At 65.6% G+C, this 56533-nt stretch carries 53 protein-coding genes (1 of these 53 only partly in view); 34 read left to right on the top strand and 19 right to left on the bottom strand.

Features of this window, described 5'->3' with window-relative positions:
• The 4 genes in view from ACWDTI_RS10270 to ACWDTI_RS10255 are tightly spaced (at most 56 nt apart) and all read left to right on the top strand, a layout consistent with a single transcriptional unit that may run on beyond the window.
• On the top strand, positions 1-132 hold the 3' portion of the coding sequence (locus ACWDTI_RS10270) for a phytoene desaturase family protein (protein WP_449737964.1). 1182 nt of this gene lie to the left of the window's left edge; 132 of the gene's 1314 nt are visible here — the last part of the coding sequence; its start codon lies beyond the left edge, outside the window; its stop codon occupies positions 130-132.
• Between the two features lie 35 nt (positions 133-167).
• Positions 168-362, top strand: coding sequence for a ferredoxin (locus tag ACWDTI_RS10265; RefSeq protein WP_449737963.1), 195 nt, complete (start codon positions 168-170; stop codon positions 360-362).
• Positions 363-387: 25 nt separating this feature from the next.
• Positions 388-1632 (top strand): NAD(P)/FAD-dependent oxidoreductase, encoded by a 1245-nt coding sequence (locus ACWDTI_RS10260; protein ID WP_449737962.1) that lies wholly within the window; start codon positions 388-390, stop codon positions 1630-1632.
• A gap of 56 nt (positions 1633-1688) precedes the next feature.
• Positions 1689-2339 (top strand): TetR/AcrR family transcriptional regulator, encoded by a 651-nt coding sequence (locus tag ACWDTI_RS10255; RefSeq protein ID WP_449737961.1) that lies wholly within the window; start codon positions 1689-1691, stop codon positions 2337-2339.
• Positions 2340-2887: 548 nt separating this feature from the next.
• Here ACWDTI_RS10255 and ACWDTI_RS10250 read toward each other — a convergent pair.
• Both ACWDTI_RS10250 and ACWDTI_RS10245 read right to left on the bottom strand, forming a co-directional pair.
• Entirely contained in the window at positions 2888-3889 is a 1002-nt protein-coding gene (locus tag ACWDTI_RS10250; protein ID WP_449737960.1) for an AraC family transcriptional regulator, read from the bottom strand.
• Positions 3890-4014: 125 nt separating this feature from the next.
• Positions 4015-4923 carry a hydroxymethylglutaryl-CoA lyase gene (locus ACWDTI_RS10245; protein ID WP_449737959.1) on the bottom strand — a complete coding sequence of 303 codons (909 nt, stop codon included), beginning with the start codon at positions 4921-4923 and terminating at the stop codon, positions 4015-4017.
• A 243-nt stretch (positions 4924-5166) separates the two neighbouring features.
• On the opposite strand from ACWDTI_RS10245, the gene ACWDTI_RS10240 reads away from it, so the two are divergent.
• The 6 genes from ACWDTI_RS10240 (at position 5167) to ACWDTI_RS10215 (ending at position 9342) form a co-directional block, all read left to right on the top strand.
• The gene (locus ACWDTI_RS10240; protein WP_449738050.1) at positions 5167-5703 is read left to right on the top strand and encodes a flavin reductase family protein; all 537 of its coding nucleotides are present in this window, start codon (positions 5167-5169) and stop codon (positions 5701-5703) included.
• Positions 5704-5771: 68 nt separating this feature from the next.
• Entirely contained in the window at positions 5772-6542 is a 771-nt protein-coding gene (locus ACWDTI_RS10235; RefSeq protein WP_449737958.1) for an SDR family NAD(P)-dependent oxidoreductase, read from the top strand.
• A gap of 17 nt (positions 6543-6559) precedes the next feature.
• A complete protein-coding gene (locus tag ACWDTI_RS10230) occupies positions 6560-6982 on the top strand; it encodes a GlcG/HbpS family heme-binding protein (protein ID WP_449737957.1) in 423 nt (140 codons plus the stop codon).
• A 25-nt stretch (positions 6983-7007) separates the two neighbouring features.
• Entirely contained in the window at positions 7008-7526 is a 519-nt protein-coding gene (locus ACWDTI_RS10225) for an LLM class flavin-dependent oxidoreductase (RefSeq protein WP_449737956.1), read from the top strand.
• Positions 7466-8146, top strand: coding sequence for an LLM class flavin-dependent oxidoreductase (locus ACWDTI_RS10220; RefSeq protein ID WP_449737955.1), 681 nt, complete (start codon positions 7466-7468; stop codon positions 8144-8146). The genes ACWDTI_RS10225 and ACWDTI_RS10220 overlap by 61 nt, the downstream gene beginning before the upstream one ends.
• Positions 8140-9342: a CaiB/BaiF CoA transferase family protein gene (locus ACWDTI_RS10215; RefSeq protein ID WP_449737954.1), complete on the top strand. Its 1203-nt coding sequence runs from the start codon at positions 8140-8142 to the stop codon at positions 9340-9342. Before ACWDTI_RS10220 ends, ACWDTI_RS10215 begins: the two co-directional genes overlap by 7 nt.
• Before the next feature lie 832 nt (positions 9343-10174).
• Here ACWDTI_RS10215 and ACWDTI_RS10210 read toward each other — a convergent pair.
• Genes ACWDTI_RS10210 through ACWDTI_RS10185 form a run of 6 tightly spaced genes read right to left on the bottom strand, consistent with a single transcriptional unit; the run spans position 10175 to position 19025 of the window.
• Positions 10175-10591 (bottom strand): acyl-CoA thioesterase, encoded by a 417-nt coding sequence (locus ACWDTI_RS10210; RefSeq protein WP_449737953.1) that lies wholly within the window; start codon positions 10589-10591, stop codon positions 10175-10177.
• Positions 10592-10632: 41 nt separating this feature from the next.
• Complete coding sequence (locus ACWDTI_RS10205) at positions 10633-11346, bottom strand: TetR/AcrR family transcriptional regulator (protein ID WP_449737952.1); 714 nt, start codon at positions 11344-11346, stop codon at positions 10633-10635.
• Between the two features lie 17 nt (positions 11347-11363).
• Positions 11364-12896 (bottom strand): FAD-dependent monooxygenase, encoded by a 1533-nt coding sequence (locus ACWDTI_RS10200; protein WP_449737951.1) that lies wholly within the window; start codon positions 12894-12896, stop codon positions 11364-11366.
• Positions 12893-14557 (bottom strand): (2,3-dihydroxybenzoyl)adenylate synthase, encoded by a 1665-nt coding sequence (locus ACWDTI_RS10195; protein ID WP_449737950.1) that lies wholly within the window; start codon positions 14555-14557, stop codon positions 12893-12895. The genes ACWDTI_RS10200 and ACWDTI_RS10195 overlap by 4 nt, the downstream gene beginning before the upstream one ends.
• Before the next feature lie 39 nt (positions 14558-14596).
• On the bottom strand, positions 14597-16909 hold the full coding sequence (locus tag ACWDTI_RS10190; protein WP_449737949.1) for a hydantoinase B/oxoprolinase family protein: 2313 nt from the start codon (positions 16907-16909) through the stop codon (positions 14597-14599).
• A gap of 13 nt (positions 16910-16922) precedes the next feature.
• Positions 16923-19025, bottom strand: coding sequence for a hydantoinase/oxoprolinase family protein (locus tag ACWDTI_RS10185; protein WP_449737948.1), 2103 nt, complete (start codon positions 19023-19025; stop codon positions 16923-16925).
• Between the two features lie 303 nt (positions 19026-19328).
• Between ACWDTI_RS10185 and ACWDTI_RS10180 the strand changes: the two genes are divergently transcribed.
• From ACWDTI_RS10180 to ACWDTI_RS10155, 6 genes are all read left to right on the top strand, one after another.
• On the top strand, positions 19329-20087 hold the full coding sequence (locus ACWDTI_RS10180) for a maleate cis-trans isomerase family protein (protein ID WP_449737947.1): 759 nt from the start codon (positions 19329-19331) through the stop codon (positions 20085-20087).
• A gap of 32 nt (positions 20088-20119) precedes the next feature.
• Positions 20120-20779, top strand: a complete 660-nt coding sequence (locus ACWDTI_RS10175) for a VOC family protein (RefSeq protein ID WP_449737946.1) — start codon at positions 20120-20122, stop codon at positions 20777-20779.
• The gene (locus ACWDTI_RS10170; protein ID WP_449737945.1) at positions 20776-21084 is read left to right on the top strand and encodes a hypothetical protein; all 309 of its coding nucleotides are present in this window, start codon (positions 20776-20778) and stop codon (positions 21082-21084) included. The genes ACWDTI_RS10175 and ACWDTI_RS10170 overlap by 4 nt, the downstream gene beginning before the upstream one ends.
• Positions 21081-22316, top strand: coding sequence for an alpha/beta hydrolase (locus tag ACWDTI_RS10165; protein WP_449737944.1), 1236 nt, complete (start codon positions 21081-21083; stop codon positions 22314-22316). The genes ACWDTI_RS10170 and ACWDTI_RS10165 overlap by 4 nt, the downstream gene beginning before the upstream one ends.
• Positions 22317-22417: 101 nt before the next feature.
• The gene (locus ACWDTI_RS10160; RefSeq protein WP_449737943.1) at positions 22418-22873 is read left to right on the top strand and encodes a MaoC family dehydratase; all 456 of its coding nucleotides are present in this window, start codon (positions 22418-22420) and stop codon (positions 22871-22873) included.
• A complete protein-coding gene (locus tag ACWDTI_RS10155) occupies positions 22870-23751 on the top strand; it encodes an HpcH/HpaI aldolase/citrate lyase family protein (RefSeq protein WP_449737942.1) in 882 nt (293 codons plus the stop codon). Before ACWDTI_RS10160 ends, ACWDTI_RS10155 begins: the two co-directional genes overlap by 4 nt.
• 111 nt (positions 23752-23862) lie before the next feature.
• Here the strand turns inward: ACWDTI_RS10155 and ACWDTI_RS10150 are convergent, their stop codons facing one another.
• Together ACWDTI_RS10150 and ACWDTI_RS10145 are read right to left on the bottom strand one after the other, a co-directional pair.
• Positions 23863-24741: a PaaX family transcriptional regulator gene (locus ACWDTI_RS10150; RefSeq protein ID WP_449737941.1), complete on the bottom strand. Its 879-nt coding sequence runs from the start codon at positions 24739-24741 to the stop codon at positions 23863-23865.
• Between the two features lie 30 nt (positions 24742-24771).
• Positions 24772-25572, bottom strand: coding sequence for an enoyl-CoA hydratase/isomerase family protein (locus tag ACWDTI_RS10145; RefSeq protein ID WP_449737940.1), 801 nt, complete (start codon positions 25570-25572; stop codon positions 24772-24774).
• A gap of 107 nt (positions 25573-25679) precedes the next feature.
• Between ACWDTI_RS10145 and ACWDTI_RS10140 the strand changes: the two genes are divergently transcribed.
• The 4 genes from ACWDTI_RS10140 to ACWDTI_RS10125 are packed head-to-tail and all read left to right on the top strand — an operon-like array spanning position 25680 to position 30958.
• The gene (locus ACWDTI_RS10140; RefSeq protein WP_449737939.1) at positions 25680-26549 is read left to right on the top strand and encodes an NUDIX hydrolase; all 870 of its coding nucleotides are present in this window, start codon (positions 25680-25682) and stop codon (positions 26547-26549) included.
• The gene (locus ACWDTI_RS10135) at positions 26549-28177 is read left to right on the top strand and encodes a class I adenylate-forming enzyme family protein (protein WP_449737938.1); all 1629 of its coding nucleotides are present in this window, start codon (positions 26549-26551) and stop codon (positions 28175-28177) included. The genes ACWDTI_RS10140 and ACWDTI_RS10135 overlap by 1 nt, the downstream gene beginning before the upstream one ends.
• A gap of 23 nt (positions 28178-28200) precedes the next feature.
• Entirely contained in the window at positions 28201-29349 is a 1149-nt protein-coding gene (locus ACWDTI_RS10130) for an acyl-CoA dehydrogenase family protein (RefSeq protein ID WP_449737937.1), read from the top strand.
• 22 nt (positions 29350-29371) lie between these two features.
• Complete coding sequence (locus tag ACWDTI_RS10125; protein ID WP_449737936.1) at positions 29372-30958, top strand: AMP-binding protein; 1587 nt, start codon at positions 29372-29374, stop codon at positions 30956-30958.
• Positions 30959-31107: 149 nt separating this feature from the next.
• Here the strand turns inward: ACWDTI_RS10125 and ACWDTI_RS10120 are convergent, their stop codons facing one another.
• From ACWDTI_RS10120 to ACWDTI_RS10110, 3 genes are all read right to left on the bottom strand, one after another.
• On the bottom strand, positions 31108-32211 hold the full coding sequence (locus ACWDTI_RS10120) for an NAD(P)-dependent alcohol dehydrogenase (protein ID WP_449737935.1): 1104 nt from the start codon (positions 32209-32211) through the stop codon (positions 31108-31110).
• A 236-nt stretch (positions 32212-32447) separates the two neighbouring features.
• Positions 32448-33698 carry an NAD(P)/FAD-dependent oxidoreductase gene (locus ACWDTI_RS10115; RefSeq protein WP_449737934.1) on the bottom strand — a complete coding sequence of 417 codons (1251 nt, stop codon included), beginning with the start codon at positions 33696-33698 and terminating at the stop codon, positions 32448-32450.
• A complete protein-coding gene (locus ACWDTI_RS10110; protein WP_449737933.1) occupies positions 33695-35026 on the bottom strand; it encodes a cytochrome P450 in 1332 nt (443 codons plus the stop codon). The genes ACWDTI_RS10115 and ACWDTI_RS10110 overlap by 4 nt, the downstream gene beginning before the upstream one ends.
• 254 nt (positions 35027-35280) lie before the next feature.
• On the opposite strand from ACWDTI_RS10110, the gene ACWDTI_RS10105 reads away from it, so the two are divergent.
• Positions 35281-35598 carry a 2Fe-2S iron-sulfur cluster-binding protein gene (locus ACWDTI_RS10105; protein WP_449737932.1) on the top strand — a complete coding sequence of 106 codons (318 nt, stop codon included), beginning with the start codon at positions 35281-35283 and terminating at the stop codon, positions 35596-35598.
• Here ACWDTI_RS10105 and ACWDTI_RS10100 read toward each other — a convergent pair.
• From ACWDTI_RS10100 to ACWDTI_RS10090, 3 genes are all read right to left on the bottom strand, one after another.
• Positions 35546-36334, bottom strand: coding sequence for a response regulator transcription factor (locus ACWDTI_RS10100; RefSeq protein WP_449737931.1), 789 nt, complete (start codon positions 36332-36334; stop codon positions 35546-35548). The two genes, ACWDTI_RS10105 and ACWDTI_RS10100, sit on opposite strands and share 53 nt — an antisense overlap.
• A complete protein-coding gene (locus ACWDTI_RS10095) occupies positions 36331-37170 on the bottom strand; it encodes a LuxR C-terminal-related transcriptional regulator (RefSeq protein ID WP_449737930.1) in 840 nt (279 codons plus the stop codon). The genes ACWDTI_RS10100 and ACWDTI_RS10095 overlap by 4 nt, the downstream gene beginning before the upstream one ends.
• A gap of 68 nt (positions 37171-37238) precedes the next feature.
• Positions 37239-38690 (bottom strand): aldehyde dehydrogenase, encoded by a 1452-nt coding sequence (locus ACWDTI_RS10090; protein WP_449737929.1) that lies wholly within the window; start codon positions 38688-38690, stop codon positions 37239-37241.
• Positions 38691-38931: 241 nt separating this feature from the next.
• On the opposite strand from ACWDTI_RS10090, the gene ACWDTI_RS10085 reads away from it, so the two are divergent.
• From ACWDTI_RS10085 to ACWDTI_RS10065, 5 genes are all read left to right on the top strand, one after another.
• The gene (locus tag ACWDTI_RS10085; protein WP_449737928.1) at positions 38932-40626 is read left to right on the top strand and encodes an AMP-binding protein; all 1695 of its coding nucleotides are present in this window, start codon (positions 38932-38934) and stop codon (positions 40624-40626) included.
• Positions 40627-40902: 276 nt separating this feature from the next.
• Positions 40903-42594, top strand: coding sequence for an AMP-binding protein (locus ACWDTI_RS10080; RefSeq protein ID WP_449737927.1), 1692 nt, complete (start codon positions 40903-40905; stop codon positions 42592-42594).
• 212 nt (positions 42595-42806) lie between these two features.
• Entirely contained in the window at positions 42807-43463 is a 657-nt protein-coding gene (locus ACWDTI_RS10075) for a tyrosine-protein phosphatase (protein WP_449737926.1), read from the top strand.
• Between the two features lie 75 nt (positions 43464-43538).
• Complete coding sequence (locus ACWDTI_RS10070; RefSeq protein WP_449737925.1) at positions 43539-44345, top strand: PaaI family thioesterase; 807 nt, start codon at positions 43539-43541, stop codon at positions 44343-44345.
• Positions 44342-45319, top strand: a complete 978-nt coding sequence (locus ACWDTI_RS10065; protein ID WP_449737924.1) for a quinone oxidoreductase family protein — start codon at positions 44342-44344, stop codon at positions 45317-45319. The genes ACWDTI_RS10070 and ACWDTI_RS10065 overlap by 4 nt, the downstream gene beginning before the upstream one ends.
• A gap of 289 nt (positions 45320-45608) precedes the next feature.
• Here ACWDTI_RS10065 and ACWDTI_RS10060 read toward each other — a convergent pair whose 3' ends face one another.
• From ACWDTI_RS10060 to ACWDTI_RS10050, 3 genes are all read right to left on the bottom strand, one after another.
• The gene (locus tag ACWDTI_RS10060) at positions 45609-45815 is read right to left on the bottom strand and encodes a DUF2191 domain-containing protein (RefSeq protein ID WP_449737923.1); all 207 of its coding nucleotides are present in this window, start codon (positions 45813-45815) and stop codon (positions 45609-45611) included.
• 169 nt (positions 45816-45984) lie between these two features.
• On the bottom strand, positions 45985-46389 hold the full coding sequence (locus ACWDTI_RS10055) for a MaoC family dehydratase (protein WP_449738049.1): 405 nt from the start codon (positions 46387-46389) through the stop codon (positions 45985-45987).
• Positions 46389-46850: an FAS1-like dehydratase domain-containing protein gene (locus tag ACWDTI_RS10050; RefSeq protein ID WP_449737922.1), complete on the bottom strand. Its 462-nt coding sequence runs from the start codon at positions 46848-46850 to the stop codon at positions 46389-46391. The genes ACWDTI_RS10055 and ACWDTI_RS10050 overlap by 1 nt, the downstream gene beginning before the upstream one ends.
• A 68-nt stretch (positions 46851-46918) precedes the next feature.
• On the opposite strand from ACWDTI_RS10050, the gene ACWDTI_RS10045 reads away from it, so the two are divergent.
• The 8 genes from ACWDTI_RS10045 to ACWDTI_RS10010 all read left to right on the top strand — a co-directional run bounded on the left by ACWDTI_RS10045 (position 46919) and on the right by ACWDTI_RS10010 (position 56387).
• Positions 46919-48112: an acyl-CoA dehydrogenase family protein gene (locus ACWDTI_RS10045; protein ID WP_449737921.1), complete on the top strand. Its 1194-nt coding sequence runs from the start codon at positions 46919-46921 to the stop codon at positions 48110-48112.
• An 11-nt stretch (positions 48113-48123) separates the two neighbouring features.
• Positions 48124-50076 (top strand): AMP-binding protein, encoded by a 1953-nt coding sequence (locus ACWDTI_RS10040; RefSeq protein WP_449738048.1) that lies wholly within the window; start codon positions 48124-48126, stop codon positions 50074-50076.
• A 10-nt stretch (positions 50077-50086) separates the two neighbouring features.
• Positions 50087-51145: an acyl-CoA dehydrogenase family protein gene (locus ACWDTI_RS10035; protein WP_449737920.1), complete on the top strand. Its 1059-nt coding sequence runs from the start codon at positions 50087-50089 to the stop codon at positions 51143-51145.
• 68 nt (positions 51146-51213) lie between these two features.
• Positions 51214-52380 carry an acyl-CoA dehydrogenase family protein gene (locus tag ACWDTI_RS10030; protein WP_449737919.1) on the top strand — a complete coding sequence of 389 codons (1167 nt, stop codon included), beginning with the start codon at positions 51214-51216 and terminating at the stop codon, positions 52378-52380.
• Positions 52380-53165, top strand: coding sequence for an SDR family NAD(P)-dependent oxidoreductase (locus ACWDTI_RS10025; RefSeq protein WP_449737918.1), 786 nt, complete (start codon positions 52380-52382; stop codon positions 53163-53165). Before ACWDTI_RS10030 ends, ACWDTI_RS10025 begins: the two co-directional genes overlap by 1 nt.
• 1 nt (position 53166) lies before the next feature.
• The gene (locus ACWDTI_RS10020) at positions 53167-54363 is read left to right on the top strand and encodes a thiolase family protein (RefSeq protein ID WP_449737917.1); all 1197 of its coding nucleotides are present in this window, start codon (positions 53167-53169) and stop codon (positions 54361-54363) included.
• On the top strand, positions 54364-55593 hold the full coding sequence (locus tag ACWDTI_RS10015; protein ID WP_449737916.1) for an acetyl-CoA hydrolase/transferase family protein: 1230 nt from the start codon (positions 54364-54366) through the stop codon (positions 55591-55593). It abuts the gene before it with no gap.
• A 35-nt stretch (positions 55594-55628) separates the two neighbouring features.
• Entirely contained in the window at positions 55629-56387 is a 759-nt protein-coding gene (locus ACWDTI_RS10010) for an SDR family NAD(P)-dependent oxidoreductase (protein ID WP_449737915.1), read from the top strand.
• Positions 56388-56533 lie beyond the last annotated feature (146 nt).

The following is a 56533-nucleotide window of genomic DNA, read 5'->3' as shown; positions in this document are numbered from 1 at the left end:
GACATCGCGGGTCTGTGGAACGTCGGCGACGCGGTCAAAGAGTATGCCAACGGCGGGACCACCGCCTGCGCGGAGACCGCCGAACTCGTCGTCAGCGAGATCACCCGCGAATACCCCCGCCCATCATCGTGATTCACCACTACCACCACACCTGAGGAGCTCTCATCATGAAGGTGATCGTCGATTTCGCCAAGTGCACCGGACTCGGTATCTGCGAGTCGCTCGCACCCGAGTTGTTCGAGGTCAACGACGACGGAGAACTGGTGCTACTCAAAGAGGATGTCGATCCCGACGAAGTCCAGTCGGTCGAGGAAGCCGTTGCCGGCTGCCCCACCGAAGCCCTCCGCCTCATCCGCGACTGACAGACCGAGAGGAATCGAGAAACCCATGGCCATCGAGAAACTCGTCGTCGTCGGCGCCTCGCTCGCCGGTCTCCGCGCGGTCGAAGCGGCACGGAAGGCTGGATTCGCCGGCTCGATCACTCTGATCGGTGCCGAAGGGCACCTACCCTACGATCGGCCGCCGCTGTCCAAGGCGTTCCTCGAGCCGGGTTCAGAGGATCTGCCCGCACCATTCTTCCGCGATGAGCAGAAGTTACGCGACGATCTCGCCGTGGATCTAGTCTTGGGCTCGGCGGCAACGGGTTTGGATACGGTTGCCCGGAAGGTGATCGTAGGTGATCGACGGATCGACTATGACGCACTGGTGATCGCCACCGGCTCCACACCCCGAGTACTCCCCGGAACCGAGAACCTCGCCGGGGTGCACATGCTGCGAACCCTCGACGACGCGATAGCGGTGCGCACCGCGCTGACCGGCGGTGCGCGAACCGTTGTGATCGGAGCCGGGTTCATCGGATCCGAAGTTGCCTCCGGCGCGCAGAAACGCGGCGTGGAAGTGACCGTCGTCGAAGCACTCCCCACCCCCTTGGTCCGGGCAGCGGGAGACGAGATGGGTCAGGCGATCGCGTCCCTGCACGAACTCAACGGCACCGAATTGCGTTGTGGCGTCGGAGTATCGGAGATCGCTGGGGACGGTCGGGTCGAACGTGTCGTGCTGGCCGACGGGAGCGTCATCGAGGCAGATCTGGTCGTGGTGGGGGTCGGGGTCACCCCCGCCACCGACTGGCTCGCCGACTCGGGTGTCCCGTTGGACAACGGCATCGTCTGCGACGAGACACTCTGGACCGGTGTGCCTGGCGTCTATGCCGCCGGAGATGTCGCCAACTGGTTCAATCCGGTGCTCGGAGAACGTCAGCGCATGGAGAACTGGACCGCGGCCGCCGAACAAGGTGCCGCCGCGGCACGCAACGCACTGGACCCGGATAACGCCACCCCCTATGGCACGGTGCCGTACTTCTGGTCGGACTGGTACGACGTCCGCATCCAGTTCGTCGGATCGCCCGACGCCGACGAGGTTCTGCTGGTTGATGGAGATCCGACTGGCGACACGGCATGGGTAGCGCTCTATCGACGCGGCGATCGGCTCATCGGCGCGCTCACGGTCAACGGCCAGTCGGTGATCATGAAGTACCGAGTGATGATCAAGAAGAGTGCCTCGTGGACCGAGGCGCTCGCTTTCGCCGAGACCCGCAAGGCCAAATCTCAGACCCTGACCGCCGCCGGCCGATGACCACCGTGCAAGCGCGCCCACCGCACAGTGTGTTGAGGATGAATTAGAATCCGGCCATGGCGTCACAGAAGACCAAATCTCGGGCCGCCGCGAACTCCAGCGACGGACCAGCAGCGAAGTCCGCGCGTACACGGGCCCGCATCCTCGATGCCGCGGCCGTGGTGTTGAGCCGCAAAGGCTACGCGGGCATGCGGTTGACCGATGTCGCCGAGGTTGCCGAGGTACAGGCGCCCGCGATCTACTACTACTTCGACTCCCGCGAGAACCTCATCGAGGAGGTCATGTGGGTGGGCATCGCCGACATGCGCGAACATGTGGTTGCCATCCTCGACGAACTCCCGGACGGCACAGACTCGCTCGAACGCATCCTCGTCGCCGTGGAAGCACACCTGCGCCACGAACTGGAGATCTCCGCCTACACGACGGCATCGATCCGCAACTCGGGTCAGGTCCCCGATCACATCCGCAAACGCCAAGTGGCCGAAGAGGCCAAATACGGACGGGTGTGGCGACAGTTGATCCGCAACGCTTACGACGATGGAACCATCCGTCAAGATCTCGACCTCTACATCACGCAGATGCTCGTCCTCGGATCACTGAACTGGGCCGCAGAATGGTGGAATCCCCGACGAGGGAGCGTGGAAAAGGTCGTCAAGAACGCCCAGAGCTTTGTCCGTGATGCGCTGACCGGGGCCTCCCCGCGGTGACCAAACACTCATTCGCGGCCAGTCAGTCGCAGCAACCGCGCAGGATCAAAGGTCTGATGTGGAGCCATCACACGGAGAGCCCACCGCAGGAGGACGCCTTGTCGGTCGGAACCTCGGGTTGTGCCCGACGTTCCGGTGTCCGGAACGTCACCGTCGGGTCAGCGCACTGACCGCCTGAAAGTACTGGAACAGCGACACCGCGACGCCATTCGATGCCGGACGACTGCACGCTGGCTGAGTAGTTCCTCACGCATCGCCTTCGCGCGCGTCGAGCCACCGCGGCGCCGATTGCTGGTTGGTGCACGGTGGAACATCTACGTGCAGACACCGCGACGCGCAGCGCCAGACTCCCCATCGCTTGCGGATCGTCGACTATTCGTCGCCCCACTTGCGCGAGTACCTCCGCGTCCGCAGACCTCTGATCCGGTCGCAAGGCTCGCCGTGGACGTGGGAGACCAGCAGGGGCGCGGGATTCTGCGGTGCGGACCTCACACGCGTGCCATTGTTCGGGTCGATCCATGTCCGGTGGCGGTGGTACGGAGGCCTGCCTACTTGCGCCGGTGCCCAGTGAGTTGCATTGTCTGCGACGGCAGCGTGCCGAATCGCTCGCGGTAGAGCTGAGAGAAGCGCCCGAGGTGGTAGAAGCCCCATCGTGTCGCGATGTCGCTGACGTGTTCGTCGGTGTTGCTGAGCAGATCGTCCCGCACTCGCCGCAAGCGAACTTCGCGCAGGTACTCCATCGGGCTGACACCCAGTTCCTTCCGGAACCCGACCTGAAGCGCGCGAGCACCGATGTGGACCTCACGGGCCAGGTCCACGACGGTCCAGGGCTCTGCCGCCCGGCCTTCCAGCAGTTGAGCGGCTTGTCGGACATAGTTTCGGCCTGAGCCGGGCTGCTCTGCGTGCAGTACATCACTGAAGTTGTGGCGCGTGGTGAGCAGCATCTGGGTCAGCACGTACGACTCGAGCTGACTCAGCGCGGTGCGGGCGGCCACGCTGCCGGCCGCATCGATACTCGCGTACTGGTTGCGCGGGTGTGTGACGGCGGCCAGCAGGCTCCGACCTTGCTCGCCGAGAAGATCGAAGGTGAGGTCGAAGCGCAGCCGGCCGCATGGTTGTCCGAGGATGGCTGTGAGCTGCTCGTTGAGCGAGCGATCTGGCAGCTTGAGACAGTACTGGATCGCGTCCGGACTCCATCGGACCTGATACGCATCGTCAGGATTGAATGCTCCGCCGGATGAGCGACCACTCGTGATCGCGGCCCGACCGCCCTGCCGGATCTGAGTGTTGCCGGTCAGGGTCAGATTGACGTGGTAGCAGGATTCCATTGCCGGGCAGACTAACTCGCTGTCGGCGCCGTAGGTGACGTGCCCGAATGTGATCCGGGAGGTCTCGAAGTGGGCCATCTTGAACCCGAGTTGGGGTCCGTCGTGGGTGACGAGCTGGTGCGGGATGTAGACGTTCTCGATGTGGGCGCGAGCATCCTCGAGGTCAGTTGCTTCGAGCAGGGGGAGTCGTGCTCGAATCGTCTCACTTGTCTTTGTGCTCATCGCCCATCCTCGCGCGCCTGTGACTGCAGTCACATGGTGATTCACCCCCATCATGGGCATTCACCGGCTGCCATGTCCATGGCGGCGGAGGTCCGGCACGCTTTTCGTTCGCTTTCTGGACAGTCTCAGCCTTGACGGCTGAGGTGTGGGAAACCTCCCGCCTTGGGCATCAGGCTCGGAACGGGGTGGGCCAGGTGAGTGGCGAGAAAGTCGGCGATGTCCGGTAGCGCTTCCGCATCCCAGCCAGTGCGGTAACCGCTGCGGTCCAGTAGGTACAGCAGGTCCTCGGTGGCGATGTTGCCCGTGGCATTCGGCGCGAACGGGCAGCCGCCGATGCCACCCGCGCTCGCATCCAGGGTTCGGATTCCGGCGTCCAACGCGGCGACAGCATTCGCATATCCGGTGTTGCGCGTGTTGTGGAAATGGAACCGGAGTCGGTCCGGGGACCACAGAGGCGCCACGGCGGACACGAGATCTAGTACCTGGTCGGGTACACCAACGCCGACGCTGTCGGCCAAGCACAGTTCGTCCGTGTGCACATCCGCGGCGGCCGCGGCGAGCGACGCAACACGCTCGCGGTGAATCTCTCCCTCGAGCACACAGCCAAACGCCGTGGCGATGGTGACCGTCGTGAAGAGACCTGCGGTTCGGGCGCGGGCGACAACATCCTGTGCGGCCGCCATGGCGTCCTCCGCGCTGACGTTCTGATTACGGCGGCTGAACAAGTCGCTGGCGCACACGACGACGTTGACCTCGTCGATGCCGCAGTCCATTGCACGCTCAAGTCCCCGGCGGTTTAGCACCAGGCCCGCATACGACACGCCCGGTCGACGAGGTACGGCGGCCATGACAGCTTCTGCTCCGGCCATCGCCGGCACGAGACGCGGGTGCGCGAATGACACCGCCTCGATGCGAGAGGCTCCCGCCTCGACAAGCCGTGTGATGAGGTCCACCCGTTCGGCCACCGAGAGGTGGACGTCCTCGTTCTGCAGTCCGTCTCGCGGTGACACCTCCACTACTGACACGTCGTTCACGTTGGGCACCTTTCGATTACGTGCACGCTCAGCTGCGCGCCAACTGCCGTCAGGTAATCACGCGCTCTCGGATGCAGTCGAGAGTCGGGTCCCAATGGCATTGGGATCATTCGCGATCGGGATAAGCGATGTGCGTGTGACGGATAGCTCAGTTATGACCACCGACACAGACTGGTGTGCACCGACGAGGACACGGCTCCACCTCAGTCCGAGCCGACCCGGCATTCCACAGAAGGAGTGACAATGACCCACAATGTCGAAGTTCGTTCTCCAGTACTCCAAACCCATAACCCGCAGCGGCCCAGAGAGTTCCGCGACGTGCTGAGCCGATTCGCCACTGGCCTCACCGTGGTGTCAGCGATCACGGAGCAGGGTCCGGCAGGGTTCACCTGCCAGTCGTTCTCGGCGCTCTCGCTCGAGCCGCCGCTGATCACCATCTGCCCGTCGAACACATCCACCACATGGCCGCGGATCGCTCCCGGCGAGCGGTTCTGCGTCAACGTTCTCGGTGCCACGGCCCAGGCGTTGAGCTCACAGTTCGCAACGTCGGGCATCGACAAGTTCAACGAGGTTCAATGGAATCCGGCGCCCTCTGGTTCGCCCGTACTGGCCGCCGCTGTCGCGTGGTTCGACTGCGCGGTCGCACAGATCCACCCCGGCGGTGACCACCAGATTGTCGTCGCTCACGTGTCGGCAATGGGCGCGGTGGGTTCCGACGACGACCCGCTGATCTTCCATCGTGGCAGCTACGCCCGACTTCTCAATGACGTATCCCCTTGATTCCCTGAGCAATTCCCGACCGGCAAGAGCACGACAGTAACAAGCACCCACAACGCAAAGGAACAACCATGTCACGTCTGCACGAGAAGAGGGTCCTCATCACCGGGGCAAATGGAGGTCAGGGGCAGGTGGCCTGCCAGACCTTCGCGGAGGAGGGAGCGCGCGTCATCGCGACCGATCTCGACGTCGCCGTCGGCGCCGACCTCCAGAAATCATTGCGCGACAAAGGGCTTGATGTCACTTTCGTCGCGTCAGACCTCGCCGACAGCGACGGCGTCGACGCACTCCGTGACGCGGTCGCGGACGCGTTCGGAGCGTTGGATGTCCTCTATGCGAACCATGGGATCATTCTCGGCAGCCCGCTCACAGAAACCACCGAGGAGCAGTGGGACCACGTTCAGTGCGTCAACCTGAAGAGCGTCTTCCTCCTCACCAAAGCTCTGGCACCACTGATGGCGAACCGGGGTGCCTCGATCATCAATGTGTCCTCGGTCGGTGGTCTGACCGTGTTCGCCAACATGTCGGCGTACGGTGCCGCGAAAGCGGGGGTCGCCATGTTCACGAAGTGCGCCGCAGTCGATCTCGCGAACCTCGACATTCGCGTCAACGCCATCTGCCCGGGAGTCATCGACACCCCGATGCCACGAAACTTCATCGGCACGCTTCCGGGCAAGCCCGCCGTAGAGTCCGTCATGCAAGAGTTCGCCGACGGCGCCGTCCTGGGACGGCTCGGCCGGCCCGAGGAAATCGTCAGCCTCGCACTGTATCTCGCCAGCGACGAGTCCACCTTCATGACCGGTTCCGTGATCACCGCCGACGGCGGCTGGTCGCTCGTCTGACCACGAGGAGTAAATCGATGTCGAATACCATCACCCATCAATCGCTGACCGCGCAGGCAGTCACCGAGCTGATCCAGGCGGCGGTGGCCGCCGCATCTGAACACGGAAAGCCCATGTCGATCGCGGTGACCGACACCGCGGGCAATCTCCAGGGATTTCTCCGCATGGATGGCGCTCCCTTGCTCAGCCTTCAGCTCGCTCAGGACAAAGCCTGGACCGCTTCGTCTTTCGGCATCTCCACCGATCAGTGGCATGAGTTCATCAAGAGTGATCCGCCGCTGGCCGCCGGCATCCCCACCGTCCCGAGGCTGGTGACCTTCGGGGGCGGCTACCCGATCCACATCGACGGCGACCTTGTCGGCGCACTGGGCATCAGCGGTGGTCACTACACCGACGACATGACCGTGGCCGAAGCGGCGATCAAAGCCCTTGGGCTGTAACCTCTTCAACGATTGGAAATCTGACATGACACTGACCAACGACACTCGCAACGATGAGGTCGCCGAGTACCGCGCCCAGCACGTCCCCCTCTACAACCAGCAGAAACTGAAGCTCGGTTTGTTCGGCACGAACGTCAGCAACGGTCTCACGATGACCGAGGCGGAGACCACATTCCGTCCGACGTGGGAGCAGAACACCGCGATCACGCTGGCAGCTGACCGGCTCGGCTTCGAACTCACCGTTCCGGTAGCGCGGTGGCGAGGCTTCGGCGGCGCCATCGACTTCAACGGTGAATGCCTGGAAACCTACACCTGGGCCGCCGGTCTCGCCGAAGCCACGGAGAACATCATGATCTTCGCGACGACTCACGTTCCGACCGTTCACCCCGTCGTCGCTGCCAAAATGGCAGCGACCATCGACCACATCTCCGGCGGAAGGTTCGGACTCAACGCAGTGATGGGCTGGTTCGTCCCGGAATGGAGATGTTCGGCGGCAGCCAACGACAGCACGACGACCGCTACGCCTTCGGCGATGAATGGATGAGCGTCGTCAAACATCTGTGGACCGAGCCCGACGCCTTCGACTTCGAGGGAGAGTACTTCACGGTCCGGGAGGCGCAGGCTCAACCCAAGCCCGTGCAGCGGCCAGGTCCGGTCCTCGTCAACGCGGGCAATTCGCCGGCCGGAATGGCGTTCTCGGCCAAGCACGTTGACTTCAACTTCGCGACTGTCGACACCCTTGAGAACGCATCCTCCTATGCGACAACCGTCCGAGAGCTCGCGCGAACGGAGTATCACCGCCAGATCGGGTTGATGACCTACGCGTTCGTCATCTGTCGCGACACCGAAGCTGAGGCAAACGAGGTCAAGGAAGCGATCATCGACGCCGGCGACAGGGAAGGCGCCAACAACCTGATGTCGATCCTCGGGATGCAGAGCGAGTCGTATGCGTCGCAATTGCGCCAATTCCAAGAACGATTCATCCTCGGCTACGGCGGCTACCCGATCATCGGAACCCCCGAACAGGTCGTCGACGAACTGGGCGCGCTATCGGCCACCGGCATGGACGGCGTGATCGTCGGATTCCTCGACTACGAGCGAGAACTCGCCCAGTTCGGCGAGAAGGTCATGCCACTGCTCGTCGAGGCCGGACTCCGATGCTGACATCGACCCGCGCCGCGCTCGACGGCATCCGCGTCGTCGAGATGGGCCAACTACTTGCCGGACCTTTCTGCGGTCAACTGCTCGGCGACTTCGGTGCCGAGGTGATCAAGATCGAACCCCCGAACGTCGGCGATCCGCTACGGGAATGGGGTCGCGCGAAATCCGGTGGCAAGTCGCTCTGGTGGCCCATTGTCGCGCGCAACAAGAAATCGGTCACCGTGGACCTGAGAACCGCTGAGGGACAGAACATTGTCCGTCGACTTCTGGATGGTGCCGACGTGCTGCTCGAGAACTTCCGCCCCGGTACGCTCGAACGGTGGGGACTCTCTCCGGAGTCGCTCTGGCAGATCAATCCGCGGCTGATCATCGTGCGTGTCACCGGTTTTGGCCAGACTGGGCCGTACTCCTCGCGCGCGGGATACGGCGCGATCGGGGAGGCGATGGGAGGTTTACGCTACATCACCGGCGATCCCGATCGCCCGCCCTCACGTACGGGCATCAGCATCGGAGACTCCCTCGCCGCGGTCTATGCCGCACTGGGCGCATTGGCAGCTCTGCGGGCCCGTGAACACACCGGGCGCGGACAAGTCGTGGACTCGGCCATCTATGAGGCAGTGCTCGCCATGACCGAGTCGCTCGTCAGCGAGTGGGATAGCGTTGGGTATCAGCGTGAACGAACCGGTGCGGTCCTTCCCAATGTCGCTCCCAGCAACGTGTACCCGACGGCCGACGGCGCTGACATCCTCATCGCGGCCAACCAAGACACCGTGTTTCGGCGTCTTGCCAAGCTCATGAGCCGTCCCGAACTCGCCGACGACGAACGCTATCGTGACCACAACGCACGCGGCAGCAACCAGGGCGAACTCGACGCGCTCATCGGCGAGTGGACAGCCACGCTCAACGCTGAGGCGCTGCTGGCAGACCTGGACGCAGCGGGGGTGCCGGCGGGAAGGATCTATCGAGCCGCAGATATGCTGGACGACAAACACTTTCAAGCACGAGAAGCCATCGCACGAGTGCCCCATCCCGAACTCGGCGATGTCGCCATGCAGAACGTATTCCCGAAGCTCTCCGAAACTCCGGGACGAATCCGCTGGTCCGGAGCGGAATTGGGCGAGCACACCAACGAAGTACTTGCCGATCTGGGTCTGACCGACCAGGACATTGCGGAGCTACACGAGGCAGGCATTGTCTGAGGAGCTGTCATGTTGATAACTGTCAATGGAGTCAACGACATTGATGTCCACGACGACAGATCGGGCCGGCTCTCACTGATGGCGCACTCAGCACTCCAACCGTACCTGGCCGGAATCCTCCGAATAGCGTCGATCTCGGCGTCGCCACTGACCGATCTCACCGAGACATGGGTGCGAGTTGCATGGCTTGAATCTCAATCATTGCGGACAGGGACCGACCTGGAACTTGCGGAAGTCCTTGACGTTGCGCGGTCAATCGGTCGTCTGCGAGACGGTGGGACCGCGGTGCGGGCGGAAGTCCTCTACACCGAGCGGCCGACCCGATTGCTGGTGCTCGGAACCTGTGTGGACCGGGACGCGCCACCATCGCCCATGGCGGGTCGTCGGGGATCTGGTGGGGCACCGGACGCTGAACTGCACCATCGGCGCACATCGCTGGTAGTCCCTGGAGCCCTGGCCCGAGATGCCGAGGCATGAGGCCATGCGCTTGGGACCGAACGCGTTTGGGGGAATGAGGCGCGCTCGGCTCGGGGATGGGCCCGATGCAAGAACCGTGGCGGCCGTGGCCGCGACTGTGTGGCCGGCATCCTCGGGTGAGAGCGGTGAGAACACCCATGTGGCCTCATGGGAATCTCCTTGAGCACCTGCATGATTCGTAGTCGTGCTCCAGATAGTCGGCTGCATCCGGGCCAGGAGCTGACGTTCGTCGGCGATCCGTTCTCGGGTTCGGTCGATGAGATCGGCGACCATCCTCGACGTGAGAAGTCCGGATCGTCTTGCGCGCCCTTGACCTCCGGGAGGGTGAGGCCAAGGGTGTGTGTCACACAGCCGGTCACGTGCGCCGTTGCTTCTCGCCGAAGAACTCCGAAAGCGCGGACGCTACCGATGCCGGCTCACCGTTGACGGCCATGACCGCCACCGTTCGTCCGGCAAAGCACGTGGTGCGACCGCACACGCCTGCCCAGGTGAAAGTGACCGAGGTGGTTCCCGCAGCGGAGATGTCGATCCAGACGTCGATGGCGTCGCCGTGGGCCGCAGGCGCGGGGTAGTCGATCTCGACTCGACGACGCGGAAAGGTCGGCTCGAGGCCCAGGGTTCGGAGCAGGGCGTGTTCGGCGCGCTCGGCCCAGAGAAGAGCGTTGGACGCGTGCGCGTAGCCGCCCATGTCCGAGTCCGCATACTCGACGCGGACCCGTTCTATGTGGTGGGGCAGGTCATCGCGGCGGTCGTCGGGAGAGTCGGTGACCATTCGGGCCCGTCTCCTGCAGTGTCGTCAGTAGGGAAAGGCGTTCACAGGTCATCAGATAACGCCTGCTCGAGTTCGGCGAGTTGCTCTCTGACCGATTCGATGATGCGCAGCGGGCCACCGGTCGGCTCGGCGGCCGGATCCGGGTCGATCACCGTGCGTATCGCCATGTCGGCGAGTTGAGCGGCGATGCGGTCCTCGTCGTCGCGGTCGCCGGGGTGATACCACCAGGCGATCCAGTTGAGCATGCCGATGATGCCGAGTGCTGCGACGCGCGAGTCGCAGGGGCGGAAGATCCGCGCAACCTGGCCTTCGTCGATCACCTCGATCAACTCGCGCAGCACGGCGCGACGACGCTCGCGGTAGGAGTCGACGACGGCCGGCGGCAGGTCGTTCTCCGAGGAGATCAACAACCGGAACCGGTCGGGGCCGGACATGGTCTGTTCGGCCATCGCACGACACATCGCCCGCAGCCGGACGTCGGGCGGGTCCGCGGAATCGGCGTTGATCCTGTGCAGCACTTCCGCCGAATGCCCGGCGATCTCGGCGATGAGCTTCTCGATGAGCTCGTCCTTGTTCGAGATGTAGTGATAGAGCGCCGGTCGGGTCAGCCCGGTCGCCGCCGCGATGTCCTGCAGCGTCGTCCGGGCATAACCCTTCGAGGCGAAGAGCGCGAACGCCTGATCAAGAATCTGCCGTTCGACCAGTTCACGCCGCGCAGTCGAGCGCCCAGCGGTGACTTCCCGTGCGTCGGTCATAGCAGAAGCGTAGGCCCTCAGGTCAGATGAACCAGGTCCACGCGGCCGGCGGCCAGTGCGGCCGCAGCATCCTCGGACGCACTCTCCGGGACCTCGACGACGACCAGCCCGGAACCGGTGTCGCAGAGTCGGCCTGCCAGCGCCAATCGGGTGAGCACCGAATCCCGGTCGGAGTTCCCACGTAGCCAGGTGGTTTCCGCATCGGCGAGATCGCCGATCACGCGATCAGCATCCTCGGCCCACTCCAGCTCGACGTCGACGTCGACCGTCGCCGCGGCAAGATCGGCGGCAAGCTCGGCGTCGACACGACGGTCGGCAAACCTGTGCCCATTGCGGGTCAGCGGCCGGCTGAGCACCCACTCGACCACGTCCGCCGAACCCGGAACCTGCTCGACGTCGACGCCGGCGTAGTCGGCCAGCCCACGACGCGCCACGTCCGGAGCGGAGTCCGCGAAGCGCGCAAGGGACACCTTTCCGGCGCGCGTCATGTAGTTGATCATCAGCTGATCCACCGGGAGTGCCATCCGGGTGTCGAACGACTCCCACCACCCCATGCTGCGTGCGGCAATGCCCTGCAGGTACTCGGCGTCGGGCCGTCGCCGGGTTTCATACTGCGCCAACGCCTCTGGGAGGGTGCCGCACTCGTTGAGCGCGTCGTCGAGCGCGATCGCGTCCTCCATCGCCAGCTTGGTGCCGGAACCGATCGAGTAGTGCGCGGTGTGCACCGCGTCGCCGAGGAGCGCCACGTTGCCCGTGTACCAGCGGTCGCACGAGATGGTGCGAAAACGCATCCAGCGGGTACGATTACCGATCAGCTGGTGGCCGTCGAGCTCTTTCGCGAATGCCGCGGAGAGGTAACGCAGCGAGGTCTCGTCGCTGTCGGCCGGGCCGGTCTGTTCGGTGCTGACGTCGAAGCCGGCGTTGCGCCACGTCTCGTCGTCGGTCTCGATCAGGAAGGTGCTGCGGTCGGCGGCGTATGGGTAGGCATGCGCGACGAAGGTGCCGTGCTCGGTGGTGACCGGCGTGAAGACCGCGGCCGGGAGCGCGAAATCGGTGCCGCACCAGAGGTACAGCCCCTTCCCGGTCTCGATCCGCACCCCGAGTTCGTCGGCGTGGCGAGTCCGGACCGCACTGTTGATACCGTCGGCGGCGACGATGAGGTCCGCCTCGACGTCGGCGTCCGTGCGCCGGTCGCCGTAGATGAGCTTGCATCCTGCGGCTTCGGCGTGTCGCTGCAGCACAGCCAGCAGCGTTGCCCGGCCCACACCGAGCAGCGCGCCGTGGGCCAGCCGCGCCTCGTCGTCGCCGACGCGCATCGACATGTCGTGCGGATGGGCGACGGCGATGATCTCGGCCAGCGAGTCAGGGTCGGCGTCGTTCAGATTGCGCTGGGTCCGTGACGCCAGCCCGACACCGAAGCCGAACGTCTTGTCCGGCTCGCCTTGCTCGTAGACCGTGACCTCGGCGTCCGGATGGCTGCGCTTGAGCAGTCGCGCGGCGTACAGTCCGCCCGGACCGCCGCCGATAACCGCGATGGAGTCGAGTTTCATCTGTTGGTTCCGATCTTCTCGTTGATATCCGCCCGCAACGTCACCTTGTTGACCTTGCCGACGTTGGTCCGGGGCAGCTCGGACACCCACACCAGCCGTTCCGGCCATTTGAATTTCGCGACACCCAGCGCGTCGAAGTACTGCTGCACCTCGGCCATCGACAACTCGCGGCCGTCCGCCGCGACGAGGTATGCGCAGGTCTTCTCGCCCAGCCGTGGATCGGGCATACCGACGACGGCGACGTCGGCCACGCTCGGATGGCTCAGCAGCAGCTTCTCCACCTCTTCGGCGTTGACCTTCTCCCCGCCGCGGTTGATCACGTCCTTCATCCGGCCCTCGATCGACACATATCGGCCGCCATCGATGACCTGCACCGCCGCGAGGTCGCCGGTGCGGTAGAAGCCATCGGAGGTGAAGGCGCGGGCGTTGTGCTCGGGTGCGTCGAAGTAGCCGCTGATGGTGTAAGGCCCGCGACAGGCGAGCTCTCCGACCATGCCGTCGGGCAGTTCGGTTTCCGACTGCGGATCGAGGATCCGGTACTCGTCGGTCTGCGCGATGGGCGTGCCGACGGTCGTCAGCCGGGCGAGCCGCGGCGAGTCCAGTGGGGACGCCAGGAACATGCCCTCACCCATGCCGAACATCTGCCCTGCCCAGCGGACGTCGTCGTCGACCCGCTGGAAGAGGGCCTCGGGCACTTTGGCCCCGGACAGCACCGACCTGCGCAACGACTCGCGCGCCGGTGCGAACTCGTCGAGCATGAGCGCCTGGTAGTGCCCGTGCCCGAACAGGGCGACGGTGGCCCCGACCCGCGCCATCAGCTCGAATGCGGGAATCGGAGCCGGGTCGGCCAGCACCAGCGCCGCACCGACGGCATGGGCGGCGTGCAGTGCGCACGACACGCCCGCGTTGTGGGTGAGCGGAATCAGGTGCGCGACTTTGTCTTCCGATGTCCAGCCCAGCCGCTCGGCATAGAGCCGGGCGTTGTCCCAGTACTCGGCGTGCAGTCGCGGGATCACCTTGGGCACTCCGGTGGTGCCGCCCGACAGCTGGAACACCGCGACGTCCAGTGGATCGATCCCGCTCTCGATGTCCTCGACGAGTCGGCGCGCCTGCGCCGGATCGATGTCTGCGCCCAGATCCTCGATGCGGTATCGACCGTCGGCGGCCGACTCCTCACCGACCGTGAGGGTGATCTCCATCGTCGGGCACTTCTCGCGCACCTCACCGGCGAAGGCGACTAGATCGAACTTCGTGTTCGCCTCCACCACATGCGCTCGTGCGCCGACCGCACGGCTGATGTGCCCGATCTCGTGCATGCGGTGCGCGGCGAGGGTTGCCACCGGGATCAGACCCGCCTTGAGGCAGCCGTACCAGGCCAAGACCGTCTCGGCGCGGTTGGTCACCTGGAAGATCACCGGATCCCGCGGCCGAAGACCCAACCGGGCCAGCCCGGCAGCGATCCGATCGGTACGCCGATCGAGTTCCTCATAGGAGTACTCGGTCGACGCCGTGATCACGGCGGGCCGATCGGCGAAGCGCTGCGCACTCTCGTGCAGCCGGCGGGTGAGCGGGTCCTCGCTCCACTCGCCGGCGGCACGATAGCGAGCACGCAACTCTTCTTGCGGCAACACCCGGCGGTCGCCCCAAAAGTCCTGCGTCACACCAATATCCTTGTCTCGTCGGTCGTCGGCCACGACCGGTCAGCGGTGTGCGCCACTGGCGGGCAGCAGTCGGCCGATATCGAGGGCGTGATCGGGATGGCTGGCCGGAACCAGACCCGAGTACACCGCGGTCCAGCAGCCGGGGCAGAACATCTGGCGGAAGACGATGTCGTCGTCGACGTAGTTCTCCGGCGCCGACGTGACCTGCGGACCCGCGGCGGCGGCCGGTGCGTCGAGTTTGGCCAGGGCGAGCAGTTGGTCGCGGTCGTCACCGAGGTGGCGCCCGCAATGGCGGCAGCCGATGGTGATGCCGTCACCCGTGGCGACCTCGACGAGGTTGTCGTCCAGCCGCGCGGCCTTCGAGAGGTCGACCTTCGGACCCGACTCGGGGAGGTCGCCGGCCGCCGCGTGTCGCGCCTCGCGGATCTGGGCGCGAGCCGTGGCGGTGGCCGCCTCGTCGACGTTGTCACCGCTGATGACGACGCCGTACTGCTCGCGGGCGCCCGCCGCGGTGACCTTGCCGGCGTGGTAGTCGCGGACCACGTCCGACGGATCGCGCAGCAACGGATCGCCGTAGCCGCCACCGCCCTGCCAGTTCATGTAGAAGACGTCGTCGGGGGTCAGGAACGACGACTCGTAGCAGGCGCGGATCTCGGTGTCGCCGCCGAGATCCTCCAGATGCGTCGGGATGCGTCCGGCCGCGAACGCCTCCTTGGCCGACGTCCCGCGCACGACGACGCCGAGTGCGGTGTTGCCCGGGTAGCCGCCGGACAGACCGTTGTTCTGTGCGACGCCCTTGCCCGAGGAGGCGACCACCAGGCCCATGGGAACGCTTGTGCCATAAGGAATCATCGCGCTGGAGCCGCTCACGCCGCCGCGCTGACGGCCTGGGCCGCCGGTGTCGGGCTCCTCCCTGCGCCACAGTGTCATCAGGGGGTACAGGTACTCGGTCATCTCGACGTCCGGGATGCGGCCCATCGGAATGCAGTTGAGCCCGCCGGTGTCCATGCCGTCGGCGTTGGGCCGGGCGCCATAGCCCGCCGCCATGACGTCCATGACGATGTTGATGAACGGATTCTGCGCGTCGCCGCGCTCGTCGAGTCCGGCGAGCACCGCGGTGTCGTGCGTGCCGCACGACGCCGCCTGCACCGAGTCGCCGAGCTCCACGGTCCGGTCGAGCATCTGCGACAGGCATTCGCCGATCAGCGAACCGGTCAGCCAGGCCGGGCCGATCGGACCGCGAGCCACCGCCGCCGGGAAGGTCGCGTTGTTGATCGTGCCCTCCTCGGAGATGATGTCGAAGCACCGCATGATCCCGCCCGCCGACCAGGGGATGTCCTTTGCGAGGATCGGGAGCATGGCGAGCATGGCGCCGCCGCGCATGCCGGCGTAGGTGCAGTTGATGACGCCGGCCTGCGGATCGGTGCCGGTGAAGTCGAAGGTCAGGTGGCCGTCGGTCTTGGTCATCGTGAGACAGATCTTGTGCACGCCGCGGTCGCCTTCGTGCGACTGGTCCTGGTAGCCGGTGGCGCTCCACGTGCCGTCGGGAGCCTTGCGGAGCTTGTCCCGGACACGCGATTCGGCGTCGTTCATCATCCGCTTCATGACGGCCTTGACGGTGTCGGCGCCGTACTGATCGACGACGGCCTGCAATCGGTTGCGGCCGATGGTGTTTGCGCCGACCTTGGCGCGCAGGTCCAGTCCGACCAGCAGGGGGACACGCGATCGGCGGACCCAGACGTCGGCGACGTCGTCCTGCAGTTCGAAGTCACGCACGATGCGGATCGGTGGCGTCGGTACCGACTCGGAGAAGACGTCCTCAGCCGCCGGCGAGAACGAACCCAGGCCCACGCCGCCCAGGTCGGGCTCGTGGCAGACCGCGCTGGTCCAGGCGAACAGCTCGCCGGCAACGAAGATCGGCTGGAAGACGATGACGTCGTTCTGGTGCAGGCCGCCGCCCACCCACGGGTCGTTGCACAGGAACATGTCGCCCTCGCGGACCTCTCGGTTCGCCAGCGTCCAGTAGATGGCGAGGTCGACGGCGCCGGCGAGCATCGTGTTGTAGAGACCGACCTGAACTTCTTGGCCCAGTTCGTCGCCGATGGCGAAGTCGAAGTCGTTCGCGTCGGTGACGATCGGAGAACCCGACATACGCTTGAGGGTCTCGCCCATCTCGTCGGTGACCGACCACAGCCGGTGGCGGACCACCTCGTAGGTCAGCGGATCGAGCGCGTCGATCTGGTCGTCGCCCACGGTGTGCACGGCGAGCGAATCGGGGAGTTCGGACCGGAAGGCCTCGGGGTCGATCGGGCGACTGACGAACGCTTCCGATCCGGGGATGTACATGGCCATGGGATGGGTGCTCCTAGCTCGGGAGGATGGTCAGATTGCCGAGGGCGTCGATGGTGCCGGTGGTGTCGTGAGGGACGACGACCGTCGTGGTGGGGACCTCGATGATCGCCGGGCCTGCGATGACATGACCGGCGCGCAGTTCGCGGTAGTCGTAGATGTCAGTGTCGACGAAGCCGAGGCGGCCGTCGAGGCACACCGGGCGGGTGCCCGTCTTCGCCGCGGAGGGATCCGGGCTCTCCGCGTGATCCAGTGGAGGCAGCTCGGGGGAGAACGGCAGCACGCCGGTCACCCGCACTCGATACGTGATGGCCTGGATGCCGGCACCGCGGAAGCCCGTGCCCTCGCCGTACAGCTCGGCGTAGCGACGGTCGAACCAGTCGGCCGCGCCGCCCAGCGTCGGCTCGTCGAGGTGCCCGTTGGGGATGGGCACCGCGATCTCGGCCAGCTGCGCAGTGAAGCGCATGTCGACCTCGCGCTCGATGGTGACCTCGGCGAACGTCAGTCCCTGGCGGCCGATGGCCTCGAGCGCCTGGTGTTCCAACTGCATGAAGTTGCGCTCGGCCTGCTTCGGATCGAGCGGGATGGCGGCGGGGTCGGACAGTTCGACGGCCAGCACGACGTCCGACGACGCTAGACCGTAGGCGGAGAACGCCGAGGCCACCTGGCCCAGCGGTACGACGACCTGGTCGACGCCGACCGCTGCCGCATACCGTGCACAGTGGGCCGGACCGGAACCGCCGAAGGCGTAGACGATGAAGTCGCGCGGGTCGTGGCCCGCCTCGACGACGGTCTTGCGCAGCAGGTCGCCGGTCTGCGAATTCTGTACGGCATAGATCGCGGCGGCCGCCTCCTCGACACTGAGCCCGAGCGGCTCGGCGATGCGGGTGCGGATGGCCTGGCGGGCGAGTTCCTTGTCGAGCGCCTTCTTACCGCCGAGCAGGCCCCCCTCGGGAAGGATGCCGAGCACCAGGTTGGCGTCGGCGTTGGTCGGCTCGGCGCCGCCCTGGCCGTAGCAGGCCGGTCCGGGCACCGACTGAGCGCTGTGCGGACCGATCTGCAGGTTGCCGCCGTTGTCGATCCAGGCGATGGCACCGCCGCCGGAACCGATCGCGTGCACCTCGAGGGTCGGAACGTTGATCGGGTGGTGATTGATGATCGTGGTGGTCGAGCGCACCGGCTCGCCGTCGACGATCAGGCCGGCCAGGAACGTGGTGCCGCCGACGTCGGTGGCGATGACGTTGCGATGGCCGAGTTGTTTGGACAGCGACAGGGAGCCGATCACGCCGCCGGTCAGGACCGAGCCGACGGTGCTGATGGCGGTCCTGGGCGCCTCGGCCGCGGCCACGGCGCCGCCGTTGCTCTGCATCACCAGCAAAGGGCCGGCGAGCTTGTGCTCGCGCAGCCGGCCCTCGAGTTCGCCCAGATAGTCGCGCAGGCCGGGGCCGATCTGGGCGCTCATGATGGTGGTCGCGCTGCGGGAGAATTCGCGGATTCGCGGGCTGACCTCACTGGACAGGGCGACGAACATGTCGGGGTCGATCTCGTGGACCAATTCGCGGACGCGACGTTCGTGGACGGGATTGCGGAACGACCAGAGCAGCGAGACGGCTATCGCCTCGACATCCTGGTCGACCAGCTGACGGATGGCATCGCGGGTGGCGCTCTCATCAAGTGCGACAACGATATTGCCGTCGCGGTCGATGCGCTCGATCACTTCGAGCGCGCGCTTCTTGGGCAGGAGTGCGTGGTCCTTCTCCTGGCCCTGGACGTTCTGCAACTGGTCGGGGGAGCGGCCGAGGTAGCGGCCCTCGACGTTCATGATGTAGATCGAGTCGCGGTGGCCGGCGGTGGTCAGGAAGCCGACCGGCGGGACGTTGCCCGTCACCAGCGCGTTGAGCGACGACGTGGTGCCGTGCGCGATGTGGTGGGTGTCGGCGAGCATCTCCTCGAGGCTTTGCCCCACCTGCTCGGCAAGCAATTCGAGCACGTTCATGACCCCGACCGAGTAGTCCGGTGGCGTGGACGGGGACTTCGCGGCCACGATGTTGCCCGCGTTGTCGTCGAGTACGGCATCGGTGAATGTGCCGCCGACGTCGACGCCGATCACATAGGACATGAGCGGTTGCTCCTTCGTTGAGAGGGTCCTGCCGATTGCAGGGATTTTGTCAGTGCAGCCAGTCGTCTCTTGCGTGAATCGAGACCGGCATCACACGTTGACGTCGACGTTGAGTATTCAACATGCCGTCTAATTATGTCAACACCCTCTTGCTGCTTGCGGTTTGCGGCTCCGCGTCAGTCGCCGCCATGGGGGTATGTTGACGATTCGACATGGACGTTGAATAATCGTCTCGAATGTCGAGTTTGGCTACTCGGCGTCACACTCGGTTCCGAGACTCTCCCGTCATTCGAAAGGAGCCCGATGAGCATCCACCGCCTCGGCCTCGCTGTCCCCAGTTCAAACGTCACCGTCGAAACGGAGCTGCCGGCGCTACTGCGCCGGCACCCGGACGCCGAGTTCTCGTTCCACTCGAGTCGTCTGCGCATGCAACATGTCTCGCCGGAGGGACTCGCTGCGATGAACGCCCAACGGGAGCGCGCGATCATCGAGTTGGCCGACGCCGACCCGGAGGTGATCCTCTACGCCTGCCTGGTCGCCGTCATGGCCGGTGGCCTCCGGGAGCACGCGCGGGTGGAGGGGCTCATCGCCGAGCAACTGGCCATGGGCGGCGCCGAGGCGAAGGTCCGCTCGAGTGCCGGCGCGCTGGTGGAGGCGCTCACCGCACTCGGCGCCAAGAAGGTCGCCCTCGTCATGCCGTACATGAAGCCGTTGGCGCAGACCGTCGTCGACTATCTCGCGAACGAGGGCTTCGAGGTGATCGACTGGCGTGCCCTCGAAGTCCAGGACAACACCGAGGTCGGCTGTATCGCGGGCGACCGGGTCATGCAGGCGGCTCGTTCGCTCCGCCTCGCCGATGCCGATGCGCTCGTGATCTCGTGTTGTGTCCAGATGCCCTCGCTCGAGCTGGTCCAGCCTGCCGAAGACGAGTTCGGCCTTCCTGTCCTGTCCGCTGCGACGGCCGGCGCCTACAGCATCCTGCGCGGTCTCGATCTTCCGGTGACCATCCCCGGCGCCGGCAGCCTGCTGCGCGGCGGGGTCCTTGCCGAGGCCGTCGACTGACCCATTTCCTCTGCAGATCAAGGAGTTCCGCAATGTCCGACATCCAGAACGAGCACATCGCCCGCGGCGTCGACCACGTCGCCTATCCCACCTTCGATCCCGTCGGCACCGTTCGCTTCTACCGCGACGTGATGGGTTTTCCCGTCGTCCACTCGATCTGTGCCGCCGGCTGGGGCAAGGAGAAGCACCCGGATTTCATCCACTTCTTCTTCGACATCGGCAACGACGACCGTCTCGCGTTCTTCTACTACTTCGACTTCGCCAGGCCCGAGGGTTTCCCGGTCGGCGACTCCTACTCGACCTTTCCCGAGGGCACGCCGGAGTGGTTCATCCGCTCGCGACACCTTGCGATCCACGTCGACAACGAGGAGGAGTTGATGGAGTATCGTCGACGCCTCGATGCCAGCGAGTGGCCCGTCGAGATGCAGATCCAACACGAGACCATCGAGTCGATCTACACCCATGACCCCAACGGCTACATGATCGAGGTGACTCGCGCTCTGCGGCCGGTGACCCCGCAGGAGGATCTGGATGCAAACATCACGATCGACGCTCTCCTCGACGTCGCCGCACAGCCTGGGCACGACATGGGAATGTTGTTGGCGCGCAAGGCCGAACTGATCGTCGAGCGCGCCGCCCAATGGCAAGACGTGCGCGACGCGCTCGCCGCCGGCGAAGGAGCGGCCCGATGACCACCGTCTTCATCCTCGACGTCCCGGAGAACACGCCGATCGTGACGGTCGCCGACGAAGCCGAGACGGTGACCGTCGACCGGCTCGGCCCGTACTTCCGGCTCACGTCGAACGTGGACATCGTCATCGACCGCCGGGCCACCGGGTGCCGTCACGCGGTGTGGTACTCCAGCGTTGCCGGACTGATGTCGTCGTCGATCACGCAGTGGGACAAGGATGCTCTGCGGGTCGAGGCCAGCGTGGGCGGTGGAGGGGTGGCGACCGACCACACCCAGCCGGACGCCGAATGGGTCGACGCGGGATGAGCGGGGAGTCGGACCGGCTCGGCGCGGGACGCTACATCGACGCCGCAGCCGAACCGGACGCGGTGACGACATCCGTGCATCAACTGACGACGTCCGACGGCGCCCAGATCTCCGGTGTGCTGCGCCGGACGCCGGGAGCCCGGACCGTCGTCACGCTGATGCACCCGCGTCAGGATCTGACGCATCACGTCCTGGTGCCGGAGCTACTCCGATTCGGTTTCGCGGTGTGGACCCAGGGTGCGCGGTCGGTCAATCAGGACATCGCGCTGATCCACGAGCAGGCGCTGCTCGACGTCGCCGCCGGGCAGGTCTTCCTGCGCGACAGCGGTTTCGACAACGTGGTGACCCTGGGCCATTCCGGTGGCGGGACGTTGTTCGCGTTCTATCACCAGCAATCGGCGCTGGCGCCGTCGGACCGGATACTCCGGACGCCGGCCGGGCGACCGTCGAAGCTCGACGCCGCCGACATGCCATACCCGGATGGCGCGGTCTTCATGGCGCCACATCCCGGACAGGGCAGGTTGCTCGAGCGGCTGATCGACCCGTCGGTGACCGACGAACACGATCCGCTGTCGCTCGACCCTGCGCTCAGCGCGTTCGAGCCGGCGAACGGGTTCGCGGAGCCGCCGGAGAGTTCCTCGTACGCATCAGAATTCGTGGAGCGCTATCGTGCGGCGCAGGCTGCGCGGATCCGTCGGATCGACGATCAGGCGCGGGAACTGGCCGAGCAGTCGAACGCTGCGCGCGCCCGGTTCACGGCGGGCAACGACGTCAGGGATCGCCGCGCCGCGCTGGCTCCGCGGATCATCACCGTCTACCGAACCGATGCCGATCTTCGGTTCGTCGACCCGAGCCTGGATCCCAACGACCGTCCGTACGGCTCCCTGTTCGGCCGCCGGCCCGATCTCACCGATTACGGCCTCGTCGGGTTCGGTCGGTTGTCCACTCCGGATGCGTGGCTGTCCACCTGGTCGGCGAACACCAGCAACGCCGACTTCCTGCGCTGCGCAACGGGTGTCGTGACGCCGACGCTCTTCGTCGAGCTGACCGGTGATGCGGCGTGTTTCCCCGCCGATGCCTGCGCGATGGTGGACGCCTTCGGCGCGCGCGACAAACACCATGTCCGGGTCGCCGGCACGCATTTCGGTGGTCCCATCGCGCCCGGTGAGCCGACCGGCGCGGAACTCGCCGCCGCCCACATCGGACCGTGGCTGGCCGAGCGCTTCTCGTGATGGGGTAGCCGCACGCGGGCCGCTGCCTGGTTGGCCGCCATTGACCCCATCGTATATTTGGTCGTACCATTAGCGCATTGTCGTCTGTAGGAGGTACGGTCGTGGCTGGCGTGTGGTTCGACGAGTTGTCGGTGGGGCAGAGGTTCGAGCATCCGATCCGCAGGACGGTGACCGAGACGGACAACGTGCTGTTCACCGCGATGACGCACAACCCCGCGCTCCTGCATCTCGACGAGGAGTACATGAAGGGCACACCCTTCGGTCAGCGCATCGTCAACAGTGCCTTCACCTTGGGGCTCATGGTCGGCATCTCGGTCGGCGACACCACGCTCGGGACCGCGGTCGCCAACCTCGGCTGGGACGAGGTCCGGTTCCCGAAGCCGTTGTTCCACGGCGACACCATCCACGTCGTCACCGAGGTGATCGAGTTGCGGGACTCCAAGTCTCGGCCCGACCAGGGGATCGTGACCTTCCTGCACCAGGCCTACAACCAGCACGACGAACTGGTCGCCTCGTGCAAACGCAGTGGCCTGCAGCGGAAGAAGCCGCAGGAATGAGCGCGCCGATCCGGTCGTTCCTGTTCGTGCCCGGCGACAGCGAGAAGAAGCTGTCCAAGGTCGCCGACTCGACGGCCGATGCGGTCATCCTCGACCTCGAAGACGCGGTCAGCTCCTCCCGTAAACCGGTTGCTCGGCAGATGGTTTCGGAGTTCATCGGCGCATACGGCGGCGCCGCCGGGCCGCAACTGTGGGTGCGGATCAACCCGATCGATACCGAACATGCGTTGGCCGACCTCGCGGCGGTCACCGTCGCGGGCCTGGCGGGTGTCATGATCCCCAAGATCGACGGGCCGGCCGATGTGCTGCGGGTGCACCACTATCTGGAAGCGCTGGAGTCGGCCCACGACGTCGAGGCGGGCTCGATCCGGCTGCTCCCCGTGGCCACCGAAACTGCTGCTGCCCCGTTCCACCTGGGTGAGTTTGCCGACGCCTCGATCTCACGCCTGTATGGGCTGACCTGGGGTGCCGAAGATCTGAGTGCGGCCCTGGGGGCGTCGACGAACCTCGGGGAGGATGGTCGGTGGGCCAACACCTATCAGCTGGTCCGTTCGCTGATGCTGATGGGTGCGCGCGCCGCGAATGTCGAAGCGGTGGAGACGCTGTACGTCGACATCCGCGACGACGTGGGTCTGGCAGAGTCCTCGCGTCGGGCGCGGGCCGAGGGTTTCAGCGGGCGCATCGCGATCCACCCGGGGCAGGTGGACACCATCAATGCCGCGTTCACGCCGACATCGGATGAGGTCGAGTACGCGCTGAGGGTCGTCGAGGCATTCTCTGCCGACGTGGGAACCGTTGCGTTGGACGGAAGAATGCTCGACCTCCCACATCTGAAACAGGCCCAGCGGGTGCTGGCGCTGGCGGGCGCTTCGTACTGACTTCGTCACCGTCGTTCGTTCACAGGCTGCTACCTCGTGCCCAGGATGCAACCTGAGATCGAGGTGGCGGCCTGGGAAGGAAGCCCTGGCGAGATCCGATCGGGCCGTCGTTTACGCGGTATGCCGCGTCACCACCGACTGCCAGTGGCGGATGGCCGCCACGTGCCACATCTGTCGTTGCCGCAGCAGCACTTTCGCTGATTCGCGGCCGGCCCACCCCGGGGTCAGCGAACTCGGGATGTGCGGGTCGGTCACCAGGAGTTGCTGTAGTTCCTCATCGAGTTCGAGGAGGGCGTTGAACTGCTCGGCCTCAGAGCCGGGACGCATCGCATCGAACCTCTCGACGAGAGCAGCGTAGAGGGAGTCGAGGGCGGGGAGGTCCCAGGCCCTGGCCACCATGTTCTCGACGGACAGACCGAGATCATCGGCCTTGCCGACGAACGCCAGCGTCGACTGACCCAGATCTGATTCTTCGAGCGCGGCACGTGTCCGCCGATGATGCCCGAGATACGGGGATATCCACACCGATGGCAGCGGATTCCCGAACCCGTCCCAGCGGAGGGCGCGGTAGACGCGATCGCGGACCGATCGTTTCTCGTTCGGAATCGTGACGATGATGATCTGCCACGTGCCATTCCAGCCGTCGTGCGGGTCCGACAGTCGCTCGACGCCCGCGATGCCTTCCTCGACCAACCGAACACCGGACCCGGTCAACCGCCACCTGGTGACTCGCCCGTTCTTTTCCTTGTAGATCCAGCCCGCACCGGCACACCGCGAGATCGCCTGGCGGATAGCGGGTTCGGTGTATCCGAGACCGCCCATGCCTTCCAGAAACGCCGATGTGGGGACGGGGGTGTCGGCGGGGTGGACAATGTCGCCCAGGATGTTCAGCAGTGTGGCCTGCGCGGTACCCGGGGTCGGTGGGGCGGCACGAAGGCGCCGCGCAGCCACCTGACCGGTGGGGCTCTGATCCTCGGGCGCTGTCGACACGCTCGTCATCTTCTCATGCGCGATCGCGCGTCAGCGCCCCGTGAATCGGGGTTCGCGGTGCTCCAGGAATGCCGCGCGACCCTCCTTCCAATCCGCCGTGGCGATCAAGGTCTGCTGCAGCGCGGCCTCGAGTTCCAGTTGCCCGGCCATCTGCTCGCGCGACCACGCCCGCACCGCCTTCTTGGTGGTTCCGTATGCAGCGGTCGGTCCGGTGGCCAGCCGCTCGGCCAAGGCGAATGTGTCCGCCATCAGATCGGAGCTGGTCCGTGACACCAGGTTCAACTCGAGGCACCGCGCGGCGTCGAGCTTCTCGGCGAGCATGAAGATCTCCACCGCCCGCGCCGGTCCAACCGCTCCGGCAAGCAAGGCGGTGCCGCCGACATCGGGCATCAATCCAATTGCGCTGAAACGGAATTGAAGGTAGGCGGAACTGGTGTCGACGATGGCGATGTCGGCGGCCAGGGCCAGGCAGGCGCCGGCGCCGATGGCGGGGCCGTTGACCGCGGCGATGACCGGTTTCGGCGTGTCGAGCATCGCGAGGAATCCCGGGTGGAATCGTCGCCGCAGTGTGCCGGTCAGATCATCGTGCCCGGACGGCAGCGTCGGGAATCCGGTAGCGAGGTCGGCTCCCGAACAGAAGGCGCTGCCGGCACCGGTCAGCACGATGCAGCGGACGTCGTCATCGACCGACAGGGAGGTGAATGCCTGCTCGAGACCCGCCCCGAGAGTGTCATCCCACGCATTGCGTCGCTCCGGGCGATCCATGGTCATGGTCGCGATTCCATTATTTACGGAAACATTGACTGAGTCAGTCCTAGTGTCTAATGTCATGGTCACACTGTAGCTCAGATCACTCGATCCGCAAGACCCACTTTCGGACTTATCGCCCGGGTGGCAGGGCGATCAGCCGGTGACCCGGCCCCCGAAGTGGAGGACCAATGGACCCACGAATCCGACTCGGCGACATACTCGCCGGACTACCCCCGGCATCGAGCACCGACAACCCGGAACCTGCTCCCGCCGCCTCGGTGGTACTCCTGCGCCAAGCCCCGACCGGCCTGCAGGCGTACATCCAGATGAGAGCGACGACAATGGCTTTCGCGGGTGGGATACCGGCGTTTCCCGGCGGTCGGATCGATCCCGGCGACCACGAGCCCGTCCGATCCTGGGTGGGCGCCACGGCCGACACCTGGGCTGTCGACCTCGGTACCGACCCGGCCGACGCCGCAGCGGTGGTGGTGGCCGCAGTCCGCGAGACCTTCGAGGAATCGGGATACCTCCTCGCATCGCCTACCGACGGAACCGAGTTGACCACGATCGACTCCGACGACTGGCGGGCAGACCGTGACGAACTCGCGCAGCACCGCATCAGCCTGGCCGAATTCCTCGCGCGCCGGAACCTCTCGCTCCGCTCGGATTGGCTTCGGGCGTGGTCGATCTGGGTGACTCCCGAGTTCGAGCCACGCCGATTCCACACCTGGTTCCTCGCCGCGCGATGCCCGACCGAACAACAGGTCCTGGGTGTCTCGCGGGAATCAACCACCGATCGCTGGGTGAGCAGCGACGACGCTCTACGCGCGGCCGACGACACCACCACGCCGTTGCTGCCACCGCAGTACTGCACGTTCCTCGAACTGCACGGTGCGACGGATCTCGACGCGATCTTCGCCGCCCCACGCCAGGTACCGACCATCCGCCCGGCCCTGGCATCCGACGACGACGGCCCCTTCCTATCCCTCCCCGATGACCTCGTCGACCTCGGCGTGCGTGTCGGTAACAGGATGTATTCGACGACCAAGGACATGTGATGAACACTGCCAACCCCACCACAGCGCTCACGGTGTTCCGTGACAACGCCCGACACTTCCCGGACTCGGTGCAACTCGTCTACTTCGACCGATCGCTGACCGTCGCCGAGGTCGACGAGCTATCCGATGCGGTGGCCGTCGGCCTTCGCGAACGTGGCGTCGGACCGCAAGACCGGGTGGCCGCCTACATGCAGAACATGCCCCAGTACGTCATCACGATGCTGGCCGCCTGGAAACTCGGTGCGATCCTCGTCCCGATGAACCCGATGCTCCGGTCCGGCGAACTCGAACACCAGTTGAATGATTGTGGTGCAACCGTTCTGGTGGCCCTGGCCACTTTGTGGCGGGACGTGGCCCGCGACGTCGTCGATGCCACCCCGGTCCGACACGTGATCACCGCCGCACCGCGCGGTATGCAGAGCCGGAACGACGCCCGTCTCCTTGCTGACGAATCGATCGACGTCGGTACTGATGTCACCGACTTCGACGACCTGATTTCCCGGCACCGAGGTGCCGCACCGCCTGAATATGATTCGGCTCCTGAGGACGTGGCTTTCCTCTGCTACACCTCCGGCACCACCGGTGCACCCAAAGGCGCCAAGTGCAGCCATGCCAACGCGCTCGCCGTCGCCCGCGCCACCTGTACGGTCGCTGAAATCGGTTCGGACAGCCGAATTCTCGCGCTCGCGCCGTTGTTCCACATCACCGGGCTGATGGTGCAGCTCGTGCCGGCGCTCATCTCCCACTGCCCACTCGTGCTGAGCTACCGGTTCCATCCCTCCGTGATGCTCGACAGTATTCGAGAGTATCGGCCGACGTTCGCCGTCGGTCCGATCACCGCCTACATCGGGCTTCTGCAGGAACCGACCTTCGCCAAGGACGATTTCGCCGGCTTCGACCGGGTCTATAGTGGCGGCGCGCCGATCTCGCCGGCGTCGGCCCGATCCTTCGAAGAACGCACCGGGCAACAGCTTCTCGGTGCCTACGGCATGACCGAGGCCACCGCGGCGACGCACCTGACGCCGAAGGGGATGCGCCCACCGGTCGATCCAACGACCGGCGCCCTTGCGGTCGGACTACCCACGCCGGGAACGTCGGTGCGCATCGTCGACGACGAAGGTAACGACCTGCCCGCCGGTCAGGCCGGTGAAGTGGTCATGTCGAGTCCGGGGGTAATCAGCGGATACTGGAACCGGCCCGACGCGACCGCGGCGACGATCCGCGACGGATGGCTCTATTCCGGGGACATCGGAGTCGTCGACGACGAGGGATGGCTCTTCCTCGTCGACCGCAAGAAGGACCTGATCAACTGTTCCGGGTTCAAGGTCTGGCCCCGCGAGGTCGAGGATGCGCTCTACGAGCATCCCGCCGTGCTGGAGGCCGCCGTCGTCGGAGTACCCGACGAGTACCGCGGTGAAACGGTGAAAGCCTATGTGTCGCTCAAGGAAGCCGGATCGGTCACACCGGAGGAACTCAGTGCGTTCGTCGGCAAGATCCTCGCCGCCTACAAACGGCCCAGCGCGATCGAGATCCTCGACGACCTCCCGAAGACCACCAGCGGCAAGATTCTGCGGCGTACACTCCGCGACCGTTCAGCCAACGGGCTGCCGTCGGCCTCCCTTAGCTGATCTGACCGAAAGGTATTCCACTCATGGATTTTTCACTGTCCGAGGACCAAGAGATGTTTCGGCAGGAGATTCGCAAGTTCTCCGAGAAGGTTCTCGCCCCGCACTATCAGACCGATGATCGAACCGGGCGGATGACACCGTCAGTGTTCACCGACATGGCCGCCATCGGCCTGTTCGGCCTACGTGTCCCGGAACGTTTCGGAGGTGCCGAGGCCGATGCGGTCACCGTCGGTATCGCCGCCGAAGAGGTCGCCCGGTCGAATATCAACGCCGGTTACGCGTTGCTCTCCACCGCGTTGGTCTGCGACATCTTCTTGTCCGCAGCCACCGAAGTGCAACAGGCCCAATGGCTTCCGCCGATCGTCTCCGGTGAGGTCATCCCGACGCTCGCGCTGACCGAACCCGGCCACGGCTCCGATGCCGCCAACATCGAACTGCAGGCCAAACCGGTCGCCGACGGCGGTTGGGAGATCGTCGGTGAGAAGACTTCGATCTCGTTGACCGAGGATGCCGATCACGCCGTGGTGTTCGCTCGCACCGGTGGGCCGGGTGCACGCGGGGTCAGCGCCTTCTATGTGCCGCTGAATCATCCAGCGGTGTCGAAGGTTCGGATCGATGACATCGCCAACCGGGCGGCCGGCCGATGCTCGCTGTTCTTCGACGGTCTGCCCGTGACGCCGGACCAGATGGTGGGTGCCGAGGGCACCGGTTTCGTCGCGGTGATGCAGGGTTTCGAGTACTCGCGTGCCATCATCGGTCTCCTCGCCCTCGGCACCGCCGGCGCCGCACTCGACGACGCGATCGCCTACGCCAAGGAGCGGGAAACCTTCGGCGCACCCATCAGTACCCGGCAAGGGGTGGCATTCCCGCTTGTCGAGCATCTGACCTATGTCGCCGGGGCCCGGCATCTCTGTTATGAAGCGCTCTGGCGCAAAGACCAGGGACTCGATCACACCGCGCAGGCCGCCATGGTCAAGTGGTGGGCAACCAAAGCTGCAGTGGAGGCCATCCATCAGGCGCTGCTGACCTTCGGTCATGCCGCGTGGTCGGCCGACAATCCGCAGGCGCAACGCCTCCGTGATGCCATGGGCTTCGAAATCGCGGACGGCACAGCGCAGATCGCCAAGCTCGTCGTCGCGCGGTCGGTGTTCGGCCGTCAGTACGCTCCCTGATCGCAAGCGGAAGGTAATCACCATGAGCATCGCCATCGACGTACCGGGGCTGTCGTATCGCCCGGCGACGACGGAAACCCCGTTGCTACCCGGCACCGTCGGCGACCTCCTGCGGCGCGCCGCCGATGCCGCGCCGGATCGACTCGCCATCATCGACGGTGCGCCCGGATCGACGCGCACCTGGACCTACCGCCAGTTGCTCGACACGGCGGAGCGATGCGCCGCGGCCATGCGCAACGAGTTCGGTTCCGGAGTGCGACTGGGTATCTGGGCCGCCAACAGCCCCGAGTGGCTCATCGCCCAACAAGCCGCCGCGCTCGCCGGCGCCCAGCTGGTCACCATCAATCCCGCCTACACCTACGGCGAACTCGAGTACGTGCTCCGCGACGCGGGTTGTGTCGCGTTGCTGCACGGCGGTGAACATCGGGGCCGAGATCTACGAGCCTTGGCCGAGAAGGCGGTGGGAGAGATCGACCAGCTGTTGTCGGCGCCGGAGTTGGCGAGTTGGATCGATGAACACACCACCGGGCCGACGGTAGTGTTGCCGAGCGTCGCTCAAGACGATGTCGCGATGGTGCAGTACACCTCGGGCACGACCGGGGCACCCAAGGGCGTCCTCATCTCACATCGCGCAATGGTGAACTCCGCCAACCTCGTTGCTCGCCGGGCCGGTCTCGAGGACGGGTGCGTCTATGTCAACCCGATGCCCACCTTTCACATCGGCTCCTGCGGCACAGTCACTCTCGGCACCATCAGCTCGGTCGGCACCCAGGTCATCCTGCCGAGCTTCGACCCGGGCCGCGTCCTCGAGCTCGTCGAGCAGCATCGTGCCACCGCACTGCTCGCGGTGCCGACCATGCAGATCGCGATGCTCGAGCATCCCGACTGTGCACGACGTGACCTGTCGTCGTTGCAGATCGTGTTGACCGGCGGGTCCACCGCGTCGGCGGACCTGGTGCGCCGAGTGAAGTCGGTCTTCGGGTGCAAGTTCTCGATCACGTTCGGGCAGACCGAAACCGGCGGACCATCCACCCAGACCAACCCCGACGGTGACGTGTCCGAGCAGGTGGAGACGATCGGCAGGGCCCTGCCGCACACCGAGTCCAAGATCGTCGATCCGGTGACCGGGGAGATCGTGCCGGTAGGAACGGTGGGCGAGATCTGTTCTCGTGGACCGACGACGATGGCCGGCTATCTCAACCGACCCGATGACCGAAGCCTACGAGCCGACGGCTGGCTGCACTACGGCGACCTCGGCACCATGGACGAGAACGGGTACCTCCGGATCGTGGGGCGGTTGAAAGACATGATCATTCGCGGTGGGGAGAACATTTCACCACGGGAGATCGAGGAGGTGTTGTGCACTCATCCGGGTGTGCTGGATGCTGCGGTCGTCGGCGTTCCGGACGAGAAGTGGGGTGAGCAGGTCGCGGCATTCGTCCGCGTCGCCGACGAGGGGGCACCCACCGAGGAGGAGCTGGCCGGGCACTGTAACGAGCGTCTCGCCCGACACAAGGTGCCCTCGGTGTGGCGGCTGGTGGGTACGTTCCCCCTCACGCCGTCGGGGAAGATCCAGAAGTTCCGGTTGCGCGAGCAGCTCTTGGAGTGAGCGTCGGACACGGTTGTGGCATGGCTGTCCGGGCGCGACCTCGTATGGACGAAGCCCGGGTGCCCACCTCGTTCCCGGGAAGCACACTGGGATCGAGGTGGGCACGTGGGCGTCGACCACAAACGTCGGGGTCAGTCCGCGCGCGGCGATCAGTCGAACACCAAGACCGGCTTCACCACACCGCCATCGTGCTGCACCTTGACCGCCGAGTTGATCTCCGCGAACGGGAAAGTGGTCACCAACTTGTCCAGCGGCAACCGTCCGTTGAGGTGGTGGTCGACAAGTTCAGGAATGAATTCGCCGGGCACGGAGTCGCCTTCGATGATGCCGGTGACCGTCAGGCCGAGGGTGAGTGCGGCGATGATGTTCAACGAGATGGCGCCGGTCGGGTCGGCGGGCACGCCGATCAGGCCGACCGTGCCCTTGACCGCCGTTGCGCCAATGAGGCTTTCGACGACGGCGGGGATGCCGGTGGTGTCGATGACGTAGTCGACGCCACGTTCGACAATGGCGCGGATCTGTTCGGCGACATCGCCGTCCGCCGGATTGATCGCATGGGTGGCACCGAGCTCCTGGGCCAGCGTGCGGCGTGCTTCGGTGGGCTCGATGACGACGATCGTCGCGCATCCCTGCAGCACCGCTCCCATGACCGCGGACAGCCCGACCGAACCGCCGCCGGCAATCGTGATGGCCGAACCCTTTTCCGCTTTCAATGAGCGGGTGACCGCCCCGACTCCGGTCTGCACTCCGCAGCCGAGTGGGGCGAGGAGCTCGAACGGAATGTCGGCGTCGATCTTGACGGTGTTGCGTTCGTTGGCGAGTGCGACCGACCCGAAGGACGATTGGCCGAAGAACATGCCGCCGACGGGTTGTCCATCCTTGCTGAGTGGTTTGCTGCCGTCGGCGCGGACGCCGCCGTAGTTCTCCGGAGTGAAGTTCTCGCAATAGGATTGGCGACCGGTTGTGCAGGTGCGGCAGTGGCCGCAGCTGTTGAAGGTCAAGCTGACCTTGTCGCCGACGGCCACCTTGGTGACGTCGTCGCCGACGGCGATCACCGTGCCGGCGCCCTCGTGGCCGACGACGCCGGGGAACTCCATCGGCAGCACGCCGTCGCGGACGGCAAGGTCGGTGTGGCACAGGCCAACTGCGGCGATCTTGACGAGTACTTCCCCGGCCTTGGGGCCGTCGATGTCGATTTCGGCGATCTCGAAGTCGCTGCCGATGCCGGTGAGAAGTGCGGCGGTGGATTTCATGGGTTTCTCCTTTGGTTGTTGATGTCGGGTGCGGGTTGTGGTCTCGATGCGCTCGCTCGCAAGCTCGCGGGCTTACTCGACCAGCGGATAGGGGCTCGCAGGCGTTCCTTTTCCGCTGATCGAGTAAGTGAGGAGCGCTAGCGACGAGCGCATCGAGATCATGTGCGCGTCGGTCTCGATGCGGTCGTCGCAAGCTCCTCCCTTACTCGACCAGCGACAGGGGAGACGCATCGAGATCATTTGTGGGTCAACGATCGCGCACCAGAGATGATCTCCTTCAATGGAATCGACGGATCGGCGACGGCCTCGGGATCGATCACCGTGGCTGCGGCAATGACCTTCTTCCCGGCCATGAAGTCGCCGTTGGCGTTGACGGCCTCGACCGCGACGACGTTGCCGTCGGGCCCGAAGTGGAAGAACGAGACCGCATCACCGGTCGGGTGCCGCCGGGTGACCACACGATCGTCGGGGGAGCCGAGGCCGGCGATCTTCAGCTTGAGATCGTACTGATCCGACCAGAACCACGGCACCTCGTGGTGGCCTTGCTGCTTACCGACGATGGCCGCGGCCACGCGCGTGGCGTGTTCGGTTGCGGCGGGGATCGATTCCAGTCGACGCAGCCCATTGTGGCCGGCGACAGGTCGCCGCGCGACGTCGCCGATGGCGAAGATGTGCGGATCGCTCGTCCGGCCGTCCTCGTCGGTGATGATCCCGCCGTCACAGGTGAGTCCGGCTGCGACGGCGAGCCCATCCGTCGGTATGGCGCCGATGCCGACGAGCACCGTGTCGCAATCGATGATCTGACCGTCGTCGAGGCATACGCCCGTGAGTTCGGTGCCGACCGTGCGGATTCCGGAAACCGAACGGCCGGTCACGATTGTGGTTCCGCGTTCCCGGTGATAGGCGGTGAGCATAGACGACAGTTCGGGGCCGGCCACGCGAGCCAAGATCCGTTCTTCGCGTTCGACCACGGTCACCTCAACGCCCTGACTGCGGGCGACGGCGGCGACCTCCATGCCGACGTAGCCGCCGCCGACGATGGCGAGGGCACCACCCCGGGACAGCGATCGGCCAAGTGTGGTCGCGTCATCGAGGGTGCGCAGCGTCAGCACACCGGCACAGTCGGGATCCACCCCGGGTAGTGCGATCGGTGACGATCCGGTGGCCAATACCAGAGTGTCGTAGGCGATCTCGCTGCTGTCATCGGTGATGACGGTGCAGCGATCCCGATCGATCTCGGTTACCCGCACACCGAGCCGCAGATCGATCCCGTTGTCGGCGTAGAACTCCCGTGGCCGCAGCGGTTGCTCCACTGCGGCACTGTCGAATTTCTTCGACAGGGGCGGCCGATGGTAGGGCGTATGTGGCTCGTCGCCGAGAAGCGTGATGGACCCGGCAAAGCCGGATTGCCGCAGTACCGCAGCCAATCCGGCCCCGCCGTGTCCGGCACCGACGATGACGACCGAACCGTTCGACGTCTCGGTCACTTGCGGCTCAATGTCAGATGTACCGGCATGTTCTTGAGGCCGCCGACGAAGTTCGTCTGGATGTAGCGGGCATCGCCGGTCAGTTCAATGGCGTCGACGTGCGGCAGGAGGGTCTCGAACAGGACTTTCAGCTCGAGCTTGGCCAGATGCTGGCCGATGCACATGTGCGGGCCGTAGCCGAAGGCGATGTGCTTGTTGGGCCGACGGTCGATGTTGAACACATCCGGGTCGGTGAACACCTCGGCATCACGGTTGCCCGACTGGTACAGGAGCATGAAGCGATCGCCGGGTTGGAGGTCAACACCGCGAAGTGTGTAGGGAGCCAGGGCCGTGCGCATGAAGTGCTTGACCGGCGACGCCCACCGCAGGGACTCGTTGATCAGGTTGGGCACCAACGACAGATCACCCTTGAGACGTTCGAGCAGGCCGGGCGTCTGGGCGATGGCCTGAATGCCTCCCGCCATGGTCGACGAGGTGGTGTCGTGACCGGCGGTGGCGATCGCGATGAAGTAACCGTAGGCAACCTCTTTCGGGAAATACTCGCCGTCGGCATCCTTGGCGATCGAGATGATCGACGCCAGATCGCCGGTCGGGTTGGCGCGCCGATCCTCCAGCAGTGCATCGAAATACGCGTAGAAGTCCTGGATCGTCGCGACCCATTGCTTGGCAGCGGCGTCGGGGTTGAGCGGTTCGATGTCGGCGCGGGCGGCGTCGGGATCGGCGGTGCCGAAGAACTCCTGGGTCAGTGCCATCATCCGCGGCTCGTCGGATTCCGGAACGCCGAACAGACTCATGATGACGTGCAGCGGGTACTGCAGGGCGAAGTCCTTCACGAAGTCGATGTTGCCGTCGGTCTCGAGGAGCCGATCCACCGATTCGCGGGCCAACACGCGGATGGTGTCCTCCCACTGCTTGAGGTTGTTGGGGCGGAACCAGTCGGCGGCAATGTCTTTGATCACTGTGTGCTCGGGCGGATCCAGGTAGGTCAGCGTTTCCAGGATGCGCAGACTTCCGTTGTTGATCGACTTGGTGAACGCATCGCCGGCCTGATTGGCGAGGATCGGGTTGTAGGCGCCCTTGTTCTCGCCGCCGGCGCTGGTGAAGATGTCGGGTTGCCGCTCGATCTCCATGATGTCGGCATGCTTGCTCACCAGATACACCGGATCGAATCCGTCGACCCGAGCGACGCCGAGCGGGTTGTTCTCTCGCAGCCAGCGGTAAGCCTCGAACAGCTTGGCGTCGTCGCGGTGGCCTTCGGGGAGCACGATCTGCTGAGCTATGTGATCGGGGATCGTGGTGTTCGCGTCGGGCTGGATCGTCGAGGTCATGGAACACTCCTGCGGTAGGTGGCTGTGACTCAACAAGTCTCGCGAACATTGGGGTGATGCTCGTCACCCTGAGGTGGGGGAGGGGGTGGCCATCGGAGGGATATTGCGTCGGATAGTGCTGACATCAACGGTGATTCGAGGAGACTTACCTCTGACGGGAGGCGCGACTACCCCGTTCTGGGGATGATCGCAACGTCATTGCTGATCACAATCGACTGCACACGCAAGCAACTCAGAGCACATTGGAGAATCCCATGGCCAAGGTCACCTACCATCTCCCCAACGGCGAAACGTCGACTGTCGACGTCCCTGTCGGCCAAAGCGTGATGGACGGTTCCGTCCGCAACAACCTGCCAGGCATTGTCGCCGAATGCGGCGGCAGTTGCTCGTGCGCGACCTGCCACGTATATCTACCCGCCGACGCTCAGGCCTTGTTCCCCGAGCCGACCGATGAGGAGACCGAACTCGTCGAGTTTCTCGATGGAGCGCAGCCGAACTCGCGCCTCTCGTGCCAACTCATCATCGAGGATCAGGATGAGATCCACGTCCAGGTGGTCGATTCGAGCCTGTAGCCTGTGGACCGCCGCCGAACGCTGCGATCAGTTCAGAGCGGTTGGCGGCGTTGAGCTTCCGAAGGATGTGTTTGACGTGGGTCTTCACCGTCTCCACCGACACTGTCAGCTGCGCGGCAATCTGGGCGTTGGACGCGCCGGTCGTCACGATCTCGAGGATCTCACGCTCCCGGTCGGTGAGTTCGGCTGTGGTGGCAGCGATATCGGGATCTGGTGGAGCGGGAGCCTCCCCGATTGTGGTGGAGTCGGCGAGCCCCATGAGGTCGGCACCGAGTTGCCGTACCCGGTCGGAGTGCCGGCGCAGCTCACGTTCGGCGTGGAGACGGTCGATTGTCGCACCGGCGACGTCGGTGAGGAGCGCGACCTCGTCGATGATGCGCCCGGTGAACCGTCCCGGGACCACCAGGCACAGAACCGTGTCGAGTTTCGCCGGTATGACGAAAACCGTTGCCGGCCAGCCGCTGGGTGACGTCACCGATACCGGCGACTGCCCTGATGCGCATGCCGCACGAACCTCGTCCGCGCCCAGATCGTCGATCGGCGGCGCACTGGAGTTGCCCACTTGTGCCACGGTTCGCACGTCGCGTTCGAGGACTTCGATCACCGTGGCCGCGTCAGCGCCTGTCAGCACCGCGGCTTGCCCGACCAGTATCTCGGCGAGATTCGACTCGTCGACTGCACGCGCCGCTGCAGCGAGGGCGGTGTCGAGCCGGGCTGCGGGATTGTCGCCGCTCACATCACCACTGGTATCGGCGCCGAGCGGGCCCGAAAGTGCGCGGTCGCCTGTGCGCGCGTTTCCACCCCGATCTTGCGGAAGATGTGGCGCACGTGGGATTTCACTGTTCCGTCGGAGATGTAGAGCTGCTCGGCGATGGACCGGTTCGACGCCCCGGTGGCGAGTAGTCGCAGGACGGACTCCTCGCGGTCGGTCAATGAATCGTCGCTTGTCGTCGTTGTGATCTGTTGCTGCTCTGCATGTTCCGCGCCTTCTCCCAGAGGCATCGAGGACATCGCACTCAGCGCCGAGCGCACCACGGTTCGTTGGCGGAGCAGCTGGCGTCGGCAGGCCAGTGTCGCATAACTCAATCCGCACAGATGCGCGCCGCGGGTCAGCAGCGTCAGATCGTCGTCACCCAGGCTGTCCGCATGCCGATCCACATGCAGGATCGCCACGGTCCGGCCGGACGCGACGATGGGTGCCGCCGCGTACGCGACGGGATCGGAGAGATCGATCAGCGGGCGATACGAATCGCGGTATTCCCGCTTGTTCAAGATGAACGGCCGACGGTAGCGCACCAAGTCCGCTTCGCGCGGCGCGCGGAGCAGTGGAACCGCCGATCCGTCGACTGCATTGATCAGGTCGTCGAACTCCGGGTCGAGCTGCGGTGAGACATACACCGAGTTCGGGCTCCAGGTGGGGCCGCTGACCCACGAGAGCATGGCCTTGCTGAAACCCAGATCGGTGCATGCCGATTGCGCAGCGGTGGCGGCGAAATCATCGAGATCGGCGGCACGGAGATTGCCCAGGAACGCGCGCAGGGCGCGGGCCTGTGCTTCCGTTGTCTCCGGCATCGACGACCTTCTCTCACCACCGGCTGTGACCTGGCGCACAGTGTACACGGAGTTCGACGACCCTTCGATCAGCCCGCCGGCGGCAGGTAGACGGTGTGCAGGTGCTGGAAGGAGTGCAGTCCCTCCGGTCCCAGTTCGCGGCCCATCCCGCTGTTCTTGATGCCGCCGAACGGCGCCACCGGATCGTTGGAGTAGTGGTTGACGCCGACGGTGCCGGAGCGGACCTTGCTCGCCAGAGCGGACGCCCGTTCGACGTCCGACGACCAGACCGAGCCGCCGAGTCCGTACTCGCTGTCGTTGGCGATGGCCAGCGCTTCGGCCTCGTCGCGGAACGGGATGATCGAGAGCACCGGTCCGAAGATCTCCTCCCGCGCAATGGTCGCGGTGTTGTCGAGATCGGCGAACACGGTCGGTTCGACGAAGTACCCGGCGTCGATTGACGGGCGGCCGCCGCCGGTGGTCAGGCGTGCGCCCTCCGCTTTGCCCTTGGCGATGTAGCCCTCGACCCGGTCACGCTGCCGTGCCGAGACGAGCGGACCGACCTTGGTGGCCGGGTCGAGCGGATCGCCGACATCCAGCGACGCCGCCAATCCGGTGACCGCGTCGACGATCTCGTCGTAGCGCGACTGCGGGGCCAGCACCCGGGTGTTGAGCCAGCAGATCTGGCCGTTGTTGAGCAGGGTGGCGGCGAACAGCGATTCCATCGACGCCGACAGGTCGACGTCGTCGAGCAGGATGGCCGCCGACTTGCCGCCCAGTTCCAGCGTGACCGGCCGGAGTAGTCGTCCGCAGGTTTCGGCGATGGAGCGGCCGGCCGCGGTGGACCCGGTGAAGGAGACCTTGTCGATGTCGGGGTGTTCGACGAGGTACGCACCGATCTCACGTCCTCCGGGAACCACGTTCAGGACGCCGTCGGGGAGGCCGGCCGCATGCGCCGCCTCGGCCATCAGGAACGCGTCGAGCACCGTCTCCTCGGCGGGTTTGAGGACCACCGTGCATCCGGCCGCCAAGGCGGGGGCGAGCTTGAGGAAGGTGATCGCCTGCGGCACATTCCACGGCACGATGGCCCCGACGACGCCGATCGGCTTACGGGAGACCAGGGCGGTGCCGCCGAGCATGCCCGGACGGGAGTCGACCTCGGCCGAGTTGACCATCATGTCGCTGAAGTAGCGCAACAGAATCGGCGGGAATCCACCCTCGAACTGCTCGGCCAGCCAGATGGGCATGCCGTTCTGGATGGTGACACGGCGTGAGGTCTCGGCGGATCGCGATTCGAGTTCGGTGGCGAATCGCTCGAGCACCTCGGCGCGCTGTTTGGGATGCCACGTCGACCAGCCATTGGGATCGTCGAAGGCGGATCGGGCGGCGGCGACGGCGCGATCGATGTCCTGGCGGGAGCTGGCGGGTACGGACCCGATGGCCTCCTCGGTGGCCGGGGACCGCACCTCGATGAGATCCGCGGTCGCCGGCGATTGCCAGGATCCGCCGATGTAGAGCTCGGAATAGTCGATGGTGGACATGTTGCTCCTGTCTGACACTGCTGCAGTCTGCGCCCGGATGTGAATGGGGTCACGTCCCAGGATTGCCACGTCGGACGGTCGGCGCAATCAATCTTTGGGTCTGACCAATGAAAATCCCACCAATGGCGGACGCCTATCACCCTTTCGGGTGATCTCAGTGAGCGAGCCTACCCGCCTCTTGCCTTTTCGGTACGACCATTCTAATAATTGGACATATCTCGAGTGTGAGGAAGGCGGAAGCATGAGCATCGAGCGCAATCTCGGCAGGTACACCCAGGAACAGATCGAGCAGTACTACGCGTCGGGCCAGTGGGCCGACGAGAACTTCACCGAGCTCTTGCGCTCGCGAGCCGAACGCAACCCGAACAAGGTTTTCGTCACCGACGGCACGCATGCGTTGACCTTCGCCGAACTGTACGACAGCTCGCAGCGACTGGCGCTCGGCCTGCACCGCCGCGGCCTGGCGGAGGGAGATCGGGTGGCGGTGCAGCTACCCAACTGGGCTGCCTTCGTGGTCGTGGCCGCCGCGCTGGCCCGGATCGGCGCGGTGATGGTGCCGATCATGCCGATCTACCGTAAAGACGAAGTGTCGCACGTGATCTCTGACGCGGCGGTCCGGATGGCGATCGCACCGGCGGAGTTCAAGGGATTCGACTACGTGTCGATGTTCGACGAGATCCGTCGCGATTCGGCGACCCTGGAATCGATTGTCGCGGTGCGAGCACCCGGTGAGGCTCGGCAATCGTTGGCCGCCCGCGGCATCGACGTGTTCGAGGACGTGCTCGTCGACGGTGTCGATGCGGCCGAGATCGACGCCGAGCTGGACTTCCGCGCGCACCCGGATGATCCGTACGTCATCGTGTACACCTCCGGCACCACCTCGCGGCCCAAGGGGTGCGTGCACACCTTCAACACCTATGCGGCCGGTGCCAGGGCGCTGACCATCGCCTTCGGCCACACCGAGGGTGATGTGCAGTTCGGACCGTCGCCCATCACCCACACCACCGGCCTGGTCACCAGTGTGCTGATCCCGCTGTTGGCCGGTGCAGCCACGCACGTGATGGCCGAGTGGAGTCCCGCGCAGGGGCTGATCGAGGTGCAGAAGTTCGGGTGTACCGCAGCGGTTACCGCCACCACCTTCTTGCAGACGCTGGTGTCTGCCGCCGAGGTCGATCCGAGTGCCGACCTGTCGTGCCTACGGATGTGGACATGCGCGGGTTCGCCGATCCCGGCGGCCGTAGTGGAGAAGGCAAAGGCGAAACTACCGACGGCGAGCATCCTTTCGCTCTACGGACGCAGCGAGAACCTGACCACCACCACCTGCACCATCGGCGACGACCCGCATCACGCCATCACCTCCGACGGCGCGGCACTGCCCGGCGCGGAGGTTGCCGTCGTCGGACCAGATGGTTTCGAGGTCCCCCGCGGCACCGAGGGCGACATTGCCTATCGCGGGCCGTCGCACATGCTCGAATACCTGAACCGGCCCGACGAAACCGCCGAACTGTTCACCTCAGAGGGCTTTTCGCGGTCCGGCGATCTCGGTGTCATGGATGCGGATGGTTTTGTCCGGGTCACCGGCCGTACCAAGGACATCGTGATCCGCGGCGGGATGAACATCAGTGTGCGCGAGGTCGAGGACAAGCTCGCGACGCATCCGGATCTGCTGGAACTGGCCGTCGTCGGCATGCCCGACGAGAAGCTCGGCGAGAAGGTGTGCTGCTACGTCGTCCCCAAGGAAGGCCACGCGGCCCCTACCGTCGACGAACTCCGCACCTACCTCACCGACCGTGGTGTCGCGATCCAGAAGACACCCGAACGCGTCATCGCGATCGACGCGCTGCCGATGACGGCGACGGGCAAGATCCAGAAGCATGTGCTGCGTAAGCAAGTCGCCGCCGAACTCAACCAACCCACGGCCGCCGGGGCGGTGTGAGGGCCGGGCCCAGGTCCTCAAACCGCCCCTTGAGCTTGTCGAAAGGCGTTTCGACCAGCGTCGGGCTCGCTGCGCTCGCTCGTCGCGCTCAACGAGCGGGTGGTCGACTCCCCACGCCCGTTGAGCAGTTGGCGAGGCGCTAGCCGAGACGGCGAGTCGAAGCGGGCACCCCGACAAACCGGACACCCAAACTCACCCCAACCCCTTGCGCCATTCGGTCCGACCATTCTAATATTCAGACAAGAAGTTGTGATCTGGGATACAGAGGATGGCAGGATGACCAGCGAACGCAATGTGGGCCGGTATTCGCAGGAGCAGATCGACGAGTACTACGCGTCGGGCCAGTGGGCGGATGAGAACTTCACCGAGTTGCTGCGCACCCAAGCGCAAGCGCGGCCCGACAAGGTGTTCGTCACCGACGGCATCAACGCTTTCACGTTTGCCGAGGTCCGCGACACCTCGCAGCGTCTCGCTTTGGGATTCCATCGTCGTGGACTGTCGGCGGGTGACCGGGTGGCGGTGCAGTTGCCGAACTGGGAGGCCTTCGTCATCGTCGCTGCCGCGCTGACCCGCATCGGTGCGGTGATGGTGCCGATCATGCCCATCTACCGCCGCGACGAGGTGGCCCATGTCGTCGGTGACGCCTCGATCACCGCGGCCATCGCGCCCGTCGAGTTCAAGGGTTTCGACTACGTGTCGATGTTCGACGACATCCGACGCGACTCCGCGCTGGAGACGATCATCGCCGTGCGTGCACCCGAGGAGGCGCGCGACGGACTGCGGTCACGCAACATCGATGTGCTCGAGGACTTCGTCGTCGACGACGTCACGTCGGACGAGGTCGACGCCGAACTCGACTTCCGTGCACATCCCGACGACCCTTACGTCATCGTCTACACCTCGGGCACGACGTCGCGCCCGAAGGGGTGCCTGCACACCTTCAACACCTACATGTCGGGTGCGCGTGCGCTGGCGGTCGCGTTCGGGCACACCGAAAACGACGTGCAATTCGGGCCGTCGCCGGTCACCCACACCACCGGCCTGGTCACCAGCGTCCTGCTGCCGTTACGCGTGGGCGCCGCAACACATTTCATGGCCGACTGGAATCCCGCCCAAGGACTGGTCGAGATCGAGAAGTACGGCTGCACCTCCGCGGTGACGGCCACGGTCTTCCTCCAGACTCTGATCGCCGCCGCGGAACAGAATCCCAAGGCCAACCTGTCGTCGCTGCGGGTCTGGACATGCGCCGGCTCGCCGATCCCGTCCGCGGTGGTGCAGAACGCCAAGGCGCAACTACCCACCGCATCGATCCTTTCGCTGTATGGGCGCAGTGAAAACCTCTGCACCACAACATGCACCGTGGACGACGCCCCAGAGCGCGCGGTCAACTCCGACGGCGCCGCCCTGCCGGGCGCCGAGGTGAAGGTCCTCGGACCGGACGGCTACGAGGCCACCCGCGGCACCGAAGGGGACATCGCCTACCGCGGGCCGTCGCACATGATCGAATATCTGAACCGACCCGATGACACCGCGGAACTGTTCACCCCAGAGGGCTTTTCGCGGTCCGGCGACCTCGGCGTGATGGACGCCGACGGCTTCGTCCGGGTCACCGGCCGCACCAAGGACATCATCATCCGCGGCGGGATGAACATCAGCGTCCGCGAGGTCGAGGACAAGCTGGCGAGTCACCCTGATTTGCTCGCGCTGGCAGTGGTCGGCATGCCCGACGAAACGTTGGGGGAGAAGGTGTGCTGCTACGTCGTGCCCAAGGAGGGGCATGCCGCGCCCACCGTCGAAGAGCTGCGGACCTACCTCACCGACCGCGATGTTGCCATCCAGAAGACTCCTGAGCGAGTGATCGTGATCGATGCGCTGCCGATGACGGCGACCGGCAAGATCCAGAAGCATGTGCTGCGCAAGCAGGTGGCCGACGAGTTGCAGCAACCGACTGCGGCAGGTGCGGTCTGAGGAAGCGCGCTCAGCTCAACCTGAACAGATAACGAGAGAAGCCGTACGCCTGCCGATGCCACTTCCGAGCCGGAACCATGCGGACGTTGGCTGGCTTCAGCTGCCCGAGTGTTCGTCGTGGCCACTGGGTTTGTCCTTGTTTGATGTTATGGTAAGACCAAATAGCCGAGTCGGTGATCGCCGGTCGGTGGCCGAACCGAAGGGGCGAATGGATGACGGACGCGGCACAGGCATATCGATTGCGGACGGTCGTCAACCTGCGTGACCTCGGTGGCCTACCGGTCGCAGGCGGCGGGCGCACTCGATCGGACGTCCTGCTCCGCAGCGACGCGCCCTACCCGGGCGACGACCATCCCGGCGGCGACGTGCGTTGGCCGCCGTCGGTGGTGATCGATCTGCGCGCGCAGGGGGAAGCCGTCAAGGCCGGAAACGACTGGCCGGCGGATGTTGAGCGCATCAGCACGCCGCTGTTCTCCGGGGCCCGACTCGACCGGACAGTGGAACGACCACTGATCGATGTGTATCGCGACGTTATGGGCCAGGCGGCCGGTCGGGTGGCCGCGGCGATCAACGCGTTCAGTCTGTCCGGTTCGACGTTGGTTCATTGCGCGGCGGGCAAGGACCGCACCGGCATCGTCGTCGCCACCATACTTGCCCTCGCGGGCGTCGAGGCCGAAGCCATCATCGAGGACTATGCGCGAACGGAACTCGCGATCACCGGAGTTTATGACCGTATGCGAGAACGCAATCGGCTACCCGCCGCGGTAACGGTCGATCACCAGATCTTCCGGTCACCCCGATCGGCGGTCAAGTGGTTCTGGCCGAACTGGATTCGGCTCCGGGGGGCCCGTGGGGCTGGTTTTCGGTGAACGGCGGTGACGTGACGCGACTCGAGAGTTGGCTCGCTCGCTTCGTCGATGACGATGCGGCGGCGGGAGGTCTCGATGCCTGAGCCGATGGTCGAGATCAGCCCAACCGATTTCGTGGTGTCCGGCGCGGAGGCGCTACTGCGGGTGAATGCGGTACGGCTGAGTCCGGTGAGCGCCGAGTTGTCGATGGCGTCGGGTCCGTGGCTGCAGGATCCGATGACGGGCAACCGTGGAGCGCTCGGTGTGCCGCTCGATGATGTGACGGGGTATGTCGTCGCTGCCGGACGGCCTGATGGTTGGTGGCCGGTGAGTCTCGGCATCCGTGTCGACTTCCTCGCCGATCCGCCCACGGACGGTCCACCGATGGTGGTGACGGGCGAATTGGTTGCCCGCCACCCAGGTGGCGCCGCCACCCGCGGATCGGTCAGCACCGCTGACGGCGAGGTCATCGCGCTCGTCACGCAGCGCTCGCATCTCATTCCCGTCGATGCCGCACCTACTGGTCCGGATGTGCCCCACACTCCGCCGCCGTCGGACGTTACGGTGCGTGACGCGTTGGGCTTTCGTCAGAACGCGGCGGGTGTGGTGGAGATGGCGCCGACGATGTTCGCGCCCAACGGGAAAGGCGATGTCCACGGCGGTGTGTTGATCATCGGCAGCGAACGCGCGGCGCTGGCAGCCGTCGGGGGCGGCGACGAATTCCGCGCCACCAGTATCGATATCGCCTACGTCCGGCCCGGAGATGCCCGCAATATCGTCATCTTCCGGTCCGACGTCCAGCATCGGGGACGGTCGTTGGCGGTGGTCCGGGTGACAGCGGAGAACTTCTCGGGCAAGCCGTGTGCGCTGGCCACGGTGATCGTCCAACGGAGACAGCTATGAAGGCCATCGTCATGGCGGAGTTCGGGGAGCCCGACGTGCTGGTGCCCGCCGAGGTCGACGAGCCGACGGCGCGGCCGGGCTGGGTGACCGTGAAACTGCGAGCCAGCGCACTCAATTGGCACGATGTCTTGGTGCGCCGGGGCCAATACAAGTCGCCGCTGCCGCATACGCCAGGTGCCGACGGTGCCGGAATACGCACGGACACCGGCGAGGAGGTCGTCATCCTGCCGTCGCTGTTCTGGGGCGAGAGTACCGACGCGCCCGCTCCCGGGTTCGAGATCCTGGGTGATCACCGGCCGGGCACGTACGCCGAATACGTCAGTGTTCCCGAGGAATGTCTGGCGTCCAAGCCGGTTGGGTTCACCTGGGAGCAGGCGGCCGCCCTGCCGCTGGTGGGGGTGACCTCCTACCGGGCCCTCGTCAGCCGTGCAGGTCTGCGTGCCGGCGAATCCTTGCTGATCATCGGCGCCGGAGGCGGAATCTCGACGATGGCTATGTCGTTGGCCTCGGCCATCGGTGCCCACACCTACGTGACGGCGTCGTCGGGGGAGAAGCTGGGACGGGCGCAGGCCGCCGGTGCCGACGGCGGTGTCCTACACACCGAGAACGACTGGCCGGATGCGGCAAAGAAGCTCTCGCCCAACGGAATCGGATTCGACGTCATCCTCGACCCGGTCGGTCTGTGGGATCGTTCACTGGGTGCGCTCCGGCCGGGTGGGCGGCTCGTCGTGCTCGGCGCCAACGTCGCCGAACACGTCGACATCGACGTCCGGAAGTTCTTCTTCGGGCAGTACAGCCTTCTCGGTACGACGATGGGTGGGCCGGAAGACTTTCGTGGGCTGCTGGATATCGTCTCGTCGGGGAAGGTTGCGCCGCCTACGACCGCTCAGTCGTTTCCGCTCGGCGAGGCCGCCGAGGCCCATCGCTGTCTCGAAGCCGGTGGTGAGTTCGGCAAGATTGTGTTGGTGCCGTGAGTTCGCATCCCTGACTGCGTGATTTCGCGAAGCCACCCACCGCTTGTCGAGTAGTCGCCACCGAGCGCAGCGAAGCGTGGGCGTATCGAGACCGCTCGCACGTGATCTCGATACGGTCGTCGCAAGCTCCTCCCTACTCGATCAGCGGAGAGGAACGGTCGTCGCACGCTTCTCCCTACTCGATCAGCGAAGGTGGCGCGTGAAACTGGACCAGAAACAGCGAGACTCCCTTATCCACGGGAGTGGGGGAGTCTCGCCCTTGGAACACTACGGAATTCGAAGAGCACGATCAACGCCACACATCACCGCGATTCTCGGATGAGGACATCCCCTCGAGGCCGCCCTCGCGCAGCCAGGCAATCTGACGGGTCCGCGCCGAGGAAGTCACGGTGTGCCGCAGCGCAGCACGCACAGTGTCGGAGACGCCTGTCGTCCTCAGTTCCGCCCGGGCGGCAGCCAGCAGGTCGTCGTCCAGGTCAATGAGCCTCTTCGTCATGACGCCTCCGCGAAAAGGAATCCAAAAATGCCAGCAACAGCGAGACCTCCGTATCCACAGGTGGGGAGGTCTGCGCTCTCCATCCTACGGAGTCCGTCGACGGCAGTCACACCCTCACTTCGTTCGCACGTGGCTGCTCAATCAGCGAATGGCGCGATCGGCCATGTGGTCATGCCGGCACGTGTACCCTCGCCGTCCCCGACACGACCACCCGATCCTCGACAGTCGCCTGTATCACCAACTCCGCAACTCCTTCGTCGACACTCTCCACCCGCCCGCCGAGCTGCAGCGTCTCACCGATCGCCAGGGGAGAGACGAACCGGACCGAGAAAGCGCGCACATTCTCCACACCGACCAGGTCGGACGCGAACGCCGCGAGCATCCCGGCCTGCATCTGGCCCATCGAGATCACACCCGGTAGTCCGGCGCGCTGGGCGTAGGCGGCGTCGTGGTGCAGGGGATTGAAATCGCCTCCGGCACCGGCGAATCGGACGATGTCGGTCTGGGTGATCGGGCCGATGTCCCGCGGCTCGAGTTCCTGGCCGGCGGTCAGAGCGATCGGTGTGCGAATCATCATGCGCCCCTTTCGATGAGCACTTCACGCTGGGTCACGACGGTGTCACCGGCATCGTCGACCCACGAGGTTTCCAGCGTGACCAGCCGCATGGTCCCGCCGCGCTTGCCGTCACGGGTGGTGTCGTCGACCACTCGGCGCGTCCCGGTCAGCCGATCACCCACGACCAGTGGGCGTGCGTACTCCCACTCCACCGAACCGACCACCACGCGTTCGATCGCCAGGCCCAGCGCGGACACGAACCCGGCCTGGTCGCGGTGATGACCCGCCACCACCACATGCGTCGGGGTCGCCGGAATCGATTCGAAACCGGCCGCAGCTGCCACTTCGGGATCGGTGTGCACCGGATCGGCGGCATGTGTCGCCCGAGCGAACTCACGCACCTTACCCGCCTCTACCTCGAACGATACGACGTCGAGAACGGTCCCGACCGGTATCGTCTCGACGGATGAGCTCGTCATCGAAACCTCCCTAGATTTTTTGGTCTGACCTATTGTAACGTTGGTCCGTAACGATGTGGAGGTTCCTGATGGATCTGAGCGACTCGCCGGACGAAGCACAGTTCCGGACCCGTGTCCGCGACTGGCTGACCGAGGCCCTGCCCACCCTGCCCTGGCCCGAGCCGACGCGACTCGAGGACAAGCGAGGGTTCTGGTCGGTATGGCAGCGGAAGCTGTTCGACGCCGGATTCGCCGGGTTGTCGTGGCCGAAGGAATTCGGCGGTGCCGGCGCGGACGCGAAGGTCAAGGCCATCTTCAACGAGGAGATGGACCGGGCTGGCGCACCCGATCGGCTCAACATCATCGGCGAGGACTTCGCCGGCCCGACCATCGTCGCGTTCGGCAATGACGAGCAGAAGCAACGCTACCTGCAGCCGATCCTCACCGGCGACGAGATCTGGTGCCAACTGTTCTCCGAACCGGAATCCGGCTCCGACCTGGCGTCGCTGCGCACCAAGGCCACCAAGGTCGACGGCGGCTGGCGCATCCAGGGGCAGAAGATCTGGACATCGAGGGCACAGATCGCCGACAACGCCATCCTGCTCGCCCGCACCGGTGGCGGCGACCGTCACAAGGGCATCACCTACTTCCTGCTGCCGATGAACTCCGACGGCGTCACCGTCCGCCCCCTTGAACACATGCTCGGTGAGGCCGAGTTCAACGAGGTCTTCCTCGACGACGTCTTCGTGCCCGACGCCAACGTCGTCGGTGAGGTCGATGGCGGTTGGAAGGTCGCCATGGGCACCTTGGCTTTCGAGCGCGTCGGCATCGCGACCGGCCGCGTCAACACGACCCGGGCCGTCGTCGACCTCGTCGCTCAGATCAAGCGCAGCACCGCCGACGACGGCACCCCACTGGCGTCGAAAACCGCAATCCGCCAACGCATTGCCGACCTCTACGGCCGCGCACTCACGCACTACCTGATCGGTCAGCGCGTGATCACCGGTGCCGCCTCCGGACAACCGCCGGGCCCGGTCACCTCGATCGGCAAACTGTACTTCTGCCCACTCGTCGAGGACATCGCCGACTTCGGTCTGGAACTGTCCGATTTCGGTGGACAATTCGGACTTTCCGCCAACGACGATGACACCGACTTCGATGCCGACCAGCAACGCTGGCTGCGCCTGGCCTATCAGGCTCGCGGCACCGCCATCGCCGGTGGCTCGACCTTCATTCAACGCAATATCGCTGCCGAGCGTGTGCTCGGGATGCCCCGAAGCTGAACGGAGACATGATGAGTACCTATGTGTGGACTCCGAGCACCGACTACCTGGAGAACGCCAACGTCCTGCGTCTGGGTCGCGCTCACGGCATCGACTCGATCGGCGAACTGCGGCGTCGTTCCACCGAGGACATCGAATGGTATTGGGACGCAGCCATCACAGACCTCGGTATCCCGTTCGCCACGCCGTATGAGAAGGTCCTCGACACCTCCGGCGGTGTCGAGTTTCCGGATTGGTTCGTCGGCGGCACGTTCAACGCGGTGGATGCGTGCATCACGCGGTGGCTTGCCGAGCGGGCGGACGAGCCGGCGATTGTGCATGAGGCCGAGGACGGTTCGGTCCGCACGCTGACCTACGGCGAGTTGGCGGATCAGGTGGGTCGTGTTGCGGCCGGGTTGATCGAGTTGGGTGTCGGCGAGGGTGACGCGGTCGGTATCTATCTGCCGATGATCCCCGAAGCCGTGATCGCGTGTTATGCCGCAGCGGGTATCGGCGCGATTCTGGTGCCGTTGTTCTCCGGGTTCGCTGCACCGGCGATCGCGTCGCGTCTCAACGACGCCGAGGTGACCGCGATCGTGGTGGCGGACGGCACGATCCGCCGTGGCCGCACCGTGGACATGATCGGTGAGCTGGCCAAGGCGTTGCCGCAGACACCGTCGGTGCGGTCGGTCATCGCTGTCGACAATGTCGGTGGCACTGTCGATCTCGGCGATGGCGACGTGGCGACCGTGACCTGGGACAGCCTCGCCGGCGCCGACCGCGCACCGCATGAGGTCCAGCCCTTTCCCGCGATGCAGACTCTGATGCTGGGCTACACATCGGGCACGACGGGAAAACCCAAGGGCGCGGTGCACACGCACACCGGCTTCACCATCAAGGTCGCTACCGAGGTCGCCTACTCCTTCGACATCAACGCCGGTGACACGTTCTGCTGGATCACCGACATGGGATGGGTGATGGGCCCGCTGGCCGCGTTCGGTACTCACGCCAACGGCGCCACGCTGCTGCTGTATGAGGGCTCACCCGATGTCCCCGACGCGTGTCGGCTGTGGGATCTGGTGGCGCGTCATCAGATCACGATGCTGGGGGTGTCGCCGACGCTGATCCGGGCGTTGAAGTCGACCCCGCTGCAGGAGATCGCGAACCGGGACCTGTCCTCGGTGCACGTCCTCGGGTCCACCGGCGAACCGTGGGATCCGGACTCGTATAACTGGTTGGCCGACAACGTGTTCGGTGCCCGCGTCCCGGTCATCAACTTCTCCGGCGGCACCGAGGTCGGCGGCTCGTTCCTGGCGCCGTATCCGGTGGAGCCGATCCCGAGTTGCTCGTTGGGTGGGCCGTCGCTCGGCATGGATGTCGACGTCGTCGACAACAGCGGAAAACCGTTGCGCGGCAGCATCGGTGAACTCGTATGCCGACAGCCGTGGCCGGCGATGACCCGCGGGGTGTGGCACGACCGCGAGCGCTATCTCGAGTCCTACTGGTCGACCTTCCCCGGCATGTGGTGTCACGGCGACTACGCCCTGATCGACGACGACGGTCAGTGGTACATCCTGGGCCGCTCCGACGATGTCATGAACGTCGCCGGCAAGCGCCTCGCACCCGCCGAGGTGGAGTCCGTGCTGACCACTCATCCCGCGGTTGCCGAGGCGGCAGCGGTCGGTGTGCCGGACCCGAAGAAGGGGGAAACCGTGTGGGCGTTCTGGGTTCCCCGGCCCGGCGCAGACACCGAGGGCGTCTCCGAGGAGTTGCGCCAGCTGGTCGCGACCGGCGTCGGCAAACCCTTCGCTCCGGCCAAGGTGTGGACCGTCGACGCGCTGCCCAAGACGCGGTCGGCGAAGATCCTCCGGCGGGCGGTGCGGGCCGCCGCCATCGGCACCGACCCGGGCGATCTGTCGAGCGCTGAGAACCCGGAAGCCGTCGACGCCATCCGCGACGTCGTGCACGGCGCGGGCGTGAGCTGAGGAGCGAAGTATGCACTGGGAACTGTCCGACGAACAAGAACTGTTCGCAACGTCGTTGCGGGAGTGGATCTCCACGAAATTCCCCACTGACACCGTCCGTGAGCTGCACGCGAGTGACGCTGCTACCTTCACCGAAGCCTTGATCGGTGAAGGCTGGTGGGGCGTCGGCTACGCCGAAGAAGCCGGCGGGCAGGGCGGGGGAGCCCTCGAACTGGCCTTGGCTGCACGCGAATTCGGGCGGGCCGCCGTCCCCGATTCACGGTGGTTGGCCGCCGCGCTCGCCGCGCCGCTGCTGACCGACGACGAACTCTCCGCCCAACTCGACGGCGAGCGCCAGTTCGCGGTGACCATCCGCGCCGACCGTATACCGTCCTGGTCACCGGTTGCCACCGACGGCGCACGCCTGACCGGAACCTTCGAGCACGTCCTCGGCGCCGCCGATGCCGACGTGTACCTGGTGCCGGTCATCGGGCCCGACGGCCTGGCGGTGGCGCGGGTTGCGGCTGCTGACGCCACGGTGACGACCGAGAACCTCCTCGACCGATCCCGGTCGGCCGGTGCCGTGACCTTCACCGACGCCCCGATCACCGAGCTAGTGGCAGGGTCAGCGCTCGAGGACGCCGCGATCCGAGCCGCCGTCCTCGTCGCCGCCGATGCCCTCGGCGCTGCCGAACGCATGCTCGACCTGGCCGTCGAGTACAGCAAGCAGCGCAAGCAATTCGGCCAACTCATCGGTGGGTTCCAGGCCGTCAAACACGCCTGCGCGCAGATGTTGGTGACCGTCGAGGCGTCGTTCTCCATCGCGCTGTACGCGGCCGCGGCCGTCGACGCGGGCCTGGAGAATGCGCCGACCATCGCCGCCGTGGCCAAGGCACAGGTCACAAAGGCCGTCGCCGATCTTGCCGATTCGGCGCTGACCGTGCACGGCGCCATCGGCTACACCTGGGAACACGACCTGCACCTGTTCTACAAGCGTGCCAAGTTCGACCGCACCCTGTTCGGCACCCCCTCGACTTGGAACGAACGGATCGCGGCCGCCCTGCTCGACACCGCGAGCGAAAACACCTAAAGCAAACCCTTGCATTATTTGGTCAGTCCATTGGTATAGTTGTCTGACCGGAGAGATGGAGCACCGACGTGGATTTCGAACTGACAGATGACCAGATCACGATTCGTGACGCGGTCGCCGAGCTGGCGGCCAAGTTCGACGATCAGTACTGGCAGGAGAAGGACGAGAAGCACGAGTTCCCGACCGAGTTCTACAACGCCTTCGCCGAAGGTGGCTGGCTCGGGATCACCACCCCGGAGGAGTACGGCGGCCACGGCTACGGCATCACCGAGGCGTCGATCATCCTCGAGCAGATCGCCGCATCCGGTGCCGGGATGAACGGCGCCAGCTCCTTGCATCTGTCGATCTTCGGCATGCACCCGGTCATCGTGCACGGCAGCGAGGAACTCAAGCAGCGCACCCTGCCGCGCATCGTCAGCGGCGACCTGCACGTCTGCTTCGGGGTCACCGAACCCGGCGCCGGACTCGACACCACCAAGATCACCACCTTCGCCAAGCGCGAGGGCGACAAGTACATCGTCAACGGACGCAAGGTGTGGATCTCCAAGGCCGTCGAGTCGGAGAAGGTCCTGCTCCTGACCCGCACGCAGAAGTTCGACGAGTCGCCCCGCAAGACCGACGGCATGACGCTGTTCCTGACCGATCTCGACCGCAGCAAGGTCGACATCCGGCCGATCAAGAAGATGGGCCGCAACGCCGTCACCTCCAACGAGCTGTTCATCGACGGCCTGGAGATCCCCGTCGAGGACCGCGTCGGCGAGGAGGGCAAGGGCTTCACCTACATCCTCGACGGCCTCAATCCGGAACGCTGCCTCGTCGCTGCCGAAGCACTCGGCATCGGCCGCGCCGCGATGCGTGCCGCCGTCCGCTACGGCAACGACCGTGAGGTCTTCGGCCGCCCCATCGGCAAGAACCAGGGCATCCAGTTCCCGCTCGCCGACTCGCTGGCCCGCCTCGACGCGGCAGAACTCATGTTGCGCAAGGCCACCTGGCTCTACGACAACGGAAAGCCCTGTGGCCGTGAGGCGAACACCGCCAAGTACCTGTGTGCCGACGCCGGATTCGACGCCGCCGACCGCGCGCTGCAGACCCACGGCGGCATGGGTTACTCCGAGGAATACAACGTCGCCCGTTACTTCCGCGAAGCGCGACTGACCCGTATCGCACCGATCAGCCAGGAAATGATCCTCAACTACCTCGGCTCGCACGTCCTCGGCCTTCCCAGGAGCTACTGATGACCACATCATCCTCTGTCCCGCACGGCATTCAGGTGTTCGGACTCGACGGCCGCACCGCGCTGGTCACCGGCGCCGGTGGCGGCGTCGGCGCGGCGGTCGCCGAAGCGTTCGCCGCGGCCGGCGCCCGTGTGCTCGTCACCGACATCAACAAGGACGCGGCAGCCGAGGTCGCCGACCGGATCACCGCGAACGGTGGTGTGGCCGAACCCTTTGCCCTCGACGTCTGCGACGCCGACAACGCCCGTGACGCCGTCGCCGCGGCCGCACGTCTCGGCGACGGCACGCTGCACATCCTGGTCAACAACGCCGGCGTCATCAAGCCCGCCATGTTCCCGAAGATGGACGAGGGCAGGTTCCGGGCCGTGATCGACACCCACCTGATGGGCACCTACCACTGCAGTCACGCCGCACTGGAGTATCTGCCCTCCGACGGCACCGGACGCATCATCAACGTCACCTCGGCGGCCGGGCTCACCGGCACCATCGGCCAGGCGAACTACGGTGCGGCCAAGGCGGCCATTGTCGGCTTCACCAAATCCCTTGCCCGCGAACTCGCCAAACAGTCGGTGACGGTGAATGCTGTTGCGCCGCTGGCGGCGACCGCGATGACCGAGAACATCCGCAGCAACGAGAAACTCGCCGAGAAAACCCTCGCGCGGATTCCGCTGGGACGCTGGGCCTATCCCGACGAGATCGCCCCCACGTTCGTGTTCCTCGCATCGCCCGCGGCGGCCTACATCACCGGACAGGTTCTTCCGGTCGACGGCGGGACGGTGATCTGACGTGGCGCAGCGCATTACGGGTCCGTTCGTGGAGGCGGGCCGCGAGGTCGTCATCGCCGAGGCGGTGCGCACCCCGATCGGCAAATCCCACCCCGAGAAGGGCTGGTTCCGCGACACCCATCCCAACGCGATGCTCGCGGCGTGCTATCAGGATCTGGTGGCGCGCACCGGCATCGACCCGGCCGTCATCGAGGACCTGCTCATCGGTTGCACCGCGCCGTTCGGCGAGCAGTCCCGCAACATCGGCCGCAACGCCTGGCTGCAGGCCGGGTACCCGCCGGAGGTGCCCGCCACCACCCTCGACCGGCGCTGCGGATCGGCGCAGACCTCCGTGAACTTTGCTGCGGCACTGGTCTCCTCGGGAGTCCACGACGTGGTCATCGCCGGCGGCGTAGAGCACATGGGGCATGTCCCGATGAACTCGCCCGCCAAGATCAGCGAACTCTACGGCGAACCCTGGCCCGCAGAACTGCGCGCCCAGTACGACTTCGTCACCCAGGGTGAGAGCGCCGAACTCATCGCCGACCGGTGGAACATCTCCCGCACCGAGATGGACGAGTTCGCGGTCCGCTCACACGCTCTCGCGGCCGCGGCCATCGACGCCGGACGATTCGACAACGAGATGGTCCGGATGGAACTCGATGGCGAGATACGCCTGAGTGATCAAGCGGTGCGTCCGGGTACGTCGCTGGACACCCTCGGCAAACTCAAGACCGTATTCCGCGCGGACGGCCGGGTCACCGCCGGTAGTTCCAGCCCCATCTGCGACAGCGCCGCCGCTGTGCTGCTGTGTACCCGAGAGGCCGCCGAGCGTCACGGCCTGCGGATCCGCGCGCGGATCGCCGACCAGACCACCGTCGGTGTCGACCCGATCATCATGCTGACCGGACCCATCCCCGCCACCCGCAAGATCCTCGACCGTAACCGGTTGACCGTCAACGACATCGATCTGTTCGAGGTCAACGAGGCATTCAGTTCCGTGGTGCTGGCGTGGCAGCGGGAACTCAAGCCGGACGAGGATCGCGTCAATGTCAACGGTGGCGCGATCGCACTCGGCCACGCTGTCGGCGCCACCGGGTCGCGTCTGATCGCGTCGATCCTGTCGGAGATGGAACGCCGCGACAGCCACCTCGGACTGGTCACCATGTGCTGCGGCGGTGGGCTCGGCACCGGCACCTTGATCGAACGGGTCGAGTAGATGGTCGACTTCGGTGGTCGGCTGAAGCCGGGCATGGGCGTCTGGTGGAGTCAGGCGGCCGCCGAGCCGCGGCCACTGGTCGACGAACTCCTGGCCCAGGCACCCGCCGTCGGACCGCTCAAACTGTTCACCGGATTGAGCTGGAATGATCAATTGGCGCAGTCGATCTCACCCGCCGACACCATGGTCTCCTACGGCGGACTCGGTGCGCTACGGGCACTCGGTGATACCGACCAACTCGAAGTGGTGCCATGTCACTACTCGGCGTTGCCGCGGATGTTCGCCGAACATCGACTGCCGTGCGACGCCGGCCTGTTGCAGGTGTCGCCGCCCGACCGTGACGGCATGTGCTCACTCGGAATCGGTGTGGACTACATGGCCAACGCCGTCGACCACACCTCGCTACTGTTCGCCGAGATCAACCAGCAGATGCCGGCACTTGCGGGATCACCGCGAATCCCGGTGTCACGCTTCGCCGGGGTTGTCGAGACCGACCGTCCCCTCCAAGAAGAGGCGGTGCGGCCACCCGGCGACCTCGACCGCGCCATCGCCGCACACATCGCCGAACTGATCGACGACGGCGACACCCTCCAGGTGGGTATCGGATCGATGGGTACCGCGGTCCTCGACGCACTTGCCGGTCATCGCGACCTCGGCGTGCACTCGGGGATGGTCACCGACGGGGTCATGCGGCTCATCGACAAAGGGGTTGTCACCGGCGCCCGCAAACAGGTCGACGTCGGATTGGCGGTCGCCGGTACGGCATTGGGTTCCGCGGACCTGTACTCCCGTGTCTCCGATCTGCCGATGCTGTTCCGGCCGACCAGTTACACTCATGCGCCACAGGTCTTGTCGCAGCTGTCGTCGCTGGTCGCGGTCAACTTCGCGATCGAAGTGGACCTCACTGGCCAGGTCGGCGCAGAGGTGAGCCGCGGCACCTACCTCGGTGCGGTCGGCGGACAGGTCGACTTCGCGCGGGCCGCGGCACTGACCGGCCGGCGATCCATCATCGCGCTGCGGTCGACCATGCGCGGGCAATCATCGATCAAGTTCAACCTCGATGAGGGCATCGTCACCACCGCCCGCGCCGACGTCGACTGCGTCGTCACCGAACACGGCATCGCGCACCTGCGCGGACAACCGCTCGGCGAACGTCGCCGACGACTCATCGCCATCGCGGCGCCTGAGTTCCGCGACGAACTCGCCGGCGCGGTGCGCGCAGCTTCCTAGACAACCGCAATCACTACCGAAGGGACACAACAGCTATGAGCCATCGAGTCGCACTCGTCACCGGCGGGGCCCAGGGCATCGGCGAGGGCATCTCCCGCAAACTCGGAGAGGTCGGCTTCCGGGTCGCCGTCGCCGACCTGAATCTGGAAGCGGCACAACAGACCGCCAAGGAGATCGTGGCCGCCGGGGGAGAGGCCATCGCGGTACCGATCGACGTCACCGACACCGAATCGGTGAAGGCCGCTGTCGCGCAGATCGAGAAGGACCTCGGTCCGGTCGATGTCGCGGTCAACAACGCCGGCTGGGACGACTTCATGAAGTTCCTCGACACCACCGAGGACTTCTGGAACAAGATCCTCGACATCAACTTCAAGGGCGCGCTGCGCGTGAACCACACCGTCGTGCCGGGCATGATCGAACGCGGCTTCGGCCGGGTCATCAACATCGGCTCCGACGCCGGTCGCGTCGGCTCCTCGCTGGAAGCCGTGTACTCCGGCGCCAAGGGCGGCATCATCGCCTTCACCAAAACCCTCGCCCGCGAGGTCGCGACCAAGGGTGTCACCGTCAACACCGTGTGCCCCGGCCCCACCGACACCCCGGCACTGCGCAAGTTCGCCAACAACTCCGGCCAGGACGCCGACAAGGTCCTCGGCGGCATGACCCGCGCCGTGCCGATGAAGCGACTCGCCTCGCCGTCGGACATCGCGGTGGCCGTGGCCTTCTTCGCCTCGGACGAGACCGGCTACATCACCGGGCAGACGTTGTCGGTCAGCGGCGGCCTGACGATGGCATGAGTCGGGGGCCTGAGGCTTCCCGCTGGTCGCACCCGCCCACCCGCTGGTTGAGTAGCGACGTCCGAGCTTGCGAGGCCGACGCGTATCGAAACCACCTCCTCACGCGGCGCTTCCCCGCTGGTTGAGCAGCATCCGGAGCGCCAGCG

It is taken from the genome of Gordonia sp. NPDC003424 (genome assembly GCF_053588655.1).
This window is presented reverse-complemented; position numbering and strand designations above follow the sequence as displayed.

What these genes read in the sequence shown, in the direction of transcription:
- ACWDTI_RS10265 (WP_449737963.1), top strand. Translation starts at nt 168, where the DNA reads ATGAAGGTGATCGTCGATTTCGCCAAGTGCACCGGACTCGGTATCTGC.
- ACWDTI_RS10260 (WP_449737962.1), top strand. Translation starts at nt 388, where the DNA reads ATGGCCATCGAGAAACTCGTCGTCGTCGGCGCCTCGCTCGCCGGTCTC.
- ACWDTI_RS10255 (WP_449737961.1), top strand. Translation starts at nt 1,689, where the DNA reads ATGGCGTCACAGAAGACCAAATCTCGGGCCGCCGCGAACTCCAGCGAC.
- ACWDTI_RS10250 (WP_449737960.1), bottom strand. Translation starts at nt 3,889, where the DNA reads ATGAGCACAAAGACAAGTGAGACGATTCGAGCACGACTCCCCCTGCTC.
- ACWDTI_RS10240 (WP_449738050.1), top strand. Translation starts at nt 5,167, where the DNA reads ATGACCCACAATGTCGAAGTTCGTTCTCCAGTACTCCAAACCCATAAC.
- ACWDTI_RS10235 (WP_449737958.1), top strand. Translation starts at nt 5,772, where the DNA reads ATGTCACGTCTGCACGAGAAGAGGGTCCTCATCACCGGGGCAAATGGA.
- ACWDTI_RS10230 (WP_449737957.1), top strand. Translation starts at nt 6,560, where the DNA reads ATGTCGAATACCATCACCCATCAATCGCTGACCGCGCAGGCAGTCACC.
- ACWDTI_RS10225 (WP_449737956.1), top strand. Translation starts at nt 7,008, where the DNA reads ATGACACTGACCAACGACACTCGCAACGATGAGGTCGCCGAGTACCGC.
- ACWDTI_RS10220 (WP_449737955.1), top strand. Translation starts at nt 7,466, where the DNA reads ATGTTCGGCGGCAGCCAACGACAGCACGACGACCGCTACGCCTTCGGC.
- ACWDTI_RS10215 (WP_449737954.1), top strand. Translation starts at nt 8,140, where the DNA reads ATGCTGACATCGACCCGCGCCGCGCTCGACGGCATCCGCGTCGTCGAG.
- ACWDTI_RS10210 (WP_449737953.1), bottom strand. Translation starts at nt 10,591, where the DNA reads ATGGTCACCGACTCTCCCGACGACCGCCGCGATGACCTGCCCCACCAC.
- ACWDTI_RS10205 (WP_449737952.1), bottom strand. Translation starts at nt 11,346, where the DNA reads ATGACCGACGCACGGGAAGTCACCGCTGGGCGCTCGACTGCGCGGCGT.
- ACWDTI_RS10200 (WP_449737951.1), bottom strand. Translation starts at nt 12,896, where the DNA reads ATGAAACTCGACTCCATCGCGGTTATCGGCGGCGGTCCGGGCGGACTG.
- ACWDTI_RS10190 (WP_449737949.1), bottom strand. Translation starts at nt 16,909, where the DNA reads ATGGCCATGTACATCCCCGGATCGGAAGCGTTCGTCAGTCGCCCGATC.
- ACWDTI_RS10185 (WP_449737948.1), bottom strand. Translation starts at nt 19,025, where the DNA reads ATGTCCTATGTGATCGGCGTCGACGTCGGCGGCACATTCACCGATGCC.
- ACWDTI_RS10180 (WP_449737947.1), top strand. Translation starts at nt 19,329, where the DNA reads ATGAGCATCCACCGCCTCGGCCTCGCTGTCCCCAGTTCAAACGTCACC.
- ACWDTI_RS10175 (WP_449737946.1), top strand. Translation starts at nt 20,120, where the DNA reads ATGTCCGACATCCAGAACGAGCACATCGCCCGCGGCGTCGACCACGTC.
- ACWDTI_RS10170 (WP_449737945.1), top strand. Translation starts at nt 20,776, where the DNA reads ATGACCACCGTCTTCATCCTCGACGTCCCGGAGAACACGCCGATCGTG.
- ACWDTI_RS10165 (WP_449737944.1), top strand. Translation starts at nt 21,081, where the DNA reads ATGAGCGGGGAGTCGGACCGGCTCGGCGCGGGACGCTACATCGACGCC.
- ACWDTI_RS10155 (WP_449737942.1), top strand. Translation starts at nt 22,870, where the DNA reads ATGAGCGCGCCGATCCGGTCGTTCCTGTTCGTGCCCGGCGACAGCGAG.
- ACWDTI_RS10145 (WP_449737940.1), bottom strand. Translation starts at nt 25,572, where the DNA reads ATGACATTAGACACTAGGACTGACTCAGTCAATGTTTCCGTAAATAAT.
- ACWDTI_RS10140 (WP_449737939.1), top strand. Translation starts at nt 25,680, where the DNA reads ATGGACCCACGAATCCGACTCGGCGACATACTCGCCGGACTACCCCCG.
- ACWDTI_RS10135 (WP_449737938.1), top strand. Translation starts at nt 26,549, where the DNA reads ATGAACACTGCCAACCCCACCACAGCGCTCACGGTGTTCCGTGACAAC.
- ACWDTI_RS10130 (WP_449737937.1), top strand. Translation starts at nt 28,201, where the DNA reads ATGGATTTTTCACTGTCCGAGGACCAAGAGATGTTTCGGCAGGAGATT.
- ACWDTI_RS10125 (WP_449737936.1), top strand. Translation starts at nt 29,372, where the DNA reads ATGAGCATCGCCATCGACGTACCGGGGCTGTCGTATCGCCCGGCGACG.
- ACWDTI_RS10120 (WP_449737935.1), bottom strand. Translation starts at nt 32,211, where the DNA reads ATGAAATCCACCGCCGCACTTCTCACCGGCATCGGCAGCGACTTCGAG.
- ACWDTI_RS10110 (WP_449737933.1), bottom strand. Translation starts at nt 35,026, where the DNA reads ATGACCTCGACGATCCAGCCCGACGCGAACACCACGATCCCCGATCAC.
- ACWDTI_RS10105 (WP_449737932.1), top strand. Translation starts at nt 35,281, where the DNA reads ATGGCCAAGGTCACCTACCATCTCCCCAACGGCGAAACGTCGACTGTC.
- ACWDTI_RS10095 (WP_449737930.1), bottom strand. Translation starts at nt 37,170, where the DNA reads ATGCCGGAGACAACGGAAGCACAGGCCCGCGCCCTGCGCGCGTTCCTG.
- ACWDTI_RS10090 (WP_449737929.1), bottom strand. Translation starts at nt 38,690, where the DNA reads ATGTCCACCATCGACTATTCCGAGCTCTACATCGGCGGATCCTGGCAA.
- ACWDTI_RS10085 (WP_449737928.1), top strand. Translation starts at nt 38,932, where the DNA reads ATGAGCATCGAGCGCAATCTCGGCAGGTACACCCAGGAACAGATCGAG.
- ACWDTI_RS10080 (WP_449737927.1), top strand. Translation starts at nt 40,903, where the DNA reads ATGACCAGCGAACGCAATGTGGGCCGGTATTCGCAGGAGCAGATCGAC.
- ACWDTI_RS10075 (WP_449737926.1), top strand. Translation starts at nt 42,807, where the DNA reads ATGACGGACGCGGCACAGGCATATCGATTGCGGACGGTCGTCAACCTG.
- ACWDTI_RS10070 (WP_449737925.1), top strand. Translation starts at nt 43,539, where the DNA reads ATGCCTGAGCCGATGGTCGAGATCAGCCCAACCGATTTCGTGGTGTCC.
- ACWDTI_RS10065 (WP_449737924.1), top strand. Translation starts at nt 44,342, where the DNA reads ATGAAGGCCATCGTCATGGCGGAGTTCGGGGAGCCCGACGTGCTGGTG.
- ACWDTI_RS10060 (WP_449737923.1), bottom strand. Translation starts at nt 45,815, where the DNA reads ATGACGAAGAGGCTCATTGACCTGGACGACGACCTGCTGGCTGCCGCC.
- ACWDTI_RS10055 (WP_449738049.1), bottom strand. Translation starts at nt 46,389, where the DNA reads ATGATTCGCACACCGATCGCTCTGACCGCCGGCCAGGAACTCGAGCCG.
- ACWDTI_RS10050 (WP_449737922.1), bottom strand. Translation starts at nt 46,850, where the DNA reads ATGACGAGCTCATCCGTCGAGACGATACCGGTCGGGACCGTTCTCGAC.
- ACWDTI_RS10045 (WP_449737921.1), top strand. Translation starts at nt 46,919, where the DNA reads ATGGATCTGAGCGACTCGCCGGACGAAGCACAGTTCCGGACCCGTGTC.
- ACWDTI_RS10040 (WP_449738048.1), top strand. Translation starts at nt 48,124, where the DNA reads ATGAGTACCTATGTGTGGACTCCGAGCACCGACTACCTGGAGAACGCC.
- ACWDTI_RS10035 (WP_449737920.1), top strand. Translation starts at nt 50,087, where the DNA reads ATGCACTGGGAACTGTCCGACGAACAAGAACTGTTCGCAACGTCGTTG.
- ACWDTI_RS10025 (WP_449737918.1), top strand. Translation starts at nt 52,380, where the DNA reads ATGACCACATCATCCTCTGTCCCGCACGGCATTCAGGTGTTCGGACTC.
- ACWDTI_RS10015 (WP_449737916.1), top strand. Translation starts at nt 54,364, where the DNA reads ATGGTCGACTTCGGTGGTCGGCTGAAGCCGGGCATGGGCGTCTGGTGG.
- ACWDTI_RS10010 (WP_449737915.1), top strand. Translation starts at nt 55,629, where the DNA reads ATGAGCCATCGAGTCGCACTCGTCACCGGCGGGGCCCAGGGCATCGGC.